Raw genomic sequence first — 57,671 nt, 5'->3', positions numbered from 1 at the left:
GGCGATAGTCATAATGAAGCTGGAAACGTTAAGTATTTACCCTTAATACAAAGCAAGGTTCAGTCAATATAAACTGAGCGCCATTTTTGCCCGCAGCGCCCATTAACACCACAACGGCGCTTCACCGCAAGTTTGCGGAAATGGATATGGGGCAACTGGCAACCGCCGGTTCGCTTAAGGCACTTGGAGACAACATGCTTGCCAGACGAATTCACAATTTTTTACAGCAGGATTACGCCATCGGCGTACTGCTCTTTATTGCCTCAGCATTGGCAATGGTGGCGGCTAACTCTTTCTTTGCCACCTGGTACGACGCCCTGCTCAACACCCCCGTTCGCTTTATGGTGGGCCCGCTGGACATCCACAAACCCCTATTACTTTGGATTAACGATGGCTTAATGGCGATCTTCTTCCTGCTGATTGGTCTGGAAGTTAAACAGGAGATTATAGAAGGCGAGCTCAGCTCCCCCGCTCAGGTGATTCTTCCCGGGATTGGCGCCATCGGCGGCATGGCGATTCCCGCGCTGTTCTACGTTGCCTTTAACTACGCTGACCCGATAGCCCTGAAAGGCTGGGCAATTCCTGCAGCGACCGACATTGCCTTTGCCGTCGGTATTCTCGCCCTGCTTGGTAAGCGAGCTCCCGCGTCTCTGATGACCTTTTTGCTGGCTCTGGCCATTATTGATGACCTGGGCGCCATCATTATTATTGCCCTGTTCTATACAGAAGACCTTTCGCTGATATCCATGGGCATTGGTGCAGTACTGCTGGCAGTGCTGGCCATCTTCAATTATCGCGGCGTCACCCGGCTATCCCCTTATCTGGTGGTGGGCACCTTACTCTGGATCTGCGTATTGAAGTCCGGCGTACACGCCACACTGGCTGGCGTATTGCTGGCCTTTACCATCCCCTTGAAAGCCGTTGACCAACGTGGACGTTCGCCTCTAAAGAAGCTGCAACACGATCTGCACAGTAAGGTGAATTACATCATCCTCCCGGTCTTTGCCTTTGCCAATGCCGGATTGGAACTGAACGCACAGCAGATTCAAAGTCTGTTTACGCCGATCCCCATGGGCATCGTCGCCGGCTTGTTCCTGGGCAAACAAATTGGCGTATTCAGTTTCTGCTGGCTGGCGGTGAAATCTGGCATGGCTAAATTGCCAACCGGCGCTGGCTGGATTCAAATGTATGGCCTGTCCATCCTCTGCGGCATCGGCTTTACCATGAGTCTGTTTATCAGCTCTCTGGCGTTTGAAAATGTGGACGTCAGCTACATGATTTCAGATCGGATTGGCGTACTGGCAGGCTCTATTCTGTCCGCCATCTTTGGCTTCGCCGTTCTTCATTGGGCTGGGCGCAAAAACGTCTAAACCTTCTGCAACACTGCCTCTAAAAAGAGTCAGTGTTGCCTGCAAATAAAAGCGCCTTTTCCCCCAAAGCTGTTAAACTCGCTTACCAAATAAACAATAACGTACTCAAAAGAAACAATGGCATTTACGCCAACTATATAGAACTAAGTAGTTGTGCAAATGGAATCGAATATTTCTGGGTGAGTGGACAGTTACTATGCAAGGCACAACGACGGGAGCATAGCCGTAGCTATGTGACCAGAGTTGTAACGCAGCAGAGTGGCTGGCCATTTGCTCAGAAAATATGATTTCATTTGGTCAACTACTTATATAGAACTAATTGTGGAACTGATTCGCCCATGAAAAAAAGAGGCATTCTGCTGGTTAACCTAGGGTCACCGAACAGCACATCCGTTGAAGATGTGCGCAGTTACCTTGATGAATTTCTGATGGACAAGCACGTCATCGACCTTCCCTGGCTGATTCGCCGGGCACTACTCAGCCTTTTTATTCTACCGACCCGCCCGGCAAAATCGGCTGAAGCGTATCAGGCTATTTGGACTGACGCCGGATCACCACTGATAGTGAACAGCGAAAAGTCCGCAGAACTTCTGCGACAGAAAACCACACACCCCGTCGAGCTCGCCATGCGTTATGGCAAGCCTGACATGTCTGCGGCACTGCAAAAACTGGCCAACGAACCGGACATTGAAGAAATCCTGCTCTTCCCACTTTATCCGCACTACGCCATGTCGTCGGTAAAAACAGTGATCGAAAGAGCACAAAGCCTGGTAAAAGAATTAGGCATCACCATTCCTCTCAACGTGCATCCTGTGTTTTATGACCATGATGAATACATTGATGCGCTGGTAACCAGCGCGGCGCCCTGGCTGGAAAAAGACTACGATCATCTGGTATTCAGCTACCACGGCGTGCCTGAAAGGCACATCCTGAAAGATGACCCAACCGGCAGCCACTGCCTGAAAGACAAAAGCTGTTGCCAGAAGACATCTGTCGCTCACAAAACCTGTTACCGCCATCAGGTTTACCAGACCACCGACGCCTTTGTGAAAAAAGCAGGCATTCCCGTTGATAAATTCAGTGTAGGCTTCCAATCCCGTCTGGGCAGAGCCAAGTGGCTGGAACCCAACACATTGGACGTACTGAAACAGCTGGCAGAAAAAGGCGCTAAAAAGGTGTTGGTGATCTGCCCGTCTTTTGTGTCTGACTGCTTGGAAACTCTGGAAGAAATTGGCATTGGTGCCAAAGAGGAATTTATAGAAGCCGGCGGCGAGTCTCTGGAGTTAATTCCCTGCCTCAACGAACACCCCGCCTGGATCGACCTTCTCCATCAATGGTCAGAAAACCCACTAAGCAACTAGCTCCACTTGGTAAGGGCGTTGAAAAATACGCCTTCCCACTAAAATCTACCTTGTCACCACCAAACTCTGCCTTTATAGTACAAATACCTAGCCGATCTATGTATCACAACTCCCAAGCGAGATGGGCACGATGAACAGGCAAAACCGCAGTAACCCAACAAAAGCAACCTTAATGGGCTTTCCCAACCTGCCCAGACAACGCTTTGCCCCTGTTCGCCTACTACTCCTACTGCCTTAGGGCATATTATCTTTTTATCTCCCGGACAACGGCCTGATGGCCTGACAGCAACGCACTTCTCTTGAAGCGCTTTGCCCAGTCGTGCGCTGCCTCTTCATATCGCATTGAAGCAGCATAAAAGAACAAAAAACAATCAGCCTTTCCGATCGAGAGGCAGGGATAAAATCATGAACAACAATCAGGTCGTTATTTTCGATACCACCTTGCGCGACGGCGAGCAAAGCCCCGGTGCTGCCATGACCCGGGATGAAAAACTGCGCATCGCCAAAGTGCTGGAAAAACTGCGAGTGGATGTGATCGAAGCCGGTTTTGCCATGGCCAGCCCCGGTGATTTTGAAGCGGTAAAAGCCATCGCCTCAACGATTACCGAAAGCACCGTTTGCAGTCTATCCCGCGCATTGGAAAACGACATTGATCGTGCAGCGGAAGCGTTGAAACCAGCCAAGCGTGGGCGAATTCATACATTTATCGCCACATCGCCCATCCATATGAAATATAAGCTGTGTATGGAGCCGGACGATGTGATCAAACAGGCAGTTTTTGCTGTTAAGCGCGCCAGAAATCATATAGATGACGTAGAATTTTCCTGCGAAGATGCTGGTCGTTCCGAGATAGACTTCTTGTGCCGTATTATTGAAGCCGCCATTGATGCCGGCGCTACCACAATCAACATTCCAGACACCGTTGGTTACGCTCTGCCCCATCAGTTTGGCGATACCATCAAAACGCTGATTGAACGGATCCCTAATGCCGACAAAGCCATTTTCTCCGTACATTGTCATAACGATTTAGGGCTGGCTGTGGCTAATTCCCTGTCTGCCGTGGTGAATGGTGCACGACAGGTGGAGTGTACAATCAATGGTTTGGGTGAACGGGCAGGTAACGCTTCGCTGGAAGAAATCGTGATGGCCATGCGCACCCGCTCCGATGATTTAGGTGTCACCACCGGCATTGATACCACTCAGATTGTGCCAGCATCTCGCCTGGTGTCGTCCATTACCGGATTCCCGGTGCAGCCCAACAAAGCCATTGTCGGGGCCAACGCTTTTGCCCACGAATCCGGCATTCATCAGGATGGCATCCTGAAACATCGGGAAACCTACGAAATTATGAAGGCGGAAGATGTAGGCTGGAACACCAACCGGCTGGTGTTGGGCAAATTGTCTGGCCGAAATGCCTTTAAAACTCGCATGGAAGAACTGAGCATTACTTTTGATACCAAGGAAGAATTGAACGAAGCCTTCCAGCGTTTCAAAGTATTGGCGGATAAAAAATCCGAAATCTACGACGATGACCTGCAAGCTCTGGTCAGCGATGTGCGCAGCAGCAATGAACTGATTGAGAAATACAAACTGATTGCCCTGAACGCTGGCTCCAGCATGGGGGAAACCCCGGAAGCTCGATTAACCCTGTTGATCAATGGCGAAGAGCAGGAAACTGCCAGCGCTGGCGACGGTCCTGTGGATGCCATTTTCAAAGCCATTGAGAAGTGCGCTAACTCCGATGCCAAACTGGCACTGTACAACGTCAGCGCCATCACCTCAGGCACCGACTCTCAAGGTAAAGTCAGTGTTCGACTGGAGAAAAATGGTCGCATCGTCAATGGCGCTGGTGCAGATACGGACATTGTTATCGCCTCTGCCAAAGCCTACATCCATGCGCTGAACCTGCTGGAAGCAGAAAGTGCCAAGGCAAATCCGCAGACCGGGCCTTGATGCAGCTTGGTAATCATGCCAATAGTGATTTTCAGTGGTACTATTGGCAATCACCAACTTTTATTCAGTCAGCATAGAGAGCCACCATGCCCGGCGATGCCAACCCAACCACCTCATCTTCTATTGATGAGCAGTACGCTCACCGTGAGCAGTTGCGGCAGGGTTATCTGGATGCCATGGGTATTCAGACTTGGTATCCCCGGGTGCAATTACTCAATGCCCGGGCGCCTCGGCCTTTTGACTGGATTCAGGAAGATGTTCGTGCGCTGAATAATGAGACAGCAACACCCGCAGAGCCCGTTACTCAAAACACCATCAGCCCAAGCCGCGAACCCACTCCGGATTACACCCCGACGCGAGCGGCGGATATTCTTGGTCAATTTTTGCCGCCTGCTCCAGAGCAACCTGCCGTTGAAGAGAAAACCGCACTCACCAACACAACGCCGGAACCTGCCAAATCGGTCAACACTGTAGTCAGCAAATTCCGCCTGATTGTTCAGCCGGTCACGGATGAATGCCTGGTGGTGGCGGAAATGCCACATTCAGGACTGAATCAGTTCAGTCGCTTTCACCAGCGTTTGTTGAATGATATTTTGCGCGCATTGAATGTCACAACGGATCAGGCACCCACTTTTCGGGAGTTCATCTGGCCCATGGCCGATAATCGAGGGCTGTTGAGCCGGATGAATCAGGACGATCACTCTGCTGCTGATGCCGTGCGTGCGTTTCTCAATAATCAGTACGGATTAACTCGCCGACGCACTATTTTGTTGCTAGGGCAATCTGCCGCCCGATTTGTGCTGGATCCGGAAATAGATTTCGACCACCTGCGAGGCATTCAGCAAGGCAACCAGCCGAATCAATATTTTGCTGTCACCTATGGCTTGAATGAATTGATGAAACAATCTGTTCTGAAACGGGAAGCGTGGCAGGATATTTCGCCATTATTGTCAATGCCCCGCGCTTAAAGACAAGTCACCGTTATTTATCACCTGCCTTTTTTGTTCACCTGATTGCTGTAATTTATGACCACATCCCCACTTACTTTCAGAGCCATACAAACCAGCGATCTTGATCAAGTTGATCAGATTGAACAACGCTCCGCAGAACACCCATGGCGTAGAGCGCATTTTGCCGACAGTTTGACGTCGGGTTATCGCTGCATATTAGTTGAGCAAAATCAGCATCCAGTGGGACACTGCATCATGATGATTGCAGCCGGTGAAGCCAGCATTTTGATTTTGACCATTGATAAAAACAGTCAGGGCAAGGGAATTGGCAAGCAGCTGCTGCAACACATGATTATGCAGGCCGGCCAATCTGGCTGCGACACGCTGTTATTGGAAGTGCGCAGGTCAAACCACAGAGCATTCAACCTCTACCTTAATGAAGGTTTCAGCGAAATCGGCGTTCGCAGAAATTATTACCCCACCAATAACGGTTCTGAAGATGCCATTGTAATGGCTATGGATCCATCGCTGTATTGAGATGCTATCGAAATAATCAGCAAACAAGGAATTACGCCTAGTTTGCTTACGCTCCAGCACGTAGTAAACGACACCTTGATCATATCTGCGCAATGGGGCTTCGTCTTCCCAGCATCCAGTTTATCAGCATTCTCAAATATCGTTTTCCATCGTTAAAAAAAACTACAAAATACGAGCTTTCCCCCCCTGCACAGCGGAAATTAGATCGGTATAATCGCGCCCCTGTCTCAGTCTTAGCTAGGTTACGAACGTTGATTATCTTCACTGTCACCAACAAAACCACCTCTCAAGTCTATGTTGGTTCTACCCGCAATGACCTGACAGACCAATGGGAAAAAATGGTGGCTGCTGCAGCCGAGCAGAACATGGACTACCCGCTGTACCAGGAGATTCGCATCCACGGTCGTGATGGTTTCGTCGTAGAAGAGTGGGACTTTGTTGAAGATCGCAATGAACTCATGCAACTGGAACAAGAAGCCATTGACTCCCTGAGCGCCAGAAGTCTGCGCGGCTATAAAACCAGCACCGTTAAAATTCAGCCGAAGAAGAAAACCCGTGTCAGAAAATCCAGCCTGGAAAAAGAGCTGGCGACACTGCTAGTGGACTCTGACGACGAGATCGATGCCTTCGAAGATCTGGACATCGGCGGCAAAAAAGAGAAAACCGAACAAACGACGACAACCGTTCATGCACCGGTGGAAACACAGCCACAAACAAATACGGTTAAGCCAACGTCAATCCGGTTGGAAACCACCACAATTGAGCAGCCAAAGCCTGAACCTTTGAAAACCGCTGAGGAAGCCATTGTTCGCCCGGACACCGGCTCTCAGGTGAACGCCGTTGTGCAGATGAACGACATCTGTCTGAGTGATGATATTTCTGCCCAGCTGGCGGCTATCACCGCAGCGGCTAATGCAGTGCTAACTGGCGAAGGGGATGCTGTTGAACTGTTGAATAGCAAACCGGTTGTACAGGAAGTAGTGAAGGAAGTCATCACCGAAGGCGTGGCCGAAGATGCAGCTGTCGTTGAGGTGGCTGAACCGGTTAAAGCAGCGCCAGAAGTTGCAGAGCTAGAAGTAGTTGTTGAGCTTAACCCAAGAGAAAGGCGCATCCGCGACGCCATTGAGCGCCACCGGAAAGTGCGCGCTCAAAAAAATACCGCCAGCCAAACCAATGACCGCCAGCATCTTGAACAACTGCTGGCAGAACTCAATGCCCGCGCCATGGGAATGACCAATTCCTCCATCGCCGCCGTCGCCTGATCCGTTTTTCTTCCTATACTGGTGTTTATGGACGACATAAACACCAAATCAACTTCGCACTTCCCAACTGAGCTCTCCAAAAAGCTCGGTAAAACCTGCAATACACTTCAGAAACTGGAACAGCGCATGGCGCTTATTGCTCACAAAAGTCAGCAAATCGCTTCTGAAATGAAACGCATTCGAGAACAGCTTCCTCCGATCAGAACAAAAACACACCAATAAAAAGTTAATCACAAATTCTGTGGATAACTCTGTTAGTGCCTTCAGGAAAACCCTCAACACCTGACAAACCATAGCCCGCTGCAAATCTGATTATTTTTTAACCAAATCCAGAAAATGCCATAAAGAAAAAATAATTATAAAAATCTATTTTCATTCTCCAAAAACACCTATATATTTCGCGTTTTTCTAACCGTCCGATCAGACAAAAAATCTGAACACCGCTTCAGATTTAACGAACGCAGTACTGATAAAGGCAAAGGTAATTTATGTTCAGCAGGGACTTCCTGGAAAACTACTTTGAGTTAAAAGCCAATGGTACGACCGTCAAAACCGAGGTTATTGCCGGTTTAACCACGTTCATGACCATGGCCTACATTCTCGTGGTCAACCCGTTGATTCTCAAAGATGCCGGCATGGATTTCGGCGCGGTGTTCACGGCTACCGCCCTGTCTGCCATTATCGGTACTCTGATCATGGCCGTTTGGGCCAAACTGCCTTTTGCTTTGGCGCCAGGCATGGGGCTGAATGCCTTCTTCGCGTACGGCGTTGTGCTGGGTATGGGATATTCCTGGCAGATGGCGCTGACTGCGGTGTTCCTGGAAGGCATTATCTTTCTGGTGCTGACGGCGTTTAATGTTCGGGAAGCCATTGTTAACAGTATTCCCCTCAGTCTGAAGAAAGCGGTATCCTGCGGTATTGGTTTATTCATTGCATTTATCGGCCTGCAGAATGCCGGTATCGTTGAAGCCAATCCAGCAACGCTGGTTTCCGTGGGCGAGCTGACCAATCCAAAGCCGATGCTGGCGATGATTGGCATCCTGGTCACTGGCCTGCTGCTGGTGAAAAAAGTACGTGGCGCTCTGCTGATCGGTATTATTGCGACCACGCTGATCGGTTTCCCTCTGGGCGTAACTTCCATGCCGGATTTCAGTAATGGTCTGACACCACCGGATATTTCACCCATCCTGTTCCAATTCCAGTGGGAGCACGTGTTCACCACGGATATGGCAATTATCCTGTTCACCTTCCTGTTTGTGGATATGTTCGACACCGTTGGCACTTTGGTTGGCGTTTCCACCAAAGCCAATATGTTGACCGAGAAAGGCGAAGTACCTAACTGCAAACAAGCGCTGTTTGCCGATGCCGTTGCCACCACCGCGGGTGCATGTCTCGGTACCAGTACCGTAACAACCTTTGTTGAAAGCGCTACCGGCGTTTCTGAAGGCGGTCGTACTGGCCTGACAGCATTGGTCGTTGCCGGCCTGTTCCTTGTCGCTTTATTCTTGTCGCCACTGTTTTTGATGGTGCCAGGTGCAGCGACGACGCCTGCGCTGGTTCTTGTAGGGCTGTTTATGTTATCGCCCATCAAAGAAATTGATCTGGACGATTACAGCGAATCCATCCCGGCATTCCTGACTCTGCTCTTTATGCCACTGACCTACAGCATCGCCGAAGGCATTATCGTGGGTATTCTGGCCTACATTGTGTTGAAAGTGCTCAGCGGTAACTATCGCCAAGTGTCTGTTGCCTCGTTTATTGTGGGCATTCTCTGTCTGGCCAAGATCGTAATGTAATGACGTTCTGACAATCCGCACTTCAACTCCCTTTCGATACGGCTCATAATATGAGCCGTTTTTATTTGATGCCCGGTACCATGTCCTTAGCAGCAGTCCAACCCGAACGATATGAAGAACAACTGGCCCAGAAGGCCAGCATGGTTCGCAATGATTTTTCCCATTTCCCGATGCCTGAGCTGGAGCTATTTCGCTCCAAACCCGAGCATTACCGGATGCGGGCAGAGTTTCATGTCTGGCATGAAGGGGATCACTGCTACTACTGCATGTTTAACCCGGACACCAAACAACGTTTTGAAGTGACTGAATTCCCCAGTGGTTCAAAAACCATCAACCGCTTGATGATGCCGCTGATGGAAGCCATCATAGCCAGTGATCACATGAAAAGACGGCTGTTTCAAGTAGAGTTCCTGACCACACAAACAGAAGAAGCCTTGGTTTCACTGATTTACCATCGTCAGCTCAATGAAGAGTGGCAACAGGAAGCCTACGCGCTGCAAGAAAAGTTCGGCATAAAACTCATTGGCCGGGCCAGAAAACAGAAACTGGTGCTGGATCAGGATTTTGTCACCGAAGCACTGACGGTCAATAGCGAAACCTTCCGCTATACCCAGGTGGAAAACAGCTTCACTCAGCCCAATGCCGGCATTAATGAACAAATGCTCACTTGGGCCAGCACTATTTCCAGAGAGATCACCGCGCAACAACCTGGCGATTTGCTGGAGCTTTACTGCGGGAACGGGAATTTCACCTGTGTACTGGCAAAACATTTTGACAAAGTGCTGGCTACGGAGATTGCAAAAACATCGGTCAACTCCGCCCGGAAAAACTTCGGCCTGAACCAGATAGAGAACGTGCAAATCGCCCGCCTTTCCAGTGAAGAGTTTACTCAGGCCATGAATAAGGAGCGAGAGTTCCGACGGTTAAGTGAGATTGATCTGGATAGCTATCAATTTTCAACCATTCTGGTGGACCCACCAAGAGCCGGCCTGGATGAAGGCACCGAAAAGCTGGTGCAGCGATTCGACAATATTCTGTACATTTCTTGCAACCCGGAAACTCTGAAGCAGAATCTGTCAACCATTTGCCAAAGCCATACCATTGAAAAAACGGCACTTTTTGATCAGTTTCCCTACACTCATCACGCTGAGATGGGCGTTCATCTAAAGCGTAAATAAGACCGCCCGCACTCCCCGGCAATCGCCTACCTTGAAATTAATGTTCAAGGAAGTTCACCGGGGTAGTCACAGTGAAGAACTCAATTTTTAAAGCCTGCACACTCGCCATTGCTTTGCTGATCAGTGGCTTCTCCATGGCCGCCCAATATCATCAGGACGGCTACATCAAAACCTCCGTACTTTTTATCGCCTATGACGAGAGTGAAGCCAGAGCCTTTTTGCAAATTCAGGAGCAGCTGAAACGGGTGGGAGTCTCCTACCGGGTTGTGGCCATGGGTAAAGCCGTGCAGTTTTTCCGTAACGATCCGGCATTAATTGATGAAACTCGATTAATTCACAATGAAGGCGTCAGCGACAATCGTAACCATAGGGTTAACCACAAACTGGTTTACAACGTGCTAGACCGGATTAACGCTCGGATTCTTTATACCGGCATGTCCAGCCGGGCTCAGGCTCAGTTTGCCAATGTGGCACAGCTGGAAGGCTCCAAGGTCATTGCCTTTTACAACGGCCTGAACACATTCGATCAAGCGTTGCAGGTTAAGCCATTTTTGGATGAGATCCGATACGCTGATGAAGTTCATGTTCCAAGCAAGTCGATTGGCTTAAGCTTCAAGGATATTGCCCGCAGCAAAGGCGCTACAGTAAAAATTACAGGGTTGCCCGTAATGGAAGCGGACATGAAGATGCATAAAGACATCGACACCCGACAACTCCGAAAAACTCTAAAAATCAAGGCTAGGCAGAAGGTTGTGCTCTTTCATGGCGGCTACCACAAGCACTACCCTGCCGCTTTAAAGACTTTTCTTCACGCGACTCGCATGATGCCAGAAACCCTTTTTCTGGTGACTTTTGACCCTAGATTAAATGGTACGCTGGAAGAAAGCCTGATCAATGCCATTGCCGGAGAAAATGTGCACTTGCTGCACTATGGAAACTATCCCGATGCGGCTCTGCGCTCCATATCCTCCACAGTGATTGTCAACAGTGTCAAAGACGCCATTACTGCCAGTTTTCATGGTAAGCCGGTTATTCTCATGAACACTTCCGGCATGGAGGTCAGTGATCAACAAGTCGCCATGCAGGCAGCCTCGCCGGACGAGTTAGCCAAGTGGCTGTCCTCAAAAAGAACAGCCACTCCGACCCAAGATATTCCAACCAATATGGATCGAGCCATTCTAGCCCAGATTATTTACGACCTGCGGAGAATGGCAGAAGAAAAGTAAATTATGCCTCCCTGTTCTTTATGATTTAAGGACAATGTGGTCTACTCATATTGTGACGGATTTGCTTTAAAGGCCTGCAATGGGTGCTCTAAAACCCACTTTTTCGATGCTTGCAAAAACGGCTGTGTTGCTCACGGTCGTACTTAGCGCGCTCATCGTTATTTGTAATCTAGTGATCACCACTTCAACGGATGATGCGCTCTATAGCAATATAAAGTCACTTCCCCATAACGAAGTGGGTGTTTTGCTGGGCACCAGCAAATATTCCCGACAAGGCGGTGTGAACGACCATTATCGTCTGCGGTTAAATGCTGCTTTGACACTGTATCAAGCCGGTAAAATCGACTACATCCTCATTAGTGGTGATAACGCAACTCGTTACTATGATGAGCCCAGCACGATACGCCGAGATCTCTTAAAGCTGGGAGTTCCTCCAGAAAGGATTTATCGCGATTACGCGGGCTTCCGCACTCTGGATTCCGTTTTGCGCGCTCATCACGTTTTCGATCTGGAAAATTTCACCATCATCTCTCAGGCACCCCATAATCAAAGAGCCCTGTATATTGCACGTAATCATGATATTGATGCGATCGCTTTTAATGCCGGGGAAGGAGAAGCATCGGATTTAACCAATAAAACCCGGGAAATCCTGGCTCGGGTACTGGCTGTAATGGAAGTACATTTATTGAATACGGGGCCAAAATTTCTGGGGCCACCGATCGAAATAGGCGTTACTCCGCCAACATGAATTACAACTGTATGTTGAAAAAAGAAGACCGCTTGATATATCGACGAAACTTCTCCATGGTGCCTGGAAACCATTTGTCCAAGCGGTAAGTTTCCCGATAAATTTCATCGACCATCCTTGGATTTTGATAATCATTGAACACAACGCCCACCAGCGACACATCATTCTGAGTCAAACGATCCAGCGCTGTTTTAAACTGAGTTTGCTGCGTGACACCGGCCATGACCATGAACACCGCTCCATCGACCATAGCGCAAACCGTCTCTGCAGGAATGTTATTGCGGTTTCGGGCATTGACTGGAGAGGTATCAAAAATCACCGCATCGTAATTCTCCAACCAGTGCTGCATCAGTTTGCTCATGGTGGCAATATTTCTGAAACGAAGTATATCGCTGTCACAGGGAGCGGGGAGTACATCTAAATTCAGATCATTGGTTCTCATAATATTGGCATCAGCAGACTGTGCGGTAGGAAACCAGTCGGTATGCTGATGCCCTGAAATATCACCCAGTTCAGGGTGCAGCATATTCACTTCCACCAGCAGGGTTTTCTTGCCATCCAGCTCACTGCGCTTGCTCAATGCATAGGCCAGCGTGCTGCATCCTTCACCGGGGTTTGCTGCCGTAACCGCCAGTGAACGCATCCCTTTACCCAGGCTGTTGCTGTAGATCTCTTCTATCTCAAGGTAGTTAACTGGCAGCTTAATCATGGTGAAAACCACCCCAGGTTGGTTAGCAATAACAGCACGTTTAGTATCCCTCCGGTATCGGTCACCAGACTATTAAAACTACGCCAGTTAGACTGGGATACCTCTGGAACAAAGATTGTATCTCCAGCTCTTAGCACTGGCAGACTTTCTCCATCCGGATCTTTCATAAAATCCACCAGATCAAATGTGCTGGCACGACTCTCTTCACAACAGGAATTATTTACTATCAGAATTTTTTCGATATAAGCGGTTTCATTTGGCCCTCCCGCTTCCGCCAGTAAGTCGAGAATGGTCATATTCGTGGTGAATTCATAGCGTCCGGAAGTCGCCACTGCGCCCATAATTCTGACGGTATCTTCCGGCTCCTGCTCCGTCCACTTTCGAGATCTGGATGCAACGAAAATGGTATCTCCAGACTTTACTTTCGGCAGCAGGCTTTCATCACCGGTTTCAAAAAAGGTCAGTAAGTTCACTTTGCTCACTCTAGGCGAGCCTTCATTTCGGTGAATAACCCTGAGACGACTTAAATCAGCCTCCCTGTTGGGGCCTTCCGCTGCAGAGAGGATATCCAGAAACCCAAGATCTTTATTAAATGCGTATCGCCCCGGCTGAATGACAGCACCCATAATATAGATAGAGTTTTCTTTAGGAAGTTTTACCCAGTTAGCGTTGTTATCAACGGGTGACTCCGGAAGTTCCGGGATCACAAGCGTCGTCCCACCTGCCAGTTCGGGCAACTCATCCCAGCTGCCACCGGATTCCATAAATGACTGTAAATCGAATTCAGTGACTGAGCGCTGGCCATCGCTTTGCACAATAACCTTCACATGAGCAAGATCAGCACTTTTGGTGGGGCCACCGGCATTACTGATGTAATCAATAAAATCAACCGTCTCAGACCAATCAAAACGTCCTGGGTTTCTCACAGCACCCAGAATTTTCACCGTTTTATCAGTGGGCGTTTTAAACCAGGTTTTTGCCTCATCATCCGGATTCTTTTCCGGAAAAAAAACAGCATCACCTGCCTCAATAGTCGGGAGATCGCTGCTATGCCCTTCCGTGAAAGACAGCAAATCGAAGAGCTCTACCTCTCCGTTTTGACGAAGAACTCGAACCGAACTGATATCTGCATAACGATTAGGGCCACCAGCATCAGCAATCACATCCAGAAAACCAACACCTTCTACCGCTTCAAAAGCACCAGGGTTTTGCACCTGCCCCATGACATACACAGTTCGGGCACCGGCAGATATGGTGTCCAACTGAATAGGCACATAAATGGTAGAACCAGGCAATAAGTCGGGAAGGTCCTCTTTCAAACCACTGTCCAGAAACTTTTTCAGATTAAACATCTTCGGCTTAGAACCGGAAAGAACACGAATCCGCTCAACATTGGCATAACGACTAACACCGCCGCCCCTTAAAATAGCATCCATCACATTAACCCCTTCATGGAAAGGGAAACTTACCGGCGTGAGCACCTCACCGAACACTTTAATGACCGATCGATCCGATACGGAGTCCACACCTGAGTCTCGGGGTTCGCCATGCACATTACTTAGCCCGGGAGATGATGGCACAAAGATTTCATCCAATGACATGAGTTCTGGAATAACTTTCTCGTCGCCGGTATCCAGATAACGCTTAAAGTTAAAAGTGGTTATTTCTTCACCTCTTCTGAGCTGCAATTTATCCAGCTGAGCACCATCGACAAACCCTCCGGCTTTATTAATTGCTGTTTGAATATTGTCATTACTGGACAACTCAACCTCTCCGGGGTTATCGACAAAGCCTAACACGGTAATTAGCAACCGCTTTTCTCTTAACATAATGGAGAGTTTGTCGAGCCCCAAAAACATTTCGGACATCTGCTGAGCAATCAATATCTCTGCCTGATGGAGTTTCATGCCTGCGACTTTCAACTGACCGATTTCCGGCAATTGCACAGTGCCGTCACGATCAATAAGAAAATCCTTGTTAAACCCTTCTTCTCCTGGCAGTTCAATAAATAGGATGTCACCAGCCTGCAATAGATAGGTGTTGAGCTTGTTGTTCGTTTCCAGAGTATCATTGGGAAGGTTCAGTTTATTAATGGGAGTAATTGCGGCTTCTGAAAGATCAGCCTGTTCAGAGTCAGGCTCAGGTATAGTAAGGCTTTCTTTCTCTGTGGATTCAACAATCACGGCCGCCTTTTTCAAAGAGATAATCACAACGTCATTGTCCTGCAGAACAAGACTTCTTTGTGGAGCCTCCTGATAACCTATATTGACACCGTTACGAATGACCTCGTAATGCGCATCAAAGACGCTGTCATTAAACAGTCCGTACTCACTACCAAGCAGGTCAACTGTATCGCCTAATGAAATGCTGTATTCTCCAGGGGAGTCAATATCCCCCATCACTACAATCTTCACAACCTTTATCACTTCACTGGCCAACATCGGTGGAGAAAAGAAAACACACAGCAAAAGAACCCTTAAGCCATACTCTAAGGCCTTAAAGCTCCCTTTATTTTCGCAAAGCATTTTCATTACCGACTCCGAAGTAATAACGGTAAACTCTTCGGTTGCGCCCAACCGCCTAGTCCCAGAACAGAATCTTCCTTACCTTTCGTATTCTGTCTGGTGTTTTCCAAAATCAGGTATTGAAGAGGACAGCCCGTAGTTTCAGCCTGTCTTTCAAGTCGTTGCCGAATGTCATTCAACAATATAAATGTCTGCTCAAGTCTCTTTTCAGCTTCCTTTAACAAACGTGTATCCATCGTCAGGTTTATTTGCTGGTACTCCTCCTGAATGTGGTTCATCCGGGCTGGAAGGCAATATTGCCCTCCCACTCTGACTAACTCCTGATACCGATCTTTACTAAGAGCCAATAACGTCAACAACTCATTCTGGTGGAGACGCTCTCCAACCATTTCTGGCTTGACTGACAAGCTGTACTCTCTTTCAGAAACTGACGGCCACAACATCGTGCACGCAGAGAACATAGGCACACTTAAGAAAAAAAGTATTTTTATACTTCTTTTAAAGAAAGTGTAAAAATCATCAACTTTATTAATCTTTCCCAATTAATCTTTCCCAATTAATCCTTCCCAATTAATGCTTCCCAAGATATTCTTCAATACTTTCATATTGCTTGATCGCTTGACTGATCCTGAGCATTGTCAATAATTCGTCAGCCTGACCATTAACGCCAAGCAAACCAAGATTCCGACTATTCATTCTCAGTCGCTTATAAAGAAAAACTAACGCACCCACTCCAGAGGAATCAATCTCACCCATTTCACTCATATCAATAAGCACATCACCGGCGCCATCCTCAATCAAACCTTCAAAATACCCTTTAATATCATTCACCGTTCCTGAATCAAAATCATCATGTAATTCAACCACATGACAATCATTCGATTGATAAGTCGAGTAATCCATCAATCATTACCTCAATATCCATAAACATCCAATTAAAACAATCTCCACATAAAATCAGACTAGCCAATCAAAATTCAAAAAATGGTAATCAAAAAAAAAATGACGGAAAGAATTATATTTATCCAACCAATAAAACAATCAACAATTTATTAAAAACAAAACCTATAGTTAATTAACAAGACATTTAAGAAGTTAAGATAAAACTTATTCAGACCTCATGACGTGCCCAAGTATTTCTGAATAAATGGCGGAAAGATCATTTCACCTTATGGATACGAAAGAAGGCACTCCCGGTCAATCGCAGCTTTCCCACCAACTGCTGAAAGTGGTTTTGCTTTGTGCCTGTCTTCTTGGCGTGCTCCTCAGCCTTGTTCAAGTATTTATTGAAGCCCGCCAGACCAGTATCGCCATTGATAAAAGAGGTCAGGAAATTCTGGCCATGATCCATGAGCCTGCTCATAAGGCGTTGTCGCGCTTTGATAATAAGATGGCTCAGGAAATCTTGAACGGCGTGATGGAAGTATCATCCGTTCGGGCTGCCGCCATAAGGCTTGAAGATCAATCACTGCTGGCCAGAACGGAAAGACCGTTATCCCATTCCCGCTATCGCCTGCTGACCGATGCTATTTTCACCCCTATAAGAACGTTTCGACACTCAATGAGTGCGGACTCACATGCCCCGTCCGCCTCAGGTGAAGTGATACTTCATTTTGATACGGCTTATGAAGGAAAGTCGTTTGTTCAACGCTCGGTCACTATCGTTCTGGTGGGTTTGGTCCGCGCGATTACCATGGCGCTGGTATTATTTTTCATTTATTCCACCTTACTGACCAAGCCATTGAACCGGCTTATTTTTCACCTCACAGGCATCAACCCTGAACACCCCGGTAAGGCACAATTACCCATCCCGAAAGGACATGAAAAAAATGAACTCGGCCTCTGGGTGGCCACCGCCAATAAGTTATTACATTCCATCGATAAACATTACAGCCTGCGACAGAAAGCAGAAGAGCGCATTATGCGCCTTTCCCAATACGATTACCTGACCCGACTGCCCAATCGACGTTCTTTGCAAAAGCATCTGAACCGGCTCATTAAAAAAGCGAATAGCAACGATAGCATGGCGGTGATCTGCCTGGGTCTGGACGATTTCAAATCCCTGAATATTCAGTTGAACTTTAATGCGGCAGAACATGTACTGGTAAAACTTTCCGATCGCTTAAGAAACCATGTCAATAACTCAACCTATCTGGGTCGGCTGGGAGAAGATCAGTTTGCCATTATCCTGACAAATGTGGGCCAGCCCTATGAAGCGGCCGAACTGACTCAGTCCCTGCTGCAGGAATTTGAAAAACCGTTTGTAATTAATGACGAATTTCTCACCGTCACTGCCACAGCAGGTATCACTCTGTTTCCTAATGATGGGGATAATGTGGATAAACTGCTGCAGCAGGCCGAGTTTGCCATGATCATGGCGAAGTCCCGTAACCGCAACCGTTACCAATTTTATATAGCCACCATCGACAGTGACATCCGCCAACGCAAACGGCTGGAAATGGATCTGCATCAGGCACTTGAGAAGCAGGAACTCAGTCTGGTGTATCAACCACAGTTCAGCTGTGAGAATGGTGAGTTGGTCGGTGTCGAAACATTGATTCGCTGGCATCATCCTGACAGAGGTTTAATCTCGCCTGACCTTTTTATCCCCATGGCCGAGCAAAGCATGGATATCATTCCCATTGGCAACTGGGTACTGGAAACGGCCTGCCAGCAATTAAAGCAATGGCAAAACAGTGGCTACCATGGGTTGCGAATGGCCATCAACCTTTCCGCCGTCCAGCTTCAAGATCCCGATATCGTTGACCGGGTGATTTATCTTCTGAACAAGTACCAGTTTTCCCCGGATGCCCTGGAGCTGGAAGTCACCGAAACCTTCATCATGGAAGATGTTGAGATCGCCAAACTGCAATTGAACCAGTTAAAGAGTTTAGGTATCACCCTGACACTGGATGACTTCGGCACTGGTTATTCTTCTCTGGGGTATTTGAAACAATTCCCCTTCGATAAAGTGAAAATTGATAAGTCCTTTATTGAGGGGTTGCCAGAACATAAAGAAAACGACGCCATTGTTGATGCCATTATCCAGATAGGCAAAAGCTTTGGCATGGTCGTACTGGCGGAGGGTGTTGAGACTCTGGAACAGGAACTGTGCCTGAAAGAAAAAGGCTGTCAGGAAGGACAGGGTTATTACTACGGCAAACCACTGCCTGCAGACGCTTTCATCGAGCACTTAACTAACCTCGACGTATTGCCAAGGATACCCGGGAGAGCCAATGGTTGATCAGCCAATCGTTCTGCTTCTGGACTCACGGCAACCCGGTGGGATTGAGAGTCATGTTTTTCAGCTGGCCAGCGCACTTAAACGCAATCGCTGGCTCATAGAAGCCTGGTTTTACCGGCGATATTCAGTACTCCACCCCCTTGAAGTAGAACTCAATGACGCCGGCGTGAAGGTTAGATATCTCAATGGCACACTCCGCGAACTGAACAAGGCCATAAAAGACACCCGCCCTCTGGTTCTCCATACCCACGGCTACAAAGCAAACACCCTTGGCAGGGTAGTAGGTCTAATCAATAGAATCCCCGTTGTCTCAACGTTTCATAATGGTGACCGGGGCACCGGAAGAGTTCGGCTTTATACCCTGCTGGATGAACTGTCTTCAGTGCTTTCTCAAAATATTATTGTGAATAAAGAAATGGCTCGCCGGTGGATTCATCGTCCGATTAAGCTCAGTAACTTTATTCAAATTCCGGAAAAACAGCTCCACTCGGGACAGGCTGTTGCCTTTGTGGGTCGACTGAGTCACGAAAAAGGACCGGATCTTTTTCTGCAACTGGCCAAGCATCAACCAATGCTCTCCTTTCATATGTATGGTTCCGGCCCTATGGCCTCCAAGCTGAAAGAGCAGGAAGTCAGCAATGTTGCGTTTATGGGACAGGTGACTTCCATGAATACCCATTGGCGGGATATCGGTTTGCTTTGCATCACCTCCCGGGAAGAAGGGCTACCCATGGTGGCACTGGAAGCCATGGCCAACGGCATTCCAGTCATCAGTTTTCCATTGGGTGGGCTGCCAGAGCTGATTACTCAAGGTTACAACGGTTGGACAACACCACCTGGCGATTTAATGGCCATGAGCAGTCTTGTGCAGTTCTGGATGTCGCTGCCTGAGGTGGTGAAACTGCAACTGGGTCAATCGTGCAGAGATACGATTTCCCGAGAGTATTCTTCACGCACCATTGTACCGGGTATTCTGTCGGTCTACCGGCAGGCCATCGACATAAAGGGACAGCCGGTACCGGAACTTTTTTCTAAGCAAACACTCAAAAATTCGGTCAATCACCAACAGGACAACACGCTTCCTCCCACGTCATCCACCCACGGTTAGGTTTTATGGATACTGGTCGCCACGTTATCAAAGGGTTAAAAGCAGGTGCCGTGCTCAGGCTTTTGGCTCAGGCATTCACCTGGATCAATACCCTGATTCTGATACGACTGCTCACGGAAGATGATTATGGCCTAATGGCCATGACCATGGCGTTTATCGGCATATTCGCCCTGATGGGCGATCTGGGCATGGGGAAAACGCTGATTCAGGCTGAAAGCCTGAGTCCTCTGAAACTTCGCCAGGCGTTCACCCTGAACCTGATATCTGGCTTGACCTTCTTCTGCCTTTTTTATTTTTCGGCTCCGGTCATTGCCACTTTTTTCAATGAACCACAAGTAACATTCCTTATTCAAGTGGCCGCCTTACAGTTTTTGATCCTGATTTTTCATACCCTGCCCAGCGCTTCAGCCAGTCGCGAAATGCTGTTTAAAGAGCGGGAAAAAGTTCAGTTTTGGGCAACACTGATGACCAGTGTTTTGACTCTGGCAATGGCAGCTGCCGGCTTGGGTGTCTGGTCGTTAATTTGTGGCCACTTATTTATGCGATTGGCATTAACCATTGGCTTTAACAAAATTTCACCCTGCTGGGCCTGGCCGACACTTAACTTTCATCAACTGTCGTCTTTGAGCACGTTCGGAGGCATCACCACCACCAATGATCTGCTGCGGTATTTTTTTCATATCTTTGGCAACCTGAGTATCGGACGACTGCTGTCTAAAACAGAGTTAGGTATTTTCTCCGTCGCCCGAAATCTGGCCAACTTGCCCAGTGATAAGATCGGTGAATTAGTGAATCACATTGGTCTGTCCTCCCTTGCCAAGCTGCAAAATGATCGAGGATTCGCGGGGCTGTATTTGCAGAAATCCATCCAGCTGGCAGGTCTGATTTTATTTCCGGTCTACTTTGGCTTGTGTGCAATAGCACCGGACTTTATTCCGCTGGTGCTGACGGACAAATGGACTTCAGTCGTCGTTCCTTTTCAGATCCTCTGTCTCTCCAGCCCATTTCGCTTGCTCACCGAGCTGCTCTCTACCGGCGTGACGGCTATTGGCAAGCCTGGCTTAAACAGCCGAGCTCTGTTCTACACACTGATGACTTTACCCGTATTTATTGGTGGTATTCAGTTTGGTGTTGAAGGTGCATGCTGGGCATGGCTCGGTATCACTCTCTTCAGTTTTGCCTGCCATTTGCGACTCATTCTCCCGGAGTTCAAGGTTCGTACTCTTACCATACTCGCTTGCCTGTTTCCGGGATTTTTATGTTCAACCGTTATGCTCGCAGGCCTGTTATGGGGAAGGAGTGAAATTACTCAGTCATGGTCTGCTCTGGTTTCAATGTTCACGATTGGCAGCGCTGGTCTTTTAATTTTCATATCGATGCAGGTTGTTTTGTTCCGCCCATTTTTTTTCAAAACCCTCCTGTGGTTAAGGCACTAGGTGGTTAATATGCAGCTACTTAATATGCAGCTACCCGGTATCGAGCGACTCTTTCTCAACCGTTACCAAACCATCACCGTTGCCGCCTATTGTCTACTGGCTGCACTGCCTGCCGTGATCATGCCTCACCCTCTGGCATTAATGCCTCTGGCCGTGATTCCTCTGGGAATGATTTTTTTACTGAAAAAACCGTTTGTAGTCTGTCTGATATTTATACTGTTTTCATTTTTCCGATTGCATGAAGTGATCCCCCAATTAACGCCTCTTAAAATCCCTTTATTAACCGCCCTGAGTTCTTACTTTGTATTGGCATGGCACATCATCCTGACCCAGAAAGTAAAAGTCTACTGGCGGCAAGAACACTCAAAGTTTGCCCGTTTCTTTTGCTGGGTGGTGATTGGTATCGCATTTTCCAGCTTTCCCCCCTCATCCTTTGAAAGCTTTACCAGCGTCTATATGAAAATCGGAATCATGGTTCTGGCCATATCATGGTTGATGACGGAGTACTGGCACTTCAAATTGACTCATTTGCTAATCATCTGCTCTGGATTAATTGTCGGTGGCGTCACACTTTATAACAATGCCAATGGTATCGGGATGGTGGAGGAAACCCGTGTCACCATCCCCGGTACCAGCCTCGGTGACCCAAACGACCTTTCTCTGGTACTGAGTTTTCCTATGAGTTATGCCGTGGCGGTCGTTACCACAAAAGGTACCGGACGATTTCTGACACTGCTTGGTCTCATCGGTATTGTGGTTTTCGTCGCATCCATTCTTGCTACCCAGAGCCGGGGTGGTTTGCTGGCAGTTCTGGCAGTGTTCGGCATTTTTGGTCTGCGCATCATCAAATCAAAGCTGCTGCTGGTCAGCATTGGCTGCTTCGCTATCGTTGTCTTGATGGCTGCGGCGGGCATTAGTGATCGTAAATCCGGCGGAGCCCAGGAAGAAGGCCTGGATGAATCGTCCATGGCTCGTATCCATGCCTGGGAAGCGGCATTCAATATGGGGCTGCGCAATCCGATGACCGGTGTTGGGTTATCGATGTATCTGGATAATTACTGGGACTATGCCACACACAGCCGTGCAGAGGGCAAGGCTCACGTTACCCACAGTACATGGTTTCAGGTGATGTCCGAATCCGGCTTTGTTGGATTTATTTTATTCACCGGGATGCTGGTTGCCATCTTCTTATCCATACGGAGGTCAATAGCCAAACTGGATGAGCAACAGGAATCGCCGGATTACGATCCCCATATGTCGGCCATTGCCGTTGGCACGTATGCCGGACTGGCGGGATTTTGTGCTTCTGGTTCATTTTTGAGTATGGGGTTTCTATGGCCCGTTTATATTATGACAGCCATCAGTATTGCCATCGCCCAATATATGGATACTCACCACACTTCTAAAAACACAATAAGTTAAAAACTATATTTACTAAGTACCCGGCCATATGGAATCGAATATTTCTGGCTTGTTGATCAGGCTCTCTGCAAGGCGCAACAGCGGGAGCATAGCGAGCTATGTGACCAGAGTTGCAACGCAGTCAGAGGGTCTGATCAATGAGTCAGAAAATATGATTTCATATGGTTGGGTACTTATTGATGGAATTAAAACCGGGTTATAAAGGAAGCAACCCTATGATTAGCAGCCTTAAAGTACGAATAAAAAATAGCAACTCGCCTTTAGCAAAGTTAATCACTTCCAGCGGTTTGTTCATTCGATATTTCACCTTTCCAACCATCAAACCATTCCACGGGGGGCTCTATTGGCTGCACAAATCAGTCACCGGGCTGACAGGTTATCTGCTGCGCACTTTTTACTGGACACCTCTGTTCAAATCTCAACTCATCAATGACCCAAAATACCTTTACCTTTTTTCAGGAATGCCTCTATTGCTAGGTAACTTTCAAATATCCATGGGCGATCATTGTCGAGTTTCCGGTCATACAACCTTCTGTGGCAGAAGCTCTCCATCCCCTGCAACACTGGTCATTGGAAATAATGTAAGCATCAATTGGCAAAATGAAATTCTCGTCGGCAATCGTATTATCATTGGCAACAATGTCCGTCTGGCTGTGAAAGTCCGCCTTGTTGGTTACCCCGGTCACCCGGTTGATCCGGTAGATAGAGCAAACGGCCTGCAGGACACACCTGACCAAGTAGGCGATATTATTCTAGAAGATAATGTCTGGCTGGGTGCCGGGGTCTCGGTCATGGGTGGTGTCACCATTGGTGCGGGAACCATTGTCGCCACCGGCAGCGTAGTCACTAAAGACCTTCCTCCGGGTGTTCTGGCTGGTGGCATACCGGCCAAAATCATTAAAAAACTACCGACAGGATCAGAGGCTTCCCATGACTGACTTTGTTGTTTTTGCGGAAGACTGGGGCGCCTTTCCTTCCAGCACGCAGCATCTTATTCGACATTTAATGCCAAAGCATCGAGTTATCTGGGTTAACTCCATTGGCCTTCGAGCACCAAAACTTACCTTCAGGGATACTAAACGATTATTCCTTAAAGCCTGGTCAATGTTCCGCCATAACCGTCAAAGACCTAAATGTCACAATGACACAAAGAACCCTTACATCATTGAACCGCTTGCCCTGCCATTTCACCAATTCAAAATCGTACGAAAACTGAATCAATACTTGTTATCACAACAGATTAACAAAGCGATTAAACAACAGAGCTTTAGCCAGATCACCCTTTGGATATCACTGCCCACCGCTGCTGATTTAGTTAACTGCTTTGGGGAAAAAAAAATCATTTATTACTGCTGCGATGATTTTGAAGCCTTGGAGCACGTGGATCACCAACCGGTGTCTCTATTGGAGCAAGAACTGGTGCACAAAGCCGACCTAATTGTGACCGCCAGTCAGAATATTGCAAAAAAATTCCCTGCCCATAAAACCGTAGCCCTACCTCATGGCGTCGACTATCAATTATTTTCCACACCCACTGATGCACCCAAAGATACGCCAAGCTCGGGGTGTGTAGCTGGTTTTTATGGAACCATCTCCTCCTGGATTGATACCGAATTATTATCAGCTACTGCTAAAAACATGCCTCAGTGGCAATTCATTCTGATTGGTTATGCCAAAGTGGATATTACACTGCTGAAAGACCTCCCGAACGTGCACTTTCTGGGTTTTAAGCCTCACCACGAACTTCCTGCGTATGTCCAACATTGGGATGTCGCACTTCTGCCCTTTCAAAGGAATCCGCAAATTGAAGCTTGTAACCCGCTAAAGCTGAAAGAATATCTGGCTTCTGGAACACCGGTGGCTGCCACCCAATTTCCCGCTGCTGAAGAATACCAACATGCCATTGCGATCCAATCGCCGGGAGAAGATTTTGCCAACGTCATTACCCGAGCCTACTTACAACAGGACAAAGCGGCATTCCGACGCCAACTAGTTGCAGACAAAACCTGGCAAACCAGAGCTGACCAGCTGGAAGACCTAATAGAAAAACAGTGACTACACTTAAAATAATGCGCAATAAATAACTGTTTTTTTGAGAGTTTCATTAAGCGCTTTATCAAGAATGTATCAATAAAGGATGGCATTAAAAAAAGAGTGCCATTAAAACAGTCATCTTTATTTATCTCAGCAGGTTCTCTGTCGTCATAGACAGAAAATCGTCTGTTCTGGATGTTTAAACAGACTTCACTGTTTTCAAGTGATTAATCATTCAGGAAATCAAGTGGCCAGAATGAATGGATTCAGACAACTCACCTTGGTGTGCACCTTAATGGTAACCGGTTGCCAGACGTCGCCTGATTTCCAGGAATTGATGAGAAGAGAGCAAGCAAAAGCAACGCTGAAAAAGCCCAACGGTGTTATCCATCAAATGCAGGCTGCTGCAGGATTACCCGCTGCGGAAAATGTCTATAAGCGTCGTTTATCCCTAACGTTCCAACCTGATGAATTAACAGCCAGCCAGCAAAATGCTCAGCTGATCCATTTTTTCTTCAGCTCGTTACCAACCAGCATGAGATTAAGTGTTGTTATTTCCGTTGCCCCCTCTTCGGCAAAAGAACCGTTTAAAACATTGAAAGATTCATCCACCCGATTGCAAAGCCTTAAAACGATCTTACACAGTTATACGCCTCATATTGAGTTGATCTATCAGCCAAGCATGACCATTGATACTGCCGGCATTCACGTGACGGGCATCCCTGTTTCAGGAGCATCCCATGTCCAATGAAATCCTGAAAAACCTGTTTAGACTGCTCAATGCTGGCTGGCGTCGGCGATACACTATTTTCATTCCGGTACTGATCATGCCGATGATTGGCGTTTTCGTCAGTTTCATTGCGCCAAAATACTACGAAGCCCATACCACGATTCTGCTTCAGGACACCACAGCACTGAACCCGATTCTGGAAGACTTTTCCGTTTCAACCAATCTGGAAGAGCGACAGTTAGCCCTGAAATTACTGTTAAAAAGCCGCAAAGTATTGAAAGGCGTTGCTAATGCGGCCGGCTTTATTGATGAAACGTCTTCCCGTGAAGACGTTGATGAAGCCATCGACGAACTTTCCCGTTCTCTCTCTGTGGTATTTGGTGGCGAACTGATAAAAATCTACTACCGAAGCAAACGCAAAACTGACATTAAAGAACTGCTCACCAAAGTGACAAACCACTTTCTGCATCTGGTTCAGGCACCGCAAAAATCTTGGCAATCAGCTTCCACTGAGTTTTTGAAGGAGCAGGTGGAACTGCGCCATCAGGAACTCTCCAAATCAGAGTTGAAGCTGTCTTCCTACAAAGCGGAATACGCTCTGGAGCTTCCGGAACTGCACAAAGCAAACGTCACCCGTCTTGCCGAGTTACGTCAGTTATTGATGGAAAAAGAAACCGAACTGGCCGGGGCACAGGCCGCTATGACGGAGTTTAATGGCAACCTCGCACAAACCAACCCGGTCATCGGCAAACTGGAAGAACGGATTATCAATATCCGAACCCAGCTGAGCATGCTGCGTTCCCGGTACACTGAGAAGCACAGTAAAGTTCAGGCAACCGTTCGGGAGCTGGATCGCTTGAAATCAGAGCGCCAAAGAATGATTTCCGAAAGCAGTAAACTGAAAACAGAAGATATCCAGCGACTCTGGAATCTTGCAGCGTCCACGCCCACCGTCGCTGGAGAAAATCAGCAAGGGCAGACCACTATTCTTGCATCACAGTTACAAGCCGTTCAGGAAGCCAAGGCAAAGGTGACGAGTCTGAAAAACGAGGTCAAAAATATCAAAGACCAAGCCACTCACCTTCAGGAAAAAGTACAGGAATTTGCCACTATCGAACGGTCGCTGATCGAACTCGAGCGAGATTTCACTATCAAGCAAAAACTGTACGATGATTTTCTCAATCGCTATGTGATGGCACAAGTTACAGCAGACCTTAGCGTCTATGAAGAAACAGAAAGAGTTAAAATTATTGATGAGCCGTTCAACCCAAGCAGCCCGAACCAACTGCCCACCGCGCTGTTTGTTGTTGCTGGCTTATTTGCCGGGCTTGGCATTGGCACCGGCTTAGCGGCTATTGCAGAAATTTCTGATACCACGTTACGTTTGCAGGATACCGTTGAGCGCATATCCGGCATTCCGGTACTTGCCAGAATTCCAGCTGTGCCAGAAGCCCCCGCCCTGATCTACGATGCTGGAAAAGATGGATTCAATGATGGAGAGGCAGCTTCATGAGCAAACCTTTAGTCATTGCACAGATCGTTCAGCACCTTGCTCCCGGCGGCATTGAAACCATGGCGATTCAGCTTCAACACCATGCTCAAGATGACGACACTGTCCACATCATCAGTTTGCAGGGTAGCCAATCAGCATCCATAAACGCCTGGAATAAATTAGCCACTCTTCAGAATATTCACTTTTTGGATAAATCCAGAGGCCTTAGCCTGAAAACCATTGTGCAATTGAAAACGCTCTTGAAACAATTGCAGGTGGATATTGTGCACACACACCACACGGGGCCTCTGATTTATGGTGGTATCGCAGCAAAGCTGAGCCAGTGCCGACATATCCATACAGAACATGATGCATGGCACTTGAACCATAAAATAAACAGGCTATTGGTAAGCGGTTGTTATCATCTTCTGCAGCCAAACGTCGTCGCTGTTTCAAAGCTAATCGCTTCTAAAGTAGAGAAGCTCACTGGTTACAGAAAACCTGCTGTGATTTTTAATGGGGTTGATACCAAGCTGTTTTCTCCAGGTAGCCAAACCACAGCCAGAGAACAACTAAGTCTGCCAAAAGAAGCCATGATCATTGGCTGCGCTGCACGCCTAACGGCCGTGAAATCTCATGATCTATTACTCAACGCGTTAACAGAACTCCCTGACTCAGTACACGCAGCACTGGCTGGAGACGGCGAACAAAAAGAAGCGCTGCATAATCTCACCAACCTCTTAGGCCTTGAAAAGAGAGTTCACTTTTTAGGCAACCTCGACAACATGCCCGCATTTTATAATGCCATTGATGTTTTTTGCCTGACTTCACGAAATGAAGGGCTTCCCTTTTCTCTGCTGGAAGCTCAAGCCTGCCAAAAAGCTGTAGTCGTCACAGATGCTGGCGCCTGTCGAGAAGGCGTCAATACAGAGAGTGGTTCCATTATCGCTATTGATCATTATGAAGGCTTAGTTAAGGTGCTCAGAAAACATATACCGCTTTCCACCCCTGCCGGTACAGCAGCATCAGCAAGAGCCTTTATTGAAAGCACCTTTGGTCTGACCAGAATGATCAATGAATATCGCCGTCTTTATCTGGAGGCAGCATGACAGATCAGATACTGATTTCTATTTTCGTGCTGTCCGTCGCCATTATTGGTTACCACTATATTATTTACCCGGTATTACTGTCTTTTATTAATATCACCCGCTATTCATTGCCAAAATACTTCCATCGTAATTACATACCTTCGCACAAAGATGAAGCCTTACCTTCCATACACATCATTATCCCCGCCTATAATGAAGAGCGTTATATCAAGGATAGAATTCTCAACCTGGCCATTATCGATTATCCAGAAGATCGATTTAAAATAACTGTAATATCCGATGGCTTAGAGGACGATACCTACAGGGCTGCACTTAATGCAGTATCACTTCCTGAGTGCAAACATCTGAATATTGACATTCACGCTCTGGAAGAAAATATTGGCAAAATCGCTATCATCAATCAGTTTGTACCCGCCCAGAATTCAGACATTGTCGTTTTATCAGATGCCTCCGCAATCACCTCTATTAACTGTCTTCTGATTATTGCTGCGTACTTCCAACAAGATAAACGTATTGGTGCTGTCTGCGGTAACTACCAGTTTGTACCAGCACAGTCTTCAGGTGAGCAGGCCTACTGGAACTATCAACGTAGAATTAAAATACAAGAGAGTATGCTGGGTTCAACCATTGGCCTGCACGGTGCATTTTATGCCTTTAAGAGCGAACTTTTTCAGACTATTCCCCATGACACCATCAACGACGATGTTATTTTACCGCTCAGCATTATTCGTCAAGGATTCAAGTGCCTTTACGACCCAAGACTGATTACCATTGAACTGGAACCTTCCTCAGATCAGATGAACTTTCAACGTCGCGTTCGAATTGCGGCGGGAAATTTACAGCAGTCCATTCGGAATATGGATCTTTTATTGCCCAGACATAGACGATTCGCCTTCAGTTTTTTCTCTGGAAAATTCCTCAGACCCTTCATCCCACTGTTACTAATTTGTAGTTTTATATCCTCAATTCTATTAGCGACAGAATACCTGTTTTTCTTGTCAGTTATTTTTATCCTGCTAGCCCTGACCACAAGCACTTTATATTACTTACTGACAGGCTCTCAACCGGATAGCAAAATTGCGAAAACGCTGTTTTACATTGCGGCCGGTCATATTGCCATGACTCTCGGGGTTTTCAGTTACGTATTTCATTCGCCCCATAAACGATGGCGAAAAATAAAAAGTTCACCCCGTCTTGAAGAACCTCGTAATTAAGGAGTGTACTTATGCATCAAAAGCGCTACGTTCACCCCATGTCAGCTGTGGGAAAAAGATTCTCCGATATTACCATCGCAGTGCTTGGGTTAATCTTTGCACTTCCACTCTATCCATTGATTGCTGTCGCGATTCGTCTCGATAGCCGCGGGCCTGTTTTATATCACCAGATCCGAATTGGCTACCAACAAGACGACTGTGTATGTCTTTTCATGATGCACAAATTCAGAACCATGAGAAACAATGCGGAATTCGAAACGGGCCCGGTATGGTCGCCCAGAGATGACCCAAGGATTACCCGGGTCGGCCAGTTTTTAAGAAAAACACGGCTGGATGAACTGCCACAATTATGGAATGTACTAGCGGGTGATATGTCGATCGTCGGGCCGCGTCCTGAGCGCCCCGGCATATGCAATAATCTTGACCATGAAATTCCGTTCTATTCCGAGCGCACATTTGATGTGCTGCCAGGCATCACAGGACTTGCGCAAATTAATACCGGTTATGACGAAACTCTGGATGATGTCAAAGCCAAAGTTGCCTACGATCATGCCTACGCGCTTGCACTCAGTAATCCATGGCTGTGGCTGAAGATGGACTTTTACGTAATGTTCAAAACCATGCTGGTGATGATTACCGGTAAAGGGCAATAACCTGATCACCTGACAATTGATCACCTGACAATGGACATCGCCAGTTGATCAAGGCTTAACCTGAGGGCTTCGATGTTATGAACCCCTTGCTACCATCCGATAGCGGTGCCACCAAGGTATCACAGCGTAAACCTTCGGGTGCTTGATGTTCCTGAGGCCATAGAACAACATCTGGATACACCGCCGTCATTTGAAACATCCAGTCCAGCGTTTCGCTAACTGACATTCTACCCACTGAAGATGCCTCCTGATTGATATTTGCCACAAACACTTTCAGCGCTTTACTCTGGTTGACCGCCTGAGCAAATTCCGGAATAAGCAGGGCAGGTAAAACGCTAGTCATAAAACTACCAGGCCCCAGAATAATCATCTCGGCATCACGCACTCTCTATCGCTTCCGAAGTTGCCTTGATCTCTGGTAATAACAATAATTTCTGAGGAGTATCACTTAATCCATCGATCGTGCATTCTCCCACTATCTCCTTTTCGTTTGAAACCGCACCCAGTCTTGCCGGCTCTTCTGACATTGGAATCAGTTCTGCAGACACATCCAGCATTTGCCGAATTAAATTGACTGCGTCCATTGGGCGGACACACATCTGATCCATAGCCAGAAGAATCAGGTTACCCAGCACATGACCATCCAGCTCACCGCAACGTTTAAATCGATACTCAAAAAGAATACGGGATAAAGCAGGGCCTTCTGCGCACATCTGGTTCAGGCAGTTTCTTAAATCCCCCCAGGCAATACATCCGCTGGCATCCCTGAGTCGACCGGTCGAACCACCATCATCCGTTGTTGCCACAATGCCTGTTAAGCGCTCTTCATGAAAACCGAGAGAGACCATAACTCCTCCAAGACCATGGCCGCCACCCGTTGCAATTGATAGAGGGCGCTGATTGATTGCATGCTGGATTCCGGAAAGATGAGGAAAAGCGATGATAAGTCAGATGATGTGCTGCAAAACTATCATCTGACATATCAGATTGAACTCAGGTCTGAGTAATCCCAATGATTCTGGGGGTGATAAGAAACAAGCGAACCTGCTTATTTTTTGTTGTGCTCTGGGATCGGAACAGATGACCAAGGATAGGAATATCACCCAGTAATGGCACTTTTGAAGAGAGTTCCTGATCACTCTCTTTATAGAACCCGCCGATCAGCAAACTTTCCTGTTCACTGATGATCGCTTGAGTATTGATTGAGCTATTCGTTGTGGTTGGCAGGCTGGACACTTCTTGTGATGTCTGGGCACCATCCTGAATATTCACACTCATGTGAATACGACGCCCCTCATCTTCTTTGACGATCCGTGGGGTAACCTGAACAACTGTCCCTGAGGTAACCGGGAAGAGTTCAGAATCCTCATTACTTTCCACTTTCACATAGAAGGTACTGCTGCTGTCCAGAATCGCTTCCAGATTATCCAGGGTTAGAATGGAAGGTCTGGAGATTACTTTGGCCTTACCCTCGTCAGCCAGCAATTTCAGTGTCGCATTAAACGACCCTAAACCTCTGGAGAGAATCGTTGTATAGCTTGGGCTCTCAATATCACCAGGAAATGCGTCAAATGAAACATTTGTATCGCTGCCACTGCCCGTATTATTCCATTCAACGCCCAGAGCTCTGACATCCTGAGTATTGATATCAATAATCGACACACTGATCTCAATCTGCGAAGACGGTTTATCAAGAGAAGCGATGAGTTCTTCATACATCGGCATTTTTGCTTCAAGGTCGTGAACAATCACCGCATTCAGTCTGGGGTCAGCATTGATATAAATGTCTTCCGCAACTGCTCCAGCATTGAGTTGCATGCCAGCGCCTTTCGCTGCTGCCGGCATCATTTCTTCTCCGGCTCTGCTGACACTGGCAGCCGGTGGCAGTGTTGGTGAGCCCACGGCTTTCTTCTCAATCTGGGCTACACCACCACCGTGAATAATATTTTGCAACAGGGTAGCAACGCCAGGTACGGTCAACTCCTGACCTCGGAAGGTGAACGACTTATCCGTGGCCCAGGCATATTTAAGGGGAAAGGTTTTCACTGTCAGCTTACTTTTCTGGCGATCACCTTCTTTATCATCCAGCAATGTCGCCGTTTCAGACACCAGTTCAATATAACGGGGAGGGCCAGAAATAAACACCAAGCCTTCTCCCTGTTGTTCTTTCCAGAAGAAACGACCATCCCAAATACCGATTTTTTTCAACGTCCGTTTGAATTGATCTATACCCATATAATTCAAACTGATGATTTTCTGAATAGCAGCGCCACCGTCATAAACAAAAAGACTGTGCCCATCGAAATACCAGATAAAGCCAAAGACATTGGAGAGATGATCCAAAAAGTCCACGGGCGTCATTGGGCCAATCTTACCGTTTACCTGCCCCTGTACCTCATCCGTAATTACAATCGGCATATAGTAACTGCCCGCGAAATTTCGGAGCACATCCCTCAGACTGTCCCCATTGCCGAAATAAGCATATGGACGAAGGCCGAAGGCCGACAGTGCTGGAGATTCATTATCGCCAATTTCATCTTCTTTTGGTTCTTTCGTTGTTGTTTTGGTGGTTTTTACAGAGAACCCAATTTTGCCACTTTCCTGAACAGACCCACTTTGAGAACCCACCCCTGAGCTGTACTTGGAATGACCATTGTTCGATTTCTTATCGTTGTTCGTTTTCTGCGTAAAGTTATAATCCAAATCGGACTGAAATGGGTTTTCTGGCTCAGAATTAGAGATCGATATATCCATTTCTTTACCTGAAAGACGTGTAGACGCGCCTAACTTGGCCGTTGTTGTCACCTGGATAGGCTTACTTTCAACCACAGCATTCGGGTATTTTTCTGCATCTAATGGTTTGACCTGATCGTAAGGAATGGGATCCGGATTCTGCAAAGCAATTTCCGAGGGAAAATAAATAACCTGTCCAGGTCTTAGTATCTGAGTTAAATCCAGCTGGTTATAGTCCGCCAGTTCATTCACTTCAAAACCGTAACTGCCCGCAATTAACTCAAGGGTTTCATTGGCTCGAACCACATGCTTTCGAGTTTGAGGTTCTTCAGAAGACCAATTGGCCAGAGTCGGGATAGTTATCGCCAACAAAAAAGTAAGTGGTGCCAGGGTCCTTCCTGTAAAGCCCATCAGACGCGTGCCTCCATGCTCATGCCTGTTTCAGCTTATTCAACAGCCCTTAATGAATAGATGCTTTGAAATTCCGTTATGTGTCAATAAATATACGATCGACTTCAGTTTATCGGAAAATAAACTCAATTAACTAGTATTTCGTCAAAAAAGTAATAAACGTTAGCCTAACCGCTTGATCTTTCAATTATCTATCCGATGCTAACTAATGCTTTTTAGATGATGAGGCAAAGCTATGACTCCAGTGACGTTTGGTAATGGTATTACGGGTATTTCAAGAGTCCAGAACTCGCAAAATGAAACGGACTTCCCTAAATCAAAATCTTCTCTGAAACCTTCCGGAAAAAAAGTAGTCGACCATACTTGGAAGGCTCTGGAGATGAACAAAAGCCTTGCCCAACAGGAGTTAAAATTTGCAACCAATATTCCTGCAGCTATTGTTCATGCCTCCCCTGAAGAACATTACCGGCTTACCAGGCAGGCCATCAAATCTTTGGCTGATTATCTGAACAAAGAAAAACAGGATAAGAAAAAAGCCAAGGCTATTCAGGGCGCTCTTGATGTCATAGAACAAGCAAAAGAAGACAGCGAATACCTGATGATGTGCCGCAATGTCCTGATTGCCAGCTAGAGGAACCACACCATGGAAAAGCCCCTGCATACCTGGATGCTGTGTCAGGCATCTTATTATATCGAGTACATGCAACCGAAAAAGTCGATTGCCCTGCTAGAGGCACTCGAGTCCATGACCCCGGAAGATCCAGATGTGTACCGCATGCTCAGCTACGCCTATTTGCAAGCAGAACAACCTGAAGATTCACTTCGTGCCGCCGATAATTTTCTGCGATATACGCCGCCCGGCAGTGATGTAAGGGCAATCAATTGGATTAAAGGAAGAGCCCTGCTCAAGAAGCGAAAGTCAGCAGTAAGCAACTGATTTTCAATACCTTTGTCAGCTCTTCCACAGTGATGGCATACCTAACATGGCACAACTGTTACCCGGGCTGAACTTAGGGGGACGTAACGATTTGGTACTGGCAGCCTTGCTGGTATCGGTTATCGCACTCATTATCCTTCCCATGCCCACCATACTGGTGGATTTTCTGATTGCCCTGAACATGGGCATTGCAACCATACTTTTGATGACGTCTATCTATTTGAAGTCACCTCTGGAATTTTCATCATTTCCCGGCGTGCTTCTTATTACCACACTGTTTCGACTGTCATTATCCATCACCACCACACGTCTGATTCTGCTGCAAGCAGATGCTGGTGAAATTGTTTATACGTTTGGTAGCTTTGTGGCGGGTGGCGACCTGGTCGTTGGTGTGGTTCTCTTTTTGATTATTACCATTGTGCAGTTTTTGGTTATCACCAAAGGCTCCGAGCGGGTTGCAGAAGTGAGTGCCCGTTTCTCTCTGGACGGCATGCCTGGTAAGCAGATGAGTATTGATGCTGACCTGCGGGCCGGCGCCATCGAGATGGAGGAAGCTCAGAAACGAAGAGAGCTTGTTACCAAAGAAAGTCAGCTGTTTGGTTCCATGGATGGAGCCATGAAGTTTGTTAAAGGTGATGCCATTGCCGGCTTGATCATCATCTTCGTTAACATCACCGCTGGTGTTGCGATTGGTACCAGTAACGGTATGTCCAGTGGCGAAGCACTGCAGCTTTACGCCATTCTCACCATCGGTGATGGTCTGATTTCTCAGATCCCCGCTCTTTTGATCTCCATTACTGCGGGCATCATCGTTACCCGTGTATCCAACGAGGAAGCAAAAGATCTGGGTAATGAAATCGGTACTCAACTGACCGATAAACCAAAAGCACTGATGGTTGGTGGAACACTGTTACTGGGGTTCGGTATTGTCCCCGGTTTTCCAACACTGACCTTTTTAATTCTTGCAGCCCTTATCGGGGGCGGTGGCTTTTATCTGTTTAAGAAAGCTGAAAAGAAAAGAACTTCTGAAGAAGATGGCGGCATACCAGCAATGGCTGCAGCCACAGAAAAGCCAGGAGAAGCAAAATCCAGATTGGATCAGCAAGAAGAATTTACCCAGACATTACCCCTGATTATCGATGTACCCACGTCAATTCAAAACAGCCTGAACACCACATCGTTAAACGAAGAACTGCTCAAGGTGCGCAAATCCCTTTATATGGATCTTGGTGTGCCCTTCCCCGGTATCCATCTTCGCTTTAATGACTCGATGGAAGAAAACACCTACACCATTCTTCTACAAGAAGTCCCTGTGGCCTCGGGTCACTTTAAGCCGGGATACCTGTTTATTCGCGAAAGCGATGATCATTTAGACATGTTAAAAATCCCCTATGAAGTGGGTGATGCCTTCCTTCCCAGTCTGGATTCACTCTGGGTGGCCGAGAGCCAGCGAGACAAGCTGGAACGCAACAATGTGAACTTTATGGATTCCCCAAAAATCATGACCTACCACCTGGCTCATGTTTTGAAGAAGTACGCGGAAGACTTTGTGGGCATTCAGGAAGCGCGCTACCTGCTTGAGAAAATGGAAAGCAGCTTCGGCGAGTTGATCAAAGAAGTACAGCGCCTCTTGCCTGTTAATAAAATCACTGAGATCTTCCAGCGACTGGTGTCTGAAGATATTTCAATCCGGAATCTTCGTTCTATACTTCAGTCCCTGGTGGTGTGGGGGCATAAAGAAAAAGAAGTGGTGCAGCTCACCGAATATGTTCGCTCATCACTGAAGCGTTATATCAGCTACAAATACTCCAATGGCAAGAACATGCTGCCAGTGTATCTACTGGATCAGGATGTGGAAGACACCATTCGCTCCGGTATTCGTCAGACCTCTGCAGGTAGCTATCTTGCCCTTGACCCGTCGACCTCTGCCCAGTTTGTAGAGAATGTGAAAAATTCCGTGGGCAAAATAGGCCATTTGGAACACAAGCCTGTGCTGATCACATCGATGGATATTCGCCGCTATGTTCGAAAGCTACTTGAACTTGAGATTTATGACTTGGCGGTTCTTTCCCATCAAGAATTGACTGAAGAAATTACGGTTCAACCCCTGGGTCGTATTTCACTGTAATCGATTTATTGAGCACAAAAATAAAGCCGCCGGGATATTCCCCTGCGGCTTTATTTATTCGCTTTTATTAAGAAACCAGAATTAACGAACTAGAATTAACGAACCAGGGCAAACACCAGCTGATCAATAAACTGATCATCTTTGTAAACATGCTTTTTCATAACACCTTCCAGTTCAAAACCACACTTTTCCAATACTTTTCTTGAACCTGGATTTCTGGCCTGAACGTCTGCATAAATACGCACCAGCCCCATTTCATCAAACGCATAATTGGTAACATAGGAAAGTGCTTTGGTCATTATGCCTTTTCCCCAATGATCTTCGGATACCCAAAAACCAATCTCCGCGCCGAAACGATGAACATCCAGCTGCACCACAAACCCAATTTCACCAATGGCCTCACCATTATAATCAATGGCAAACCGGGTTTTGGTTTCATGCTCTTTCACATGCTGAACCCAGGCTCTGGCATGTTCAATGGTATAGGGATTCGGAAAGGTGTCCCTTAAATATTGAGAAATCTTGGGGTTATTACCATGATTAGCGAGAGCAATGGCGTCTCCATAAAGAAATCTTCTGAGACAGTAACCGTTACCCAAATCAATGTGCATATTTTTTTCCTGATATCAGCTATCAGGTAGGACATCGGCAATAGAAATAAAGGCTTTATTCGTCTAAATCGAATAATAAGCACACAATGATTATTGCCTGAATGTAACCAGTAAAGCTGAAAGTAAGTATTATCGAATCCTTATGTATTGCTTTGAATAGTCTCAAAAGCTTAATCCTTGAATATGAATGCCAGTATAATACGCATTCTGTGTTTTTCCTTTTATCTATATAACTTACTGTCTTTCTGTCCTTGAAATCCAATTAAGAGGCATAAAAGTACTGTTACAGAATAATCGTACCAGTACTTTTATTCGATTGATTCAGACCAGCGAGGTTAATGTCTTACGAAGTAATGAGACCTTGTCTTGACTGACCACATCGCTCTCCAGCACGGCACTGTAAGTGTGCAAAGAGAAGTGCGCATTGATTCTAATCAGCGCTCTGGATATCTCCAGCGAATTCTGTAGATTCACGCCACCACCAACAACCAGCTCTATTTCACCATGGGCGTGACGAAGCATATGTTCCAGGCAATTAAGGCCATCATAAGCCGTCCCTGCCTTCCCCCAGGGGATGCCCGCTGTTAATACACGATCAATGCCCAGCTCTATCAAATCATCAAGGCCGTTTTGCCAATCAGTAATCGCATCAAAAGCGCGGTGAAATGTGACTTGCATGCCTCTGTCTTTGGCTTTACCCACTAATCGGCGACAACGTTCCTTATCAATTTTCCCGGTATCAGGGTCAAGAACACCGATGACCACACCATCAGCCCCAGCATTACCGGCATCTGAAATCTGTTTTTCCATAAGCCGAACGGTCTCGGCATCATAAAAGAAGCCTCCCGGGGTGGGACGAATCATGACCATCAGCCCTGCTCGATCAACAAATGTCCTGCGAGCTACTTCAATATGACTCACCGGTGGCGTTAGACCATCATTAGCCATATCCGAACACAGCTCGATACGGCTTGCACCGCCCTGCCATGCAGCAGAGACAGATTCCAGAACAGCTGATTCACTTTGACTGTGGACGCAAATTTCTACGGGTATCATTGAACATCCATTCTTGAATAAACAGAACAGCTTCAAAGCTGTGACTTAACGCGTTTCAGTGAATCTTATCGCTATCCGACACATCAGCACAGCCCAAATATATAAGTACCGACCATTAAAACCTAACTTTCGCCGATACCGTTTATGGCGAGATTGATATCTAATGCCATATAGTTATTCGAAAAAGAATATGTATGTTCGCAAACGAAAACGATGTTAGTATAAAAGTTCGATTACAATAAATAAACCAGACAACATCTGGCGTCTAAAACACGGGAGCTGTTTCATGACCCCTCATTCACAACCCTATGATCTGCTCATTATTGGTGGAGGTATCAATGGTGCAGGCATAGCTGCAGATGCGGCCGGTAGAGGGCTGAAGACGATCTTATGTGAACAGGGTGATCTTGCTTCAGCAACATCCTCCTCAAGCAGCAAGCTTATTCACGGCGGGTTACGGTATCTTGAACAATATGAATTTCGTCTTGTGCATGAATCATTGGCGGAACGGGAAGTATTACTTAGAAAAGCGCCCCACATTATTAAGCCCCTGAGATTTTGCCTGCCTCACGAACGGCATCTCCGCCCCGCATGGATGCTGAGAATGGGCCTGTTTTTATACGACCACTTGTCTAAACGGGTAACGCTGCCTGCGTCAAAGAGTATTTCATTCAACACTGATACTGATAGTCCTTTGGTAAACAACATCACCAAGGGCTTTGAATACTCCGACGCCTGGGTAGAAGATGCACGGTTAGTGGTTTTGAATGCGATGGACGCCCGCAACCGTGGTGCAACCATTTTGCCCAGAACTCGTTGTATTGAAGCCAGGCGACAGGGTGATTTATGGCAGATAACACTTCAGGACCAAACCAGCAAAGAAGTCACGACAATATCCAGCCGGGCATTGGTCAATGCGGCAGGTCCCTGGGTTAATCATGTGTTTGATAAAGCTCTCCATGAAGCCGCGCCAAATAATATCCGCCAGATTCGTGGCAGCCACATTATCGTTCCCAGGATTCACGACCAACCTCAGGCTTATATCCTTCAGAATACCGATGGACGAATCGTGTTTGTTATCCCCTTTGAACAAGATTTTTCATTGATCGGCACCACGGATGTGGAACATAAAACCAGCCTTGACCATATCTCGATTTCAGATGATGAAAAACAATACCTGATCGCTGTCGTCAACAAATACTTCAAGCAGAAGATTGATAAGGCTGACATTATCACCAGTTATTCCGGAGTTCGCCCATTATTAGATGACGATGCGGACAACCCTCAGGCCATCACCCGGGATTACACTCTGGAGCTCGACCATTCAAATAACCAACCTCCTCTGCTATCCATCTACGGCGGTAAAATCACCACCTATAGAAAGCTTGCGGAAGCCGCGGTCAATAAACTCAGTCCTTTCTTTAACGAGGAAGGAAAAACCATTAGCCAATCCTGGACAGCAGATGCACCTCTGCCCGGCGGGAATTTCGACAGCAAAGAATTACTGAGCCAGAAACTAACGACTGAATATCCATGGTTGCCGGATTCACTCAACCAGCGTCTTGTGGCAAATTACGGCACGCTTTGCTACAAAATCTTAGGCAACGCAGAATCTATTAAAGATTTAGGCGAACTGATTGGTTCAGACCTTTACGAAAAAGAAGTGGGCTATCTGTTTAACAGTGAGTGGGCTCGAACCGCCGAGGACATTCTCTGGCGGCGGAGCAAGTTGGGATTACGGTTTTCTAAAAATGAGATAAGAAGCCTTGAACAGCTGCTCAACACTTTAAATAGCTGATAACGCAAAAGCAGGCTGACGCCTGCTTTTTATCAGAAATTATCCCAAACCAAATTTAACAACTTCAGAGTGATATCTTCTGGCGCTGACGTGTTTACATTTTTCTCGACTGAGAGTTGTACCACTTCCGCATAATTGCTAACCCGAAGCGTTAGACGGTTCTCATCTGCCTGGTTCTCGCTTTCCTCTTCATCACTGCCGAACAGGGTAGACCAGAAACCTTTCTCTTCTTCCAACTGCTTTTTAGTCGTCAAGTCTTCAGAAAGATAAAAAAGGCCAGCCGAACGGTTACGATCCAGTACACTCAATCCCGCTTTATCCAGAGCGCTACCAACAGAGTCCCAAACCCGGGCAAAGGATACGCCACGAATAGTCAGAACCGGGTTGCCATTGCCATCCTGAGTGATTTCCGCCTGAGAGCTCAGATCAATGCTTTGCGCCTGAAGAGACACAGAAGAATTCACTTCAGCTTTCGCAAGATAAATTAAGAGCTCTGCAAGCACCTCGTTATCCAGCTTTTGGCTGCGCTCGTCTTGATTATCCCATTGGGATGGTACATTTTCCTTGTCTTTCTCCGACAGCGGACGCCCCTGATGATAAACATACACTTCAGAAGAGCCAGGTTTAATACCGGACTTTAGTTCAAAGCGAAAACGGTCTTCCATTGAGCCAGCGTGATCAGCGCCAAAGAGCTTACCCAGAGTTCGGTACAATACGCCTTGGTTCTCGGCATTATTAAAGTCCGTCCAACCGGTTTCAACGGTGCCTTTCACAGGATTCTTAATAACAACATTGACTCCAAGGCTGTTCACATAACCCACAACACCAGGCCATACTTCTGCAGGTGCTTTGTCCACAGCCAGCCATTCCTGAGTGCCACTGCGCTCCAGACTGTAATTCTCGCCTTCTTTCAGCATCAGGCGTTGGGAAGGTCTGGGGACGTCAAATTCTTTGCCCAGATCTTCATGGGGCTGGCTGATATCAGGAATCACCAGAATATCCCCAAGCAGCACACTATCGCCGCCTTCTGGCAATTTAACCGGCTCTGTCACGCGAGCTTCTGTGTAATCACCGGAGCGATCACGCAAATAACCTTCCTGCCCAAATGGATTGGTACAACCTGTCAGGGTAACAACCCCCGCCAGGAGCCACAGGCCTGAACGAGTATCCTTTAACAATTTACTATTCCTTAAGGCTGAAACCATCAAATTAAACCTGCCTGTTGTAGCGCACTTTTCACTGCCGAATGATGGCTTTCGGAAAGCGGCGTTAACGGTAAGCGAATGCCAGACTGAATCATGCCCATTTCCTGCAGCGCCCATTTCACAGGAATCGGGTTAGCCTCCAGGAATAGGTTTTTGCTCAGGGCATCAATTTTTGCATTGAGCTGTTCCGCCGTTTTACGGTCACCGGCAATAGCCGCAACACATAAATCATGCATGATTTCAGGCGCAACATTGTTTACCACAGAAATCACACCATTGGCACCCTGAAGCATCAGCTCCATACCTGTGGCATCGTCACCGGAATAAATAGCAAAGTCATCACCGCAAAGCGCACGAATCTGCGTGCCACGCTCAACAATACCTGTTGCTTCTTTCACGCCAACAATGTTGTCCAGCTTGCTGAGCCTGCCAATGGTTTCCGGCAGCATATCCACAGCGGTTCTACCGGGCACGTTATAAAGAATCTGCGGGATGGCGACGGACTCTGCGACGGTTTTATAGTGCAGGTATAAGCCTTCCTGAGTGGGCTTATTATAATAAGGTGTGACCAGCAGGCAGGCATCTACACCCAGCACCTTCGCTTCTGCGGTTAAATGAACAGCTTCAAGAGTTGAATTGGCACCGGTTCCGGCAATCACCGGAATACGTCCATTCACCTGAGCTACCATGCGTTTGATCGCTTCACAATGTTCCTGTACTGTCAAAGTAGCCGACTCACCAGTGGTGCCTACCACCACGATACCATCGGTTCCCTGGTCGATATGATGTTCAACCAGCGCACTCATACTTTCCCAGTCCAGTTCGCCATTGCTGTGCATGGGCGTGACAATCGCCACCAGGCTCCCGGTAATCATCAGTTCACTCCTAAAGGCATAATCTCCGGTAATGTTACTCATGCCCTCACGCATTCACAAGGTTAAAACCAGACTTCGCAAGGCTCACGTAGTAAAAGTTTTCGTTTGCTTAATTTTTATTGCAAACCTGCCTTTTTCTGATTGATGGTTTAGACTGTTCTTCTGAATTACATAATGAGAGCAGCTGAGACAAAAGGTCAGAGCAAGCACTGACCTGACGCAACAGCCTCACACGACTAAGGATAAAAAAGTATGAGTGTAACCCTTGGCCACCCTGTTCCGGACTTTACCGCCGAGGCGACCAGTAATACCACGGTAAAACTCTCTGACTTGAAAGACCAAAAAGTGGTGCTTTTCTTCTATCCGAAAGACAACACTCCAGGCTGCACCAGTGAAGGTCAGGCATTCAGAGATCTTTACGAGCAATTTCAGGCTTCTGACACCCTGATTTTTGGTGTATCCAAAGATGGCATGAAAGCCCATGAGAACTTTCGTGCAAAGCATGATTTCCCCTTTGAGTTGATCTCCGACCCGGACGAAGAACTGTGTAAACTGTTTGACGTGATCAAACTCAAGAAGTTGTACGGCAAAGAGTACATGGGGATCGAGCGGAGTACGTTCCTGATCGACAGCAACGGCACCTTGCAACACGAATGGCGCAAAGTTCGCATCAAAGGTCATGTAGAAGATGTGTTGCAGGCCGCCCAGATGGTAGACACCCAGGCAATAGAAGCCGAGGTGGCTGAAAGCAGCTCTGAAAGTAAGAATGAAGATGAGTAATCAAGACGCCTGAACTTTCTGTTGAGCGGGGTATCGTTATCCCGCTCCAGCATCCATCTCTTCCACGGCCGGCCAGGCATTCATTACGGCTTTCAGTAACGTTGCCAGTGGTATCGCAAAAAAGACGCCCCAGAATCCCCAAAAACCACCAAATACCAATACCGCAACAATAATCGCCACCGGGTGCAGATTCACTGCCTCAGAAAATAGAAGCGGCACCAGCACATTGCCATCCAGCGCCTGGATAATGCCATAACCAATCATCAGAATGGCAAACTGATCAGTCGCTCCCCACTGGAAAAAGCCGATCACAGCAACGGGCAACGTTACTACCGTTGCACCGATATAAGGAACCACCACAGAGAAGCCTACCAAAACCGCCAGCAATGCCGAATAACTTAGCCCCAAAATGGCAAAAAAAGCATAACTGACGCCACCAACAATCATGATCTCCACGGCTTTTCCGCGGATATAGTTAGCAATCTGCCCATTCATTTCATCCGCCACCTGATCAATCAAACGACGGCGTCTTGGTAAAATCCCCGCCATCCAGTGCAGTAACTCATCCTTATCTTTTAGAAAAAAGAACACAAGAATCGGGATCAGAATAACATACACCAGCAGTGCCAGAATGCCCGGCAGCTTTGAAATAGAAAAAGAAAACGCCCATTGCCCAATATCGGCCAGATGCTGATTGATTGTGGTTACGACCAGAGCTACCTGATGCTCCGACACAAATCCCGGGTACATTTCCGGCAAACTTTTCAGCAACTGTAATCCTTCACGAACCATATTGGGCAATGCGTTAAGCAGTTGCGTCACCTGCTCCCAGATTAAAGGCATCACGACAAAAATAACTAAAAGGAATGCGGTAAAAAAACCGGAAAACACGACATTGACCGACAACGTATGAGATAACTTTTGCCGCTCAAGCCAACTGACCAGACCTTGCATCAGGTAGGCCAGAACCAGTGCCGCCAAAGCAGGCGCCAGCATCCTTCCCATCGTGAGGATAACGGTAAACCCGATGATCAATAGAATCAGCAGAACCACCGCTTCCTGATCGGATAAGTATCGGTGCAGCCAGCCTTTCAAAACATTCAGCATGAATGAGTCCCTTTTTATTTATGCATCACGGTGTGAATGAATACACCGTCTTTCTCCTCGCTGGCCAGTAACTCATGACCACTGATATTGGCAAAACTGGCAAAGTCTCGAACCGAGCCGGGGTCCGTTGCATAGACCTTGAGTACTTCACCAGGTTTCATGCTGTTCAACGCCTGTTTGGCTTTCAACAAGGGCAAAGGGCAATTCAATCCTTTCAGGTCGAGCTCCTGATCCACATTTTGCATACTGCGATTTTCTCTTAACTATTTACCTGCTTCTTACCAGCTTTCTATTAAGAAGCGTCAAAAGTGTGTAAGAACTTTAGAGGATAAAATGACAAAAAAGTAAGATACACGGCTATAGGCTTTTACAGGTTTTTAATGACGATTACATAATCGTTCATGATAGAGTGTACCGCAGATCACAGGAGTATGGATATTCTATGAAGCAAGCGGGCTTACTGTCAGCCCTGATGCTGACTACAACGCTAAATCTGGTTCCGTGGCTGGCTCACGCCAATCCACTGAACCTGCCTGCCCTGGGGGATACCACTTCCGGCGTTATTTCTCAGCAGGAAGAATATGAGCTCGGACGCTCATGGCTGAAAATATTACGCAATCAAACGCCCATGGTCGCTGATCCGGAGTTAAAGCATTACCTGGAAAGCCTGACCCACCGTCTTTCTGCCGCCAGCCAGCTCTCTGATCACCGACTGATTCCACTGGTTATTGACAGTACGGTACTGAATGCCTTTGCCGCACCCGGCGGTATTGTTGGCGTGAATACCGGTTTGTTTCTGCACGCTGAAACAGAGCCTCAATTTGCCGCGGTGCTCGCTCACGAATTAGCTCACCTCAGCCAGAGACATTATGCCCGTAATGTGGAAGAAGCTCGTAATCAGAGCATTCCCACCGCGGCGGCGCTCTTAGGTTCCATTCTGATTATGGCCACCGCAGGTGGTGATGCCGGTGCGGCAGCGCTGACCTCAACAGTAGCCGGTATGCAAAGTGCACAATTGCGCTTCAGCCGCCAATTTGAAAGAGAAGCGGACAATCTCGGTATTTCTACGCTGGCCAACGCAGGGTTTGATCCACAGGCAATGCCGGCCATTTTCGAACAGATGAACAAAGCCAGTCGCTATGGCAGCCGCCCTCCTGAATTTCTGTTAACGCACCCGGTAACAGAAAACCGGATTTCCGACTCCCGGGCGAGAGCCGATCAGATGTCTACTCGGAAAACGGTAAAAAACGCTGGCTCACTGAACTATCAATTGATGAGAATGCGGGCAGCTTACATCAGTAGCAATAACATCCATGAAATGGCTCGCCAGCTCAGCAAAGAAGTCACGGTTGCAGCAGACAATGCGCCAGTAGCAAGCCGCTACGGGCTTGCCCTTGCTTCGTTGAAAGCCCGGGACTTTAATACAGCAGAACAACAGACCAACTGGCTACTCCAGCATTACCCTGATAACCCACATATGATTCTTTTGAAAGTCCAGCTGGAATCAGAAACAGGTAAAGGCAAGCAGGCTCTGGAACGTATTAATCAGTTACTGAGCATTAACCCGGACAGCTACCCTTTGCAAGCTGCCAAAGCAGAAGTATTTCTCAAACAGCAAAATTACACAGAAGCCAGGAATATCCTGCTTAACTTGAGCCGTTCAAGGCCAGAAGACCCGGATATCTGGTTCGAGCTGGCAGAAGTTCAGGGGTTAGCAGAGGACATTATTGGCCTGCATCAATCCCGAGCTGAATATTTCTTTCTGAATGGCAATATGGATGATGCTATCAAGCATCTGCAATACGCGATGAAAATGGCAGAAGATAACTTTGCCCTGAAATCCAAACTACAACAAAAGCTCAGCAATATCCGCGATTATCGCCAAAAACTGAAAAACTCCTAATCCTATCGGTGAGCCGTATTTTTGCGGCTCCTTACCTTTATATTCACAATAATAAATACCATAGAATTTTATAGCGCTTAAAGTTATAAAAAATAACCTTTCGCTCCAGAAAGAATACCCTTCAAGCCTATACTTAATTAAATCTTGGAGAGGGAGGTCTCAGGATGAATACGTTCACCATTGAAGGTTGGAAGAAAAAACCCGGCGCATTTAGTCCAACGCCCATCAACAATCTGCACTTCCGCATTAATGACCACTATCATCTTCTCCTGGAGCAGGCTGAAGAGAGCTTACTGGACAGCGACAAGGAAGACGTCATGTTCGCCATTGATATGGAGACCATGGAGCTCCAGCTTCCCAGAGAGTGTGGATCACTGGCGGATTGCCAGCTGAGAGTTTATCTCAGCCAGCAAAGCCAAAGGGGGCAGTTCCATCTGGTAGCTCATTGCGCTGAGGATAACAGTTTAGTGTATTCCAACGCAGTGATGATTGATCAGCTGGGGTAAAAGTCATTGATACAAAAATGCCTCCCGTGAATAACACGGAAGGTATTTTGCAGTGGAACATCGAGTTTGAGCTAGTGAGATTAAGAGCTACTGAGATTAAGAGCTACTGAGATGCCGTAAAATCCAGCATTCGCTGAAGGGGCCTTAGGGCATCTGTGCGCAGCTCATCACTGACCTCAATCACATTCAATGCGCCTGGAGACTCCAGACACTCCAACAGTGCATCCAGCGTATTCATGGCCATCCAGGGGCAGTGTGCACAACTTTTGCAGGTCGCACCACTGCCCGCAGTTGGCGCTTCTAAAAACTGTTTATCCGGTGAGGCCTGCTGCATTTTGTAGAAAATCCCACGATCCGTGGCCACAATAAATGTTTTATTTGGCATCTCCTGAGAAGCTTTCAGTAGCATGCTGGTAGAACCCACCACATCAGCCACTTCAACCACCGACTGCGGAGACTCCGGGTGCACTAGAACAGCAGCGTCCGGATAGACCTGTTTTAAATCCAGAATACCTTTGGCCTTGAACTCCTCGTGGACAATGCAGCTACTGTCCCAGAGAATCATATCCGCGCCGGTATTTTTCTGGATATAAGCACCGAGGTATTTGTCTGGCCCCCAGATTATGGATTTTCCTTCAGCATCCAGATTTTCCACAATATCCAGTGCACAACTTGAGGTCACTACCCAATCGGCACGGGCTTTCACCGCAGCGGACGTATTGGCATAGACGACCACTTCACGATCTGGATGTTGGTCGCAAAACGCAGAAAACGCATCAGCAGGACAACCCAAATCCAGAGAACATTCCGCCTCCAGGGTCGGCATCAGAACCTGTTTTTCCGGGCTGAGAATTTTTGAAGTCTCCCCCATAAAACGAACACCTGCGACCACAAGCGTCTGGGCATCATGGCGCGCACCGAAGCGTGCCATTTCCAGAGAGTCCGCAATGAAACCACCGGTCTCATCGGCCAGCGCCTGAACGACAGGGTCTGTATAATAGTGGGCAACCAGTACTGCGTCTTTTTCCTTGAGCAGGCTTTTGATTCTGTCTTTTTTAACTTCCGTCACTGCCGAATCCATCGGCACCGCCGTTTGTTTTAAATGGCCCTGAACGAGCTCTCTATCTATCACTGCATTCATAAAGCTGGCATCCGGAATAGCAGCACTCAGCTCTGGAGTGCTCTGTCAACCTGTCTATCCCCATCGTCTTTCAAGATACTACGTTGTTGTCAGCGTTCGCTCACCCCGATCACCTACTACTTGTAGGCTCACGGGACCCGAGGGCCTAAAGGCTTCGCTTACTTGTCGCCTAGTAGCATCTTAAAATCCAATGGGTATACAGAGGCACAGGCAATGCCTGCAAATCCTTACTTAAACAGCCTGTTGGCTGAAAACAAAAGCGAAGTCTAACACACCGTAGAAAAGTCAGCAGCTTGAATGAAAAATTAGGACAATATGAAGAAATACAAAGCAGAAATGGTGGGTCGTGTAGGATTCGAACCTACGACCAATTGGTTAAAAGCCAACTGCTCTACCAACTGAGCTAACGACCCGTGCCAGAAATTATACGTGGAGGAGCTTGTATTACAAGTACCGATTTTTCCTTATATACCCAAAGCATTTCAAGTTGCTACGCGGCGGCAAATGAGCGAATCCGCAGGAGCCTACAAACAGTAGGTGACTGGGGTGAGCGATAGCAGCCAACAAAGTAGCAGCTTGAAAGGCGACGGGGATAACATTGCTCGTAGCCCATACTCAGCCTTGGTATAGCGTTGGATCAGCCACGCCAGCTTCCGCAAAACCTCTCTTTCGATACGTACAACTATCACAAATTCCACAGGCAGCACCTTGAGCATCCGCCTGATAACAGGAAACGGTAATACCATAGTCCACGCCTAACTGATCACCGGCGACGATAATTTCGCCCTTGGTCATGGTCAGAAGCGGTGCATGGACTTTAAAACTATCGCCCTCAACACCAGCACGGGTTGCAAGGTTAGCCAGTTGCTCAAAGGCTTGTAAGTATTCAGGCCGACAATCCGGGTAGTTGGAATAGTCAACAACGTTCGCACCTATAAAGATATCTCGAGAACCAAGAACCTCCGCCCAACCGAGCGCCATCGAAAGAAAAATCGTATTTCTTGCCGGCACATAAGTAGAGGGGACAACACTGTTTTTTTCTTTTTCGGGATCGTCAAAATCCGGTACATTCATTGTTTGATCCGTGAGCGCGGAGCCGCCGATATCCGTTAGCCCAACCTTCAGAACCTTATGCTCGATAACGCCCATCGCGTCAGCGACACGCCTGGACGCTTCCAGCTCTGAACGATGCCGCTGACCATAATCAAAGCTGACGGTGTAACATTCAAACCCCTGCTCTTTCGCCATTGCCAACACAGTTGTGGAATCAAGACCACCGGATAATAGAACTACTGCTTTTTTCATTTTTTGTTTCTCTAATTCAGACACCGGGTTTATCACCCCAGATAATTCGATGCAGCTGTATTTGAAACCGAACTGACAGGCGATCTTCCAGAATCCAGCCTGCCAGTAGTTCCGGGGAAAGCTGGCCACTCACTGGGGAGAACAGGACATCAGAAACTCTTTCCGACAGCCCGAATTCAATCAGTTTTGATACTGACCAGTCATAATCTCCCCGATCAGCAATCACAAATTTGATTTGGTCTTTATTATCCAGCAGGCTGATATTTTCATACAGGTTTCGATGGGACTCACCAGACGCAGGGGGCTTAAGATCCATCACCTTCACCACTCGAGAGTCGACATCATCAAGAGCAAATGCGCCACTGGTTTCCAGAGAGACTTCGTAGCCTTTATCCGCAAGCATTGACATCAACTGCTGACACGCCTTTTGCGCCAGGGGCTCGCCACCCGTTACCGTCACATAACCCGGGTTAAACTCATCCACCTGAGCAACGATGTCCTCAAGGCTCATCAAACTCCCGCCTTTAAAGGCGTATTCGGTATCGCACCATGTGCAACGTAATGGACATCCGGTCAACCGAATAAATACCGTCGGTAATCCCGAAGTTCTGGTTTCGCCTTGCAGGGAGTAGAAAATTTCTGAAATTCTTAGCATTAACGTTACAGCCAGAATAATGCTTTAGCATTGTGTGATTATTCAGCGGACTATTGTAGGTGGTTTAATTATCGATATCACCCTTATTATGGGTGTTGATGTTTAGATACATATAAAAGAGGGGAATACAGTCAGTGCAGATAGAAAAATCCGCACTGAAACAAGCCGTCAGGAGTTACCCATAGCCCGAAGATACGTGTCAGACAAACGTGCAGCTGCGCTGCCCGGATATTTTTCGATGACCGCTTCGAGCAATGCTTTGGATTTGTCGCGCTCACCTTTTAAGTCGTAAATCCGCCCAAGCTTATAGCTGGCATCCGGAACTTTGGCACTCTTGGAAAAATCTTTTATCACCACTAGAAACGAGGCCAATGCTTCATCATATCGCCCTTGAGCCATATCCACTTCACCTAACCAGTAATGTGAATTAGCAGCAAAACGACCGGTTGGGTAGGTTTTCAGCTGCTTCTGCAGCGCGGCTTTGGCTTCATCAAACTTTTTGGATCGGATTAAACTGAACGCTGCTTGATACGCTTTTTCTTCTTCAATGTCTGCAGGTTCATTAACCACTTCTGGCAATGGCTTTAATAACGGCGGGGTGGTTGACTTTATTCCACTGGAGGCAGATGCAGTACTTGGTGTGGCTGAACCAGAATTGGAAAGACGTGTGATTCGATCGTCAAGATCAACATATCGCTCCCTGTTTTCACGCTGCAGTTTGTCAATCAGGAAAGCCTGCTCTTCCAGCTGGCCACGAACTTCCATCAATTCCTGCTGCATTTGATTCAGGGTATTGATCAGATGAGCTGTACTGTTATCAGCACCGCCCACTTGATCAGAAGGAATTGAACGAACAGGTTGATCCGATATTTGGCTGACGCCCGTTTGAACCGATGACGCGCCCATGGGAACGGAATCTTCAACTGGGGCTGGAGCTGCCATTACACCGCAGGAAAACACTGCGAGTAACGAAAACACCAGGGTCTGCTTTGATAGCAATGCCGAATCTTTTTTACCTGTAATCATTCAATCCCCTATATTTTGCAATTACTCAGTAATGATAACTGCACGACGGTTCATAGACCAAGCAGTATCATTATGCGCTGGGTCCAGTGGCTTTTCAAAACCGAAGCTAATCACTTCGATACGGCCAGCAGCTACGCCTTTAGCAGCCAGATAGTCTTTAACTGCTTTAGCACGACGCTCACCCAGAGCAAGGTTGTAAGTTCTGGTGCCGCGCTCGTCGGTGTGACCCTGGATAACGATGTTCTTCATGTAGCCCTGATCAGAAGTCAGATAAGCAGCATGAACATCCAGAGACTTATATGCTTCCTGACTCAGCTTGGAGCTGTCGAATGGGAAGAAGTAAGTGTTCTTATCCAAGAGCGCCTGAATTTCTTCAACAGAAGCATTTACCTTGCCACTATCAACCACTGCCTGTACAGCAGGATCGATCACTGGCTGCACTTCTACCAGCACTTCTTCTTCAACGGATACGGAAGGCTGGGTATTAGCAGAATCCTGCTTGGAAGCACAGCCCGCCAGCCAGATAGAAGTCACAGCAATTGCTGCTACCTTAACAAAATGACCCATACGCATGGTTAACTCCAATCGTTTTTACGGTATTTACACCAAAGTCACATTTCAGTCCGATTATATACTGAAAAAGTCATTACGAAACTGAGATACAACATCAGTATCACTAAACGAGCAGTACACTATCAGAAGTCAAGACCCTCGACTAGCACGAATACCAGGGGATGATAAGAATTCCTCAAATATTGTACTGCTGTCTTGTAGTAACTCTCGTAGTAACAGCAGCATAGCATTTAATAACTAAATCAGCGGGTTAACACTTACAAACTCCGCATCCTTCTATGGCCCGGGAGGCTGCTGTCAAACCTTCAGGAAACCAGACTATTTCAAAGAAGTAGCTGGCCCCCATGCTGGCTCGCGCACATCACCATAAGCCGACGGTAAACGCTGCTTTACGCGGCCGTCGGCGGAGACAATACCCAGCTCGCCATGTTCTCCACCTTGAACCGAATAAATCAAACGCCGACCACCAGGTGCAATACTCGGTGAATCCTCCAGTTTAGAAGACGTCAGTGGTCGCAGGCGCCCGGTATCCAAGTCCAGAATGGCAATATTAAATGCCGCTGCCCCCTGACCTTTATGAACAAGCGCGATAGACTTGCCATCAGGGAATACCTTGGCACGGGCGTTAAACTTGCCTTCGAAGGTCAGCCGCTTTGGTTTACCTTCAGCGACAAATTTACCATTGCTTCTACGGGACACAGCTTGCTGATAAACCTGCGGACCACCGCCTCGATTCGAGGTAAAAATAAAACTCTTACCATCCGGCATCCAATCGGGCTCTGTATCGATACCATAGTGACTGGTTACATTGCTGAATTTATTGGTCGCCAAGTCCAGAATATAAACGTCTGGATTGCCATCTTTAGATAGCACCATGGCTATGGATTTTCCATCCGGCGCCCAGACTGGCGAGTTATTCAAGCCTTTAAAGTTGGTTAATTTCTTGCGTTTTCCTGTTGCCAGCTCCTGCATATAAATAGCAGGGCGACCTTGTTCGAATGAAACATACGTCACACGTGTGCCATCAGGAGACCAACTGGGAGACAGAATCGGTTCTCTTGAACTGAATACTTTGCGGGTTCGTTTGCCGTCCGCATCCGCATAGTTCAACTGATAATCTGTTCTTTCTACACTGTGGCGTTGAGCCGTGACGTAGAGAATTCGGGTAGAAAAATCCCCCGTTAGCCCAGTAATGTTTTCATACACAGAATCACTGACCCGGTGGGACATTTCACGTAATTGACTGACCGTTCCTGAAAAACCACCTTGATCAATTCGTTTGCCCCTGATCACATCATAGAGTTGATAGTTGAGGGTAAACACTGGGCCGGTTTGCGACACTTGCCCGGTCACCAGATAGTTAGCGCCCAGAACCTTCCAGTCACGATAATAAACTTCGGCCTCGTTGACAGGGAAACTCAACATACTGGTTCTCGGCATCGCTTTGAATACGCCGCTGAGATTCAAATCATTATCAACAATGCCAGCAGGATCCTCTGGTAAAATTTGATCTCCCTGCCAGCTGAATGGTGACACCGCAATGGAAACAGCTTGATCATTACCACTAGTGACTTCAATCAACAATTCACCGTGAGCCAGCATGCCAAACAACAAACTGTAAATGACTAAGCAGCTTTTGAGTAATTCCCTCATCTCACCAAATCCTCAGGGCTGAACCGAAATGTTATCTGTCGAAAATACTGGTCGAACAGGCGTCGTTCAAGGTTTTTTAGCTCAGAAAAAGGCGAGGCTCGCCGCAATGCCTGAATAACGGAGCGGTCATATTCTTCATTACCACTGGACGTCATCATACTGATATCCAGCACATCACCAAAGGGCGAAAGGTTGATCCGCACTTCTGCCACCATGCCATTTCTGGCACTGGGGGGACGATTCCAATATTGGGAAGCCAATTGTCTGATCAGTGCAACATACCGTGCCTGTTCAAGTTGATCATGTTCCAGCTGTTGCGCTTCCTGCTGAGCACGAGCTTCTGCTGCCAGCGCTTGCTCAAGGGCAGCTTGCTGTTGCTCAAATCGGCGCTGTTCCTCTTCACGCCGTTTTTTTTCTGCTAATGCTTTCTCATCCGCTTCGGCTTTTTTCTTTTCCTGTTCACGCTTCAGAGCAATGGCTTTCTGACGCGCCTGTTCAGCCTTTTTCTCAGCTTCTGCCTTGCGCTTTGCATCCGCTTTTTTCCGGGCGTCAGCAATGCGCTTCTGTTCCGCCGCTTTCTGTTTGGCATTATCAGGCACACGAACAGGCTTCGGCGTCGCTTTCGGGAGCTCAACAAGCGCTGCACTGATGGGCATTGGCGGCGTAAACTTCGGTTTTGATTCCGTGTGCCAGCTGATGGTTAACAAAATAACCATCAATGCATGAAGAATCACAGACAAGGCAATGGCAAAGGTATAACTTTCACTTTCCCGTCCACCGGAAAACGTCCCTGAGAACAGACTTCTAAAACGTCCTTTCATTTACTGTCCTTCCAGAGCCGCCGGATCAGTAACCAATCCTACGTGGCTGATACCGGCTTTTTGAATGCCCGCCATCAACTGTACAACAGAACCATAGGCAACATTGGTATCCCCCTGAATCAACACTTGGATATCCGGTTTGGCGGCAACCACCTTAGCCACCTTTTCGGTCAATGATTCAAGGGTGACTGCCGTATCACTTTTGCCGCCCAGATCAATGAAGTAGCTGCCATTCGCTTTCACTGAGACAGTGAGAATTTCACGATCTTCCGGCAAAGCAATACTCTCGCTGGAGGTTTTCGGCAGCTCGACCTTTACCCCTTGAGTCAACATCGGCGCAGTGATCATAAAGGCGACGAGCAACACCATCATGATGTCGATGAAAGGCACCATGTTGATTTCAGACATGGGTTTGCGACGATTTCTAACCTGTGCCATAAGCTCAACAAACCCTGTTAATTTTTGCTATACACTTTGCGATGAAGAATGCTTGAAAATTCATCCGCAAAGGTTTCATAGTTTGCCAACAGAGCTTCCACTTTGGCGGCATAGCGGTTATAGGCGACAACGGCCGGAATCGCAGCAACCAGACCTACGGCCGTGGTCAAAAGCGCTTCAGCAATACCAGGCGCCACGGAGGACAGCGTGGGTTGTTGCACCATAGCCAAGCCACGAAAGGAGTTCATAATCCCTACCACGGTACCGAACAAACCAAGGTATGGGCACGTTGAACCCACTGTGGCGAGAAAGGGTAAATTCATCTCCAGACGCTCCTGCTCTCTGGAAATAGCGACTCTCATTGCTCGCTGAGCACCTTCCATAACCGCATCAGGATCTTCTGTCCCCTGATTACGAAGACGGGTGAATTCAGAAAACCCCGCTTTAAAGATGTGCTCAAGACCTGAGTTCGGATGTTCATTCTGTTGAACTTCCCGATAAAGCACAATGAGATCCATACCGGACCAGAAACGATCTTCAAAGGTGAGCATTTCATTTCGCGCACTGCGAATTAACAGCCCACGCTGAATGATCATTCCCCAGGAAGTAACCGATGCAGCAACCAGGATCAGTAAAACCAGCAAAACCATCCAACTGGAGTTACTCACCAGCGCCCAAAGAGACATGCTTTCTGCCACTAAAAACCTCTCAGACCGTCAAATACAAAAATTGGCGCTGATCATATCATCAAATAGATAGCCATAAGAGGCGAAAAGAGATAGATCAAGCACGTTTTGAAAAGATAATTATGTATTGAATGATACTATATGGATAGGGTTGCAAAAAAATTTACAGACTGAATATATCTAAATTTCTTTTAGCCTTGTGAAGATTTCAGCTCATCACATAAGGTTTCTAACTGATGTATATCCAGAGATTTACAAGCTGCGACAATTTTATCAGGGTAATCACCATAACCTCGATTTCCAACCCAGGTGCTCGCTACCCGATAAAGGCTGTCAATGTCGCCTATATCGAGCGTTCTTTTCATCGCAGCGGTCATTTCACTAATAACAACATGTTCAACCTGCATGCTTAACTCATTAGTTTGATCGGAGCCCATATAATGCTCAAGTATTTCAAACAGCTGGTCAAAACGAATTGGCTTTGAAATAAAAGAAGCAAACCCATACTCAGTAATCTTCATTTGGGTTGAATCAGTGACGCTGGCTGATACAGCTATAATGTTGACCGTTTTCTGGCCGCTGACCGCAAGGATAGACCGCGCTGCTTCAAACCCATCCATTACCGGCATTCTCAGATCCATTAATATCACCTCATACCGGTTCGCATGAAACAGTTCTAAAGCTTTTACTCCATCAGCAGCCGCATCAACACTATAGGATCTGGATTCAAGCGCCTTAACCAGCATATTACGGTTTGTCTGACTGTCATCAACTACGAGTATTTTGCCTTTAGTGGCACTAATTGAGTGGCTCGTGATGCCTACAGAGTGATCAATATTCAATGAGAGCGCTGAAACTTCCTTACCCTCGCAAGTTTGACAAGGTATCGAAAAATAGAAATTACTTCCCTCTCCGAGGACGCTATCAACCTGAAGCTCGCCCCCCATTGCCTTAACTAGTCTGTGGCAAATTGACAACCCTAACCCAACCCCTCCGGAATCAGTTCCTTGATTAAGCTGGGTAAACGGTTGGAACAATCTGCTTACTTCCTCTAATGCAATGCCTGGACCACTGTCAATCACCTCAAAAAGCAATCTTCCAGACACAACACTGAGATTCAAATAGATAATACCTTCGCTTGAAAACTTGACAGCATTACCCACCAGGTTAATCAAGATCTGACGCAATTTAATATTGTCCGCAACAATTTCATCAGGCACATATTCATTGACAGTCACTTTCACTTCCAAAACTTTTGCATAAGCAAGCTCCCTTACGTTTGCCAGTACTACCTCAATAGTCTGCTTTAAGTTGAAGGGAACGGCGTCTGTTTTAACGGTTCCACTTTCTATCTTTGTGATATCCAGAATATCATTAATCATCGTCAGCAAATGCAGTCCACAGGACTCAAGACACCCCAAACTCTCTCGGCAATGATCGGGTATTCCCGAGTCTATCAATAAGATCTGAGCATAACCAAGCACTCCATTTAATGGCGTTCTGAGCTCATGACTGATATGCGATAAAAACAGCGACTTGGCGCTGCTTGCTTTCTCTGCCGTTTCTTTAGCTCTTAACAGCTCATTTTGAATAGCTTCACGTTCCGTGATATCCCTGAATACAATTGAGATAATTGCGCCATCCAAAGTCATTAGAACATTGCTCGAAATTTCTATTGGAAAGCTGAAACCGTGCCGGTTATAACCCCTCGATAAAACTTCATTCAGACAGTGCGTCTCAGGAGAATTCACTTCAAGGCGATCTAACAAAACAAGCTGATCGCGACTCTCCGGATCAATTAAAACCGATAGAGGTAAACCAACAATATCTTCATCATCATAACGAAACAAGCTCACCACCTGTCGATTGATCAGTTGAATAACACCTTTATCATCCGTAATAACAATAGCATCTGGTGAGCCTGCAACTAGTAATCGAAAGCGTTCAGCATCTTTAACCCTATTAGTAACATCACTTCCAAGCCCTTCGATGCTGAACTCAGATGTTGATCCATAACTTGTCAAATCACCTTGATGCGCGAGCCCTCCACAATAAACCTCGATGAAACGTGAAGTTCCATCACGATGAATCATTTCAAGCTCAAAGGATTCTAGACGACTATCCATAAATCGATCCTGAAGCATGCTTTTAAAAAAGATATTTGTTGAAGAGTCAGTCAAGTAGCTTTGAAAGAATCCAACAAATTGCTCTTCACTGAACCCTAAAACAGATTTAATGGAAGGACTTACATATTTAATCTCTCCAAACTCACTTAAACTAAAATAAAAATACCCACCTTTAAGCTGATTAATTAAACTCCCAAAATTATTAAAACTCAATTTTTTAATTTCGTTTTCACGACTCAGCAATCTATTTTTAAGCTGATGAAAGCTTCTTTGCAAACTAACAACCTCATCATTTATTTCACACCCTGACTGGCCGAAGTAAGAAGCCACACCACCAAAAGCATTCATCTCTTCTTTTAATCTATTGAGAGGTGACACTATTCTTCCAGACACTATCCACAAGCATAAAATAGAACAAAGTAGCGCTATCAAAATAAGACCTCCACTTAAAACAGCTTGCTTTATTAGAGGCGCTAAGATGTAACTTTCCTTAATAGCAAAACTGAAAAACCACCCTGCCGTTGGTAACGGAACAGCTGTACTCCACCTAGTATATCCTCTAGATGCAATTCTAACCGACGTCAATCGACCGCTACTTACTACCTCACCCAAAGCCTCTAAGAAATAACCACATGGGAGACTTTGATTCTCATGTGAAATTACCGGATTTAAAATAAAGTCAGAAACGGAGTTATTACTAATATCTGGAAAAAATAGCTCGCTATACCCTGTACTCGACTTTAGATTTTCCATAAAACGGAAGTTTGGTCAGATTGCATAATTTCAAACAAACCAACATCGACGAACTATTTTTTCAGGCTCGCTTATATTCGGTTTTTTTGTCTAAAAGCCTTTAGTTATGCGGCTTTACCCTTATCACAAACCAACTGGTCGGTCAGTCTATTAAAATCAAACTCATATTTTTGGTTATATCTGTTCCAGCCCTCGCGAATTGGGAACCGTGGAATAATTTTTGAGAGCGCAATTCTCATCATGCCAGCGGTCGTAGTGTCCTGATCTCGCCAGGGTAAACTCGAGATGCTTAGGCACGCCTCATTTTTACGGCTCTTCAGGGATATCTGTGGGTAAAAAATGAACTGATTTAATGAAAAAAAGCACCAGCGATCAATTTCTGATAGA

At 46.9% G+C, this 57,671-nt stretch carries 52 protein-coding genes and 1 tRNA gene; 28 read left to right on the top strand and 25 right to left on the bottom strand.

The window, feature by feature from the left end:
• Nucleotides 1-86: 86 nt before the first annotated feature.
• From nhaA to Q1B11_RS07200, 10 genes are all read left to right on the top strand, one after another.
• Nucleotides 87-1,370: a Na+/H+ antiporter NhaA gene (gene nhaA / locus Q1B11_RS07245; RefSeq protein ID WP_299729857.1), complete on the top strand. Its 1,284-nt coding sequence runs from the start codon at nt 87-89 to the stop codon at nt 1,368-1,370.
• A gap of 338 nt (nt 1,371-1,708) precedes the next feature.
• A complete protein-coding gene (gene hemH / locus Q1B11_RS07240) occupies nt 1,709-2,731 on the top strand; it encodes a ferrochelatase (protein WP_299729854.1) in 1,023 nt (340 codons plus the stop codon).
• A 405-nt stretch (nt 2,732-3,136) separates the two neighbouring features.
• On the top strand, nt 3,137-4,684 hold the full coding sequence (locus Q1B11_RS07235) for a 2-isopropylmalate synthase (protein ID WP_299729851.1): 1,548 nt from the start codon (nt 3,137-3,139) through the stop codon (nt 4,682-4,684).
• A gap of 86 nt (nt 4,685-4,770) precedes the next feature.
• Nucleotides 4,771-5,652 (top strand): hypothetical protein, encoded by an 882-nt coding sequence (locus tag Q1B11_RS07230; RefSeq protein WP_299729848.1) that lies wholly within the window; start codon nt 4,771-4,773, stop codon nt 5,650-5,652.
• A gap of 57 nt (nt 5,653-5,709) precedes the next feature.
• Complete coding sequence (gene rimI / locus Q1B11_RS07225; RefSeq protein WP_067522170.1) at nt 5,710-6,171, top strand: ribosomal protein S18-alanine N-acetyltransferase; 462 nt, start codon at nt 5,710-5,712, stop codon at nt 6,169-6,171.
• A gap of 251 nt (nt 6,172-6,422) precedes the next feature.
• Complete coding sequence (locus Q1B11_RS07220) at nt 6,423-7,433, top strand: GIY-YIG nuclease family protein (protein ID WP_299729840.1); 1,011 nt, start codon at nt 6,423-6,425, stop codon at nt 7,431-7,433.
• 488 nt (nt 7,434-7,921) lie between these two features.
• Entirely contained in the window at nt 7,922-9,229 is a 1,308-nt protein-coding gene (locus Q1B11_RS07215) for an NCS2 family permease (RefSeq protein WP_299729837.1), read from the top strand.
• A 50-nt stretch (nt 9,230-9,279) separates the two neighbouring features.
• A complete protein-coding gene (gene trmA / locus Q1B11_RS07210) occupies nt 9,280-10,407 on the top strand; it encodes a tRNA (uridine(54)-C5)-methyltransferase TrmA (protein WP_366139440.1) in 1,128 nt (375 codons plus the stop codon).
• A 71-nt stretch (nt 10,408-10,478) separates the two neighbouring features.
• Nucleotides 10,479-11,633: a hypothetical protein gene (locus tag Q1B11_RS07205; RefSeq protein WP_299729834.1), complete on the top strand. Its 1,155-nt coding sequence runs from the start codon at nt 10,479-10,481 to the stop codon at nt 11,631-11,633.
• A 172-nt stretch (nt 11,634-11,805) separates the two neighbouring features.
• A complete protein-coding gene (locus Q1B11_RS07200; RefSeq protein WP_299729832.1) occupies nt 11,806-12,381 on the top strand; it encodes an ElyC/SanA/YdcF family protein in 576 nt (191 codons plus the stop codon).
• Nucleotide 12,382: 1 nt separating this feature from the next.
• Here the strand turns inward: Q1B11_RS07200 and Q1B11_RS07195 are convergent, their stop codons facing one another.
• Genes Q1B11_RS07195 through Q1B11_RS07180 form a run of 4 tightly spaced genes read right to left on the bottom strand, consistent with a single transcriptional unit; the run spans nt 12,383 to nt 16,518 of the window.
• On the bottom strand, nt 12,383-13,090 hold the full coding sequence (locus Q1B11_RS07195) for a CpsD/CapB family tyrosine-protein kinase (protein ID WP_299729829.1): 708 nt from the start codon (nt 13,088-13,090) through the stop codon (nt 12,383-12,385).
• Nucleotides 13,087-15,621, bottom strand: coding sequence for an SLBB domain-containing protein (locus Q1B11_RS07190; RefSeq protein WP_299729826.1), 2,535 nt, complete (start codon nt 15,619-15,621; stop codon nt 13,087-13,089). The genes Q1B11_RS07195 and Q1B11_RS07190 overlap by 4 nt, the downstream gene beginning before the upstream one ends.
• Nucleotides 15,621-16,157, bottom strand: coding sequence for a hypothetical protein (locus Q1B11_RS07185; protein ID WP_299729823.1), 537 nt, complete (start codon nt 16,155-16,157; stop codon nt 15,621-15,623). Before Q1B11_RS07185 ends, Q1B11_RS07190 begins: the two co-directional genes overlap by 1 nt.
• A 28-nt stretch (nt 16,158-16,185) precedes the next feature.
• The gene (locus Q1B11_RS07180) at nt 16,186-16,518 is read right to left on the bottom strand and encodes an STAS domain-containing protein (protein WP_299729820.1); all 333 of its coding nucleotides are present in this window, start codon (nt 16,516-16,518) and stop codon (nt 16,186-16,188) included.
• A gap of 268 nt (nt 16,519-16,786) precedes the next feature.
• On the opposite strand from Q1B11_RS07180, the gene Q1B11_RS07175 reads away from it, so the two are divergent.
• From Q1B11_RS07175 to Q1B11_RS07125, 11 genes are all read left to right on the top strand, one after another.
• Nucleotides 16,787-18,859, top strand: a complete 2,073-nt coding sequence (locus tag Q1B11_RS07175; protein WP_299729817.1) for a GGDEF domain-containing phosphodiesterase — start codon at nt 16,787-16,789, stop codon at nt 18,857-18,859.
• On the top strand, nt 18,852-19,967 hold the full coding sequence (locus Q1B11_RS07170) for a glycosyltransferase family 4 protein (RefSeq protein WP_299729814.1): 1,116 nt from the start codon (nt 18,852-18,854) through the stop codon (nt 19,965-19,967). The genes Q1B11_RS07175 and Q1B11_RS07170 overlap by 8 nt, the downstream gene beginning before the upstream one ends.
• Before the next feature lie 5 nt (nt 19,968-19,972).
• A complete protein-coding gene (locus Q1B11_RS07165) occupies nt 19,973-21,403 on the top strand; it encodes a lipopolysaccharide biosynthesis protein (protein WP_299729811.1) in 1,431 nt (476 codons plus the stop codon).
• Nucleotides 21,404-21,412: 9 nt separating this feature from the next.
• Nucleotides 21,413-22,825 carry an O-antigen ligase family protein gene (locus Q1B11_RS07160; RefSeq protein WP_299729808.1) on the top strand — a complete coding sequence of 471 codons (1,413 nt, stop codon included), beginning with the start codon at nt 21,413-21,415 and terminating at the stop codon, nt 22,823-22,825.
• Nucleotides 22,826-23,040: 215 nt separating this feature from the next.
• Nucleotides 23,041-23,763, top strand: coding sequence for an acyltransferase (locus Q1B11_RS07155; RefSeq protein WP_299729805.1), 723 nt, complete (start codon nt 23,041-23,043; stop codon nt 23,761-23,763).
• Nucleotides 23,756-24,880: a glycosyltransferase gene (locus Q1B11_RS07150; RefSeq protein ID WP_299729802.1), complete on the top strand. Its 1,125-nt coding sequence runs from the start codon at nt 23,756-23,758 to the stop codon at nt 24,878-24,880. The genes Q1B11_RS07155 and Q1B11_RS07150 overlap by 8 nt, the downstream gene beginning before the upstream one ends.
• Nucleotides 24,881-25,115: 235 nt before the next feature.
• Entirely contained in the window at nt 25,116-25,610 is a 495-nt protein-coding gene (locus tag Q1B11_RS07145) for a hypothetical protein (RefSeq protein WP_299729799.1), read from the top strand.
• Nucleotides 25,600-27,102, top strand: a complete 1,503-nt coding sequence (locus Q1B11_RS07140; protein ID WP_299729796.1) for a Wzz/FepE/Etk N-terminal domain-containing protein — start codon at nt 25,600-25,602, stop codon at nt 27,100-27,102. Before Q1B11_RS07145 ends, Q1B11_RS07140 begins: the two co-directional genes overlap by 11 nt.
• The gene (locus Q1B11_RS07135) at nt 27,099-28,190 is read left to right on the top strand and encodes a glycosyltransferase (RefSeq protein WP_299729793.1); all 1,092 of its coding nucleotides are present in this window, start codon (nt 27,099-27,101) and stop codon (nt 28,188-28,190) included. Before Q1B11_RS07140 ends, Q1B11_RS07135 begins: the two co-directional genes overlap by 4 nt.
• On the top strand, nt 28,187-29,404 hold the full coding sequence (locus Q1B11_RS07130) for a glycosyltransferase family 2 protein (RefSeq protein WP_299729788.1): 1,218 nt from the start codon (nt 28,187-28,189) through the stop codon (nt 29,402-29,404). The genes Q1B11_RS07135 and Q1B11_RS07130 overlap by 4 nt, the downstream gene beginning before the upstream one ends.
• Nucleotides 29,405-29,415: 11 nt before the next feature.
• Nucleotides 29,416-30,057, top strand: coding sequence for a sugar transferase (locus Q1B11_RS07125; RefSeq protein ID WP_299729785.1), 642 nt, complete (start codon nt 29,416-29,418; stop codon nt 30,055-30,057).
• Nucleotides 30,058-30,112: 55 nt separating this feature from the next.
• On the opposite strand, the gene Q1B11_RS07120 is transcribed toward Q1B11_RS07125, so the two are convergent.
• The 3 genes from Q1B11_RS07120 to sctC all read right to left on the bottom strand — a co-directional run bounded on the left by Q1B11_RS07120 (nt 30,113) and on the right by sctC (nt 33,201).
• On the bottom strand, nt 30,113-30,400 hold the full coding sequence (locus Q1B11_RS07120; RefSeq protein ID WP_299729782.1) for a 2-phospho-L-lactate transferase CofD family protein: 288 nt from the start codon (nt 30,398-30,400) through the stop codon (nt 30,113-30,115).
• Nucleotides 30,401-30,434: 34 nt separating this feature from the next.
• The gene (locus Q1B11_RS07115; protein ID WP_299730142.1) at nt 30,435-30,941 is read right to left on the bottom strand and encodes a 2-phospho-L-lactate transferase CofD family protein; all 507 of its coding nucleotides are present in this window, start codon (nt 30,939-30,941) and stop codon (nt 30,435-30,437) included.
• 109 nt (nt 30,942-31,050) lie between these two features.
• Nucleotides 31,051-33,201: a type III secretion system outer membrane ring subunit SctC gene (sctC, locus tag Q1B11_RS07110; RefSeq protein WP_299729779.1), complete on the bottom strand. Its 2,151-nt coding sequence runs from the start codon at nt 33,199-33,201 to the stop codon at nt 31,051-31,053.
• Nucleotides 33,202-33,436: 235 nt separating this feature from the next.
• Here sctC and Q1B11_RS07105 point away from each other — a divergent pair, with 235 nt between their 5' ends.
• Genes Q1B11_RS07105 through sctV form a run of 3 tightly spaced genes read left to right on the top strand, consistent with a single transcriptional unit; the run spans nt 33,437 to nt 36,266 of the window.
• Entirely contained in the window at nt 33,437-33,832 is a 396-nt protein-coding gene (locus tag Q1B11_RS07105; protein ID WP_299729776.1) for a hypothetical protein, read from the top strand.
• 12 nt (nt 33,833-33,844) lie between these two features.
• Entirely contained in the window at nt 33,845-34,138 is a 294-nt protein-coding gene (locus Q1B11_RS07100; protein ID WP_067584807.1) for a hypothetical protein, read from the top strand.
• A gap of 46 nt (nt 34,139-34,184) precedes the next feature.
• A complete protein-coding gene (gene sctV, locus Q1B11_RS07095) occupies nt 34,185-36,266 on the top strand; it encodes a type III secretion system export apparatus subunit SctV (RefSeq protein WP_299729771.1) in 2,082 nt (693 codons plus the stop codon).
• 95 nt (nt 36,267-36,361) lie between these two features.
• Here the strand turns inward: sctV and Q1B11_RS07090 are convergent, their stop codons facing one another.
• Both Q1B11_RS07090 and Q1B11_RS07085 read right to left on the bottom strand, forming a co-directional pair.
• On the bottom strand, nt 36,362-36,877 hold the full coding sequence (locus Q1B11_RS07090; RefSeq protein WP_067522213.1) for a GNAT family protein: 516 nt from the start codon (nt 36,875-36,877) through the stop codon (nt 36,362-36,364).
• Between the two features lie 321 nt (nt 36,878-37,198).
• Nucleotides 37,199-37,933: a copper homeostasis protein CutC gene (locus Q1B11_RS07085; RefSeq protein WP_299729764.1), complete on the bottom strand. Its 735-nt coding sequence runs from the start codon at nt 37,931-37,933 to the stop codon at nt 37,199-37,201.
• Nucleotides 37,934-38,219: 286 nt separating this feature from the next.
• Between Q1B11_RS07085 and glpD the strand changes: the two genes are divergently transcribed.
• The gene (glpD, locus tag Q1B11_RS07080) at nt 38,220-39,731 is read left to right on the top strand and encodes a glycerol-3-phosphate dehydrogenase (RefSeq protein ID WP_299729761.1); all 1,512 of its coding nucleotides are present in this window, start codon (nt 38,220-38,222) and stop codon (nt 39,729-39,731) included.
• A gap of 32 nt (nt 39,732-39,763) precedes the next feature.
• On the opposite strand, the gene bamC is transcribed toward glpD, so the two are convergent.
• Nucleotides 39,764-40,909, bottom strand: coding sequence for an outer membrane protein assembly factor BamC (gene bamC, locus Q1B11_RS07075; RefSeq protein ID WP_299729758.1), 1,146 nt, complete (start codon nt 40,907-40,909; stop codon nt 39,764-39,766).
• A 26-nt stretch (nt 40,910-40,935) separates the two neighbouring features.
• Nucleotides 40,936-41,811, bottom strand: coding sequence for a 4-hydroxy-tetrahydrodipicolinate synthase (gene dapA, locus Q1B11_RS07070; protein ID WP_299729755.1), 876 nt, complete (start codon nt 41,809-41,811; stop codon nt 40,936-40,938).
• A gap of 252 nt (nt 41,812-42,063) precedes the next feature.
• Between dapA and Q1B11_RS07065 the strand changes: the two genes are divergently transcribed.
• Nucleotides 42,064-42,591: a peroxiredoxin gene (locus Q1B11_RS07065; RefSeq protein WP_067522222.1), complete on the top strand. Its 528-nt coding sequence runs from the start codon at nt 42,064-42,066 to the stop codon at nt 42,589-42,591.
• 36 nt (nt 42,592-42,627) lie between these two features.
• Here the strand turns inward: Q1B11_RS07065 and Q1B11_RS07060 are convergent, their stop codons facing one another.
• Together Q1B11_RS07060 and Q1B11_RS07055 are read right to left on the bottom strand one after the other, a co-directional pair.
• The gene (locus tag Q1B11_RS07060; protein ID WP_299729746.1) at nt 42,628-43,698 is read right to left on the bottom strand and encodes an AI-2E family transporter; all 1,071 of its coding nucleotides are present in this window, start codon (nt 43,696-43,698) and stop codon (nt 42,628-42,630) included.
• Between the two features lie 14 nt (nt 43,699-43,712).
• Nucleotides 43,713-43,943, bottom strand: coding sequence for a sulfurtransferase TusA family protein (locus Q1B11_RS07055; protein ID WP_067522227.1), 231 nt, complete (start codon nt 43,941-43,943; stop codon nt 43,713-43,715).
• Nucleotides 43,944-44,140: 197 nt separating this feature from the next.
• Here Q1B11_RS07055 and Q1B11_RS07050 point away from each other — a divergent pair, with 197 nt between their 5' ends.
• Complete coding sequence (locus tag Q1B11_RS07050) at nt 44,141-45,601, top strand: M48 family metalloprotease (RefSeq protein WP_299729737.1); 1,461 nt, start codon at nt 44,141-44,143, stop codon at nt 45,599-45,601.
• Between the two features lie 164 nt (nt 45,602-45,765).
• Nucleotides 45,766-46,107, top strand: a complete 342-nt coding sequence (locus Q1B11_RS07045) for a hypothetical protein (RefSeq protein WP_067522229.1) — start codon at nt 45,766-45,768, stop codon at nt 46,105-46,107.
• Nucleotides 46,108-46,210: 103 nt separating this feature from the next.
• Here the strand turns inward: Q1B11_RS07045 and nadA are convergent, their stop codons facing one another.
• From nadA to Q1B11_RS06985, 12 genes are all read right to left on the bottom strand, one after another.
• Nucleotides 46,211-47,248: a quinolinate synthase NadA gene (gene nadA, locus Q1B11_RS07040; protein ID WP_299729730.1), complete on the bottom strand. Its 1,038-nt coding sequence runs from the start codon at nt 47,246-47,248 to the stop codon at nt 46,211-46,213.
• Nucleotides 47,249-47,585: 337 nt separating this feature from the next.
• A tRNA-Lys gene (locus Q1B11_RS07035) sits at nt 47,586-47,661 on the bottom strand.
• 202 nt (nt 47,662-47,863) lie between these two features.
• Nucleotides 47,864-48,553, bottom strand: coding sequence for a 7-cyano-7-deazaguanine synthase QueC (queC, locus tag Q1B11_RS07030; protein ID WP_299729727.1), 690 nt, complete (start codon nt 48,551-48,553; stop codon nt 47,864-47,866).
• Between the two features lie 16 nt (nt 48,554-48,569).
• Nucleotides 48,570-49,208 carry a 7-carboxy-7-deazaguanine synthase QueE gene (queE, locus tag Q1B11_RS07025; protein ID WP_299729724.1) on the bottom strand — a complete coding sequence of 213 codons (639 nt, stop codon included), beginning with the start codon at nt 49,206-49,208 and terminating at the stop codon, nt 48,570-48,572.
• A gap of 168 nt (nt 49,209-49,376) precedes the next feature.
• Nucleotides 49,377-50,234: a tol-pal system protein YbgF gene (ybgF, locus tag Q1B11_RS07020; RefSeq protein WP_299729721.1), complete on the bottom strand. Its 858-nt coding sequence runs from the start codon at nt 50,232-50,234 to the stop codon at nt 49,377-49,379.
• Nucleotides 50,235-50,255: 21 nt separating this feature from the next.
• Entirely contained in the window at nt 50,256-50,807 is a 552-nt protein-coding gene (locus tag Q1B11_RS07015) for an OmpA family protein (protein ID WP_299729718.1), read from the bottom strand.
• Nucleotides 50,808-51,125: 318 nt separating this feature from the next.
• Nucleotides 51,126-52,460 carry a Tol-Pal system beta propeller repeat protein TolB gene (gene tolB, locus Q1B11_RS07010; RefSeq protein WP_299729715.1) on the bottom strand — a complete coding sequence of 445 codons (1,335 nt, stop codon included), beginning with the start codon at nt 52,458-52,460 and terminating at the stop codon, nt 51,126-51,128.
• Entirely contained in the window at nt 52,457-53,281 is an 825-nt protein-coding gene (gene tolA / locus Q1B11_RS07005) for a cell envelope integrity protein TolA (protein WP_299729712.1), read from the bottom strand. The genes tolB and tolA overlap by 4 nt, the downstream gene beginning before the upstream one ends.
• Nucleotides 53,282-53,719, bottom strand: coding sequence for a protein TolR (gene tolR / locus Q1B11_RS07000; protein ID WP_299729709.1), 438 nt, complete (start codon nt 53,717-53,719; stop codon nt 53,282-53,284).
• Nucleotides 53,720-53,736: 17 nt separating this feature from the next.
• Nucleotides 53,737-54,417: a protein TolQ gene (gene tolQ / locus Q1B11_RS06995; protein WP_366139439.1), complete on the bottom strand. Its 681-nt coding sequence runs from the start codon at nt 54,415-54,417 to the stop codon at nt 53,737-53,739.
• Between the two features lie 179 nt (nt 54,418-54,596).
• Nucleotides 54,597-57,284, bottom strand: coding sequence for a PAS domain-containing hybrid sensor histidine kinase/response regulator (locus Q1B11_RS06990; RefSeq protein ID WP_299729706.1), 2,688 nt, complete (start codon nt 57,282-57,284; stop codon nt 54,597-54,599).
• Between the two features lie 104 nt (nt 57,285-57,388).
• A partial coding sequence (locus Q1B11_RS06985) for a hypothetical protein (protein ID WP_299729703.1) occupies nt 57,389-57,671 on the bottom strand: 283 nt, incomplete at its 5' end.

It is taken from the genome of uncultured Endozoicomonas sp. (assembly GCF_947495845.1).
Taxonomy (GTDB): domain Bacteria; phylum Pseudomonadota; class Gammaproteobacteria; order Pseudomonadales; family Endozoicomonadaceae; genus Endozoicomonas.
This window is presented reverse-complemented; position numbering and strand designations above follow the sequence as displayed.

Excerpts from the sequence above, each read along its gene's own strand:
- hemH (WP_299729854.1), top strand. The coding sequence starts at position 1,709 with ATGAAAAAAAGAGGCATTCTGCTGGTTAACCTAGGGTCACCGAACAGC.
- Q1B11_RS07235 (WP_299729851.1), top strand. The coding sequence starts at position 3,137 with ATGAACAACAATCAGGTCGTTATTTTCGATACCACCTTGCGCGACGGC.
- Q1B11_RS07230 (WP_299729848.1), top strand. The coding sequence starts at position 4,771 with ATGCCCGGCGATGCCAACCCAACCACCTCATCTTCTATTGATGAGCAG.
- rimI (WP_067522170.1), top strand. The coding sequence starts at position 5,710 with ATGACCACATCCCCACTTACTTTCAGAGCCATACAAACCAGCGATCTT.
- Q1B11_RS07215 (WP_299729837.1), top strand. The coding sequence starts at position 7,922 with ATGTTCAGCAGGGACTTCCTGGAAAACTACTTTGAGTTAAAAGCCAAT.
- trmA (WP_366139440.1), top strand. The coding sequence starts at position 9,280 with ATGAGCCGTTTTTATTTGATGCCCGGTACCATGTCCTTAGCAGCAGTC.
- Q1B11_RS07195 (WP_299729829.1), bottom strand. The coding sequence starts at position 13,090 with ATGATTAAGCTGCCAGTTAACTACCTTGAGATAGAAGAGATCTACAGC.
- Q1B11_RS07190 (WP_299729826.1), bottom strand. The coding sequence starts at position 15,621 with ATGAAAATGCTTTGCGAAAATAAAGGGAGCTTTAAGGCCTTAGAGTAT.
- Q1B11_RS07180 (WP_299729820.1), bottom strand. The coding sequence starts at position 16,518 with ATGGATTACTCGACTTATCAATCGAATGATTGTCATGTGGTTGAATTA.
- Q1B11_RS07175 (WP_299729817.1), top strand. The coding sequence starts at position 16,787 with ATGGATACGAAAGAAGGCACTCCCGGTCAATCGCAGCTTTCCCACCAA.
- Q1B11_RS07170 (WP_299729814.1), top strand. The coding sequence starts at position 18,852 with ATGGTTGATCAGCCAATCGTTCTGCTTCTGGACTCACGGCAACCCGGT.
- Q1B11_RS07165 (WP_299729811.1), top strand. The coding sequence starts at position 19,973 with ATGGATACTGGTCGCCACGTTATCAAAGGGTTAAAAGCAGGTGCCGTG.
- Q1B11_RS07160 (WP_299729808.1), top strand. The coding sequence starts at position 21,413 with ATGCAGCTACTTAATATGCAGCTACCCGGTATCGAGCGACTCTTTCTC.
- Q1B11_RS07155 (WP_299729805.1), top strand. The coding sequence starts at position 23,041 with ATGATTAGCAGCCTTAAAGTACGAATAAAAAATAGCAACTCGCCTTTA.
- Q1B11_RS07150 (WP_299729802.1), top strand. The coding sequence starts at position 23,756 with ATGACTGACTTTGTTGTTTTTGCGGAAGACTGGGGCGCCTTTCCTTCC.
- Q1B11_RS07145 (WP_299729799.1), top strand. The coding sequence starts at position 25,116 with ATGAATGGATTCAGACAACTCACCTTGGTGTGCACCTTAATGGTAACC.
- Q1B11_RS07140 (WP_299729796.1), top strand. The coding sequence starts at position 25,600 with ATGTCCAATGAAATCCTGAAAAACCTGTTTAGACTGCTCAATGCTGGC.
- Q1B11_RS07135 (WP_299729793.1), top strand. The coding sequence starts at position 27,099 with ATGAGCAAACCTTTAGTCATTGCACAGATCGTTCAGCACCTTGCTCCC.
- Q1B11_RS07130 (WP_299729788.1), top strand. The coding sequence starts at position 28,187 with ATGACAGATCAGATACTGATTTCTATTTTCGTGCTGTCCGTCGCCATT.
- Q1B11_RS07125 (WP_299729785.1), top strand. The coding sequence starts at position 29,416 with ATGCATCAAAAGCGCTACGTTCACCCCATGTCAGCTGTGGGAAAAAGA.
- Q1B11_RS07120 (WP_299729782.1), bottom strand. The coding sequence starts at position 30,400 with ATGACTAGCGTTTTACCTGCCCTGCTTATTCCGGAATTTGCTCAGGCG.
- sctC (WP_299729779.1), bottom strand. The coding sequence starts at position 33,201 with ATGGGCTTTACAGGAAGGACCCTGGCACCACTTACTTTTTTGTTGGCG.
- Q1B11_RS07105 (WP_299729776.1), top strand. The coding sequence starts at position 33,437 with ATGACTCCAGTGACGTTTGGTAATGGTATTACGGGTATTTCAAGAGTC.
- Q1B11_RS07100 (WP_067584807.1), top strand. The coding sequence starts at position 33,845 with ATGGAAAAGCCCCTGCATACCTGGATGCTGTGTCAGGCATCTTATTAT.
- sctV (WP_299729771.1), top strand. The coding sequence starts at position 34,185 with ATGGCACAACTGTTACCCGGGCTGAACTTAGGGGGACGTAACGATTTG.
- Q1B11_RS07090 (WP_067522213.1), bottom strand. The coding sequence starts at position 36,877 with ATGCACATTGATTTGGGTAACGGTTACTGTCTCAGAAGATTTCTTTAT.
- Q1B11_RS07085 (WP_299729764.1), bottom strand. The coding sequence starts at position 37,933 with ATGATACCCGTAGAAATTTGCGTCCACAGTCAAAGTGAATCAGCTGTT.
- glpD (WP_299729761.1), top strand. The coding sequence starts at position 38,220 with ATGACCCCTCATTCACAACCCTATGATCTGCTCATTATTGGTGGAGGT.
- dapA (WP_299729755.1), bottom strand. The coding sequence starts at position 41,811 with ATGATTACCGGGAGCCTGGTGGCGATTGTCACGCCCATGCACAGCAAT.
- Q1B11_RS07065 (WP_067522222.1), top strand. The coding sequence starts at position 42,064 with ATGAGTGTAACCCTTGGCCACCCTGTTCCGGACTTTACCGCCGAGGCG.
- Q1B11_RS07060 (WP_299729746.1), bottom strand. The coding sequence starts at position 43,698 with ATGCTGAATGTTTTGAAAGGCTGGCTGCACCGATACTTATCCGATCAG.
- Q1B11_RS07055 (WP_067522227.1), bottom strand. The coding sequence starts at position 43,943 with ATGCAAAATGTGGATCAGGAGCTCGACCTGAAAGGATTGAATTGCCCT.
- Q1B11_RS07050 (WP_299729737.1), top strand. The coding sequence starts at position 44,141 with ATGAAGCAAGCGGGCTTACTGTCAGCCCTGATGCTGACTACAACGCTA.
- Q1B11_RS07045 (WP_067522229.1), top strand. The coding sequence starts at position 45,766 with ATGAATACGTTCACCATTGAAGGTTGGAAGAAAAAACCCGGCGCATTT.
- nadA (WP_299729730.1), bottom strand. The coding sequence starts at position 47,248 with ATGAATGCAGTGATAGATAGAGAGCTCGTTCAGGGCCATTTAAAACAA.
- queC (WP_299729727.1), bottom strand. The coding sequence starts at position 48,553 with ATGAAAAAAGCAGTAGTTCTATTATCCGGTGGTCTTGATTCCACAACT.
- queE (WP_299729724.1), bottom strand. The coding sequence starts at position 49,208 with ATGCTAAGAATTTCAGAAATTTTCTACTCCCTGCAAGGCGAAACCAGA.
- ybgF (WP_299729721.1), bottom strand. The coding sequence starts at position 50,234 with ATGATTACAGGTAAAAAAGATTCGGCATTGCTATCAAAGCAGACCCTG.
- Q1B11_RS07015 (WP_299729718.1), bottom strand. The coding sequence starts at position 50,807 with ATGCGTATGGGTCATTTTGTTAAGGTAGCAGCAATTGCTGTGACTTCT.
- tolB (WP_299729715.1), bottom strand. The coding sequence starts at position 52,460 with ATGAGGGAATTACTCAAAAGCTGCTTAGTCATTTACAGTTTGTTGTTT.
- tolA (WP_299729712.1), bottom strand. The coding sequence starts at position 53,281 with ATGAAAGGACGTTTTAGAAGTCTGTTCTCAGGGACGTTTTCCGGTGGA.
- tolR (WP_299729709.1), bottom strand. The coding sequence starts at position 53,719 with ATGGCACAGGTTAGAAATCGTCGCAAACCCATGTCTGAAATCAACATG.
- Q1B11_RS06990 (WP_299729706.1), bottom strand. The coding sequence starts at position 57,284 with ATGGAAAATCTAAAGTCGAGTACAGGGTATAGCGAGCTATTTTTTCCA.